We start from the raw sequence: 57,671 nt of genomic DNA, 5'->3' as shown, positions 1-57,671 counted from the left end.
GCGCACGGCCTCCAGCATCAGCAGGGTGTTCGCGGGCGTGGCGTTCGTCGCGACCTTGCCGGTCGACGTCTTGATGAAGTCGGCGCCCGCCAGCATGCCGAGCCAGGAGGCGCGGCGGATGTTGTCGTACGTGGACAGCTCGCCCGTCTCGAAGATCACCTTCAGGCGGGCGTCGGTGCCGTCGGCCCGCGCGCACTCCGCCTTCACGGCGAGGATCTCCTCGTACACCTTCAGGTAGCGGCCGGAGAGGAAGGCTCCCCGGTCGATCACCATGTCGATCTCGTCGGCCCCGGCGGCCACGGCGTCGCGGACGTCCGCGAGCTTCACGTCGAGCGCGGCGCGGCCGGCGGGGAAGGCCGTCGCCACCGACGCCACCTTCACTCCGGAACCGGCCAGCGCGGCGACGGCGGTCGCCGCCATGTCGGGGTAGACGCAGACCGCCGCGGTGTGCGGGGTCGTGCGGTCGGTCGGGTCGGGATGGACGGCCTTGGCGGCGAGGGCCCGGACCTTGCCCGGGGTGTCCGCGCCTTCCAGCGTCGTCAGGTCGATCATCGAGATGGCCAGATCGATGGCGTAGGCCTTGGCCGTCGTCTTGATCGAACGGGTTCCGAGGGACGCGGCGCGCGCTTCGAGGCCGACGGCGTCGACGCCGGGCAGCCCGTGCAGGAAGCGGCGCAGCGCACTGTCGGACGCGGTCGCGTCGGAGAATGCGGGAGCTGTGGTGGGCATGGTCACCAGAGGAGCATATCTACGCGCGTAGCGACCTGTACAGGGGGATCGGTTCTCCGCGTGCGGCGCGGTGCCGGGGCGGACGCCTCCGCATCGTGCGCCGCGGTACCGGGGCGGCCGCCCCGGCGCCCCTTGCGCCCGTCAGGCAGAATCGGGCCCATGACGAGCCCCACACCACCCGCCGAGCCGGTCTACGCCGACCGGACCTTCCGCTCGCCCGCCGGGATCGTCGGGGGCGTCCTGCTGCTTCTGCTCATCTGCTGGATCGGGGGGGACGCCCTGATCCGGGGGGACGGCCGGGTGCGGTGGCTGGCGGTGGCGGGGATACTGACCGCGGTGCCGCTGGTCGTCGCGTTCACGCTGCGGCCCGTCGTGCTCGCCAACGAGCGGCGCATCCGGATCCGCAACCCGTTCCGGACGATCACCATGCCGTGGACCGAGGTCGCCGATCTGCGGGCCGGGTATTCGAGCGAGCTGTTCACCGAGGGCGGCGCCAAGTACCAGCTGTGGGCGGTGCCGGTCTCGCTGCGGCAGCGGAAGAAGGCGGCCCGGCAGCAGTCCCGGCGCTCGCTCGACGACCCGTACGACCGCACGTCCGTGCACGCCGATGTCCGCGACACCAAGGCCCGGATGGCGTCGGCCGACCAGAGCATGGCCGACCTGCGCGAGTTGGTGGAGCGGGCGAAGACGGGCCCGGGTGCCGCCCCGGCGGCCACGGACTCCACGGCGCCGTCCGTGGCGGTGCGCTGGGCGTACGAGGTGATCGCGCCGGCGGTGGTGGGCGCGGTGCTGCTGGTGGTGCTGTTCGCGGCCGGCTGAGGCCGGTCGGGGAGGGCGAGTGCAGGAGCCTGATCCGATGAAGCCCGCACCGTGCCGGTGCGGGCTTCACTCATGCCCGGGGTCCTACTTGACGTCGACGTAGTCGCCGGCGGCGGTCGCGCCGCCCGTCGTGGACATCTCGCTGAAGGTCCAGCGCCAGTAGCCGTCCGTGGACGCCTTGACCGTGGTTCTCAGGGCGCCCGAGGAGTTGGCCTTGACGATCTTGACCGTGGAGTAGGTGCTGGTGCCCGCCTTGCGGAACTGCAGCTTCGCCGACTTGCCGCCGTAACCGGTGTAGGAGTGCTTCACCCAGTCGGCGCGCGTGAGCCGGCCGGTCACGGTGAGCGTCTTCCCCTTGGCCACCGGCTCGGGCGAGGCGTCGACGGTCGCCCTCGCCGCCCGCTTGACCCGCACCGTGCCGAGGGCGGGCAGGTACTCCTGGCTCTTCGGCTGGCCGTTCGAGCCCCAGATGCGTGCGGCCGCGCCGACCTTCCAGGTCGTCGCGTCGTTGTTCGAGTCCAGGGTGTAGCGCGGCTCGATGTACAGCTCGCCCTTGCAGTCGGCGGCGCGCGAGCCGTCCTCGTAACAGGTCATGCTGCTCACATAGATGCCGCCGTGGTCGGCACCCTTGCTCGCCGTGGTGTCGTGGTAGAGGTAGGGACCGGCTTCCACGTCGGAGAGCGAGTGGCCCGCGGGCCAGGTGACGTGGAAGCGGACACTCGGGAGCTTCTCGTCGGTGGTGCCCACGACGATGGGCCTGCCCGAGTTCACGACCATCTTCGACACCGTGATCCCGGTGTCGGCGGCTTCCGCGACCGGTGCGGTGAACGCCGCAAGGGCGAGCGCTCCCGCGAGGGCGGCCACGGTGCCGGTTCTGCCTGTGCGCATGCACGGCCTCTCACTGGTAGGTATGCGAGTCGCCGCAGACTACCGGCCCGGTACCGGGCGGAACACCTCCGTGTATGCCGGGCGCACGAGGGGCAACTTCCGGGTGAAAGCCGACCGCTGCGGCGGTTTCCGGTCCCGGCGGTCATGCCCGCCTCCATACATTGCGCGTGCCGCCCGACTTCCGAAGCGGGCGGCGGGGGGTGGGACGAGATGACGGACGACGGCGGTTCCGGCAGAGCGGACGCCACTGGCGCGCGCTGCCGGATAGACATCGACCCGGACGGCGGATACGGCTGGCGGATGGTCGCGCAGAACGGACGCGTGGTCGCGGTCTCCGCGGGCTCGTACGGCGAGTACGGCGAATGCCGGTCCGCCTTCGAGGAGTTGTGCGCGCGGCAGCAGGATCTGACGGGCGGCGTGCAGCACACGCCCGGGGGCAACGGCTGGATGTGGTTACTCCGGGACCGGGGCGGACGGGCCACCGCCGTCTCGGCGCGGGCCTACGAACGGCATTCGACGTGCCGGGCCGCGTACGAACGGTTCCGCGCGCTGCTCGCCGAGATGGGGGGCGTCACCGGAAGTTGCCTTTAGGGCACACCTCATTCACATCTCGGAGCGTGCATGTCCATGACGCGGCAGCAGCGTCGACCGCGTGACGAGAGATACGAGTGGGACCGCGGCGCAGGACGCGCCGCGGCGGCTGTACGCGGATCCGGGGCTGCCCGACCGCGTGTTCAGGGGCGTGGCCCGCGGCGGCGGCGGGCTGGTGCTCGCGGTCATGCTGCTGGTCGGCGGATTCCTGCTCTACCGGGCCTGGCAGGCGCTGTCCCGGGCGGGCTGGTCGTTCCTGACGACCGAGGCGTGGGAGCCGGACGCCGGCCGCTTCGGGATCGCCGCCGTGCTGGTCGGGACGGTGCTCATCGCGCTGGTGGCCGTCGCCGTCGCCGTACCGCTGGCGGTCGGCGGGGCGCTGTACATCTCCGAGTACGCGCCGCCCCGGCTGCGCCGCACGCTGATCAGCGTCGTCGACCTGATGGCGGCCGTGCCGTCGGTCGTCTACGGGCTGTGGGGGCTGTTCTTCTTCGAGGGGAAGATCCTCCCCACCGCCCGGTGGATCGCGACCTACCTGGGCTGGATCCCGCTCTTGCGGGTGGACGGCGCCGACCCGTCCGACCCGCTCGCCCCGGAGAGCGTGTACACCTCCTCCACGCTGGTCGCGGGGGTCGTCGTGGCACTGATGGTCGCGCCGATCGCCTGCTCGGTGATGCGCGAGGTGTTCTCGCAGGCGCCGGTCGGCGAGCGCGAGGGCGCATACGCGCTGGGGGCCACCCGCTGGGGCATGATCCGCAGCGTCGTCCTGCCGTTCGGCAAGGGCGGCATGATCGGCGGCACCATGCTCGGTCTGGGCCGGGCGCTGGGCGAGACCATCGGGGTCTACCTGATCATCTCGCCGGTCTTCGAGATCCAGTGGCACGTGGTGCAGAGCGGGGCCAGTTCGGTTGCCGCGCTGATCGCCCTGCGCTACGGCGAGGCCAGCGAATTCGGCATGTCGGCGCTGATGGCCGCGGGCCTCGCGCTCTTCCTGATGACGCTCGTCGTCAACTTCGCGGCGTCGTCGATCGTCGCCCGCAGCCGGTCCGGCGCGGCGAGTGAGTGAGGGGACCCAGCAGATGACCATCGCACCCGAGAGGCCCGTCACCACCGCGGAACGGGCCGCGCCCGTGGGGGAGCGGCGGCGGTCCCTCGGCCTGCTGCGCGCCACCGACGTGTACGCGCTGCTCGGCGCCGCGGCAGCCGCTCTGTCGATCACCTGGCTGCTGTTCGCCCGGCTGCTGCCGTTCAGCGGGACCGTCGGCTTCCTGGCCGTCGCGTACGGGCTGTTCCTCGCCCTGTACGGACTGCTGGTCTCCTTCGACGAGAACGGCCCCGCGGTACGGGACCGGCTGGCCGCCGTCGTCGTGCAGAGCCTCGGCCTGGTCATGGTCGTCGCGCTCGGCTTCGTCGTCGTCTTCACCCTGTGGGAGGGCCGCAAGGCGCTGCCGCACCTGAACTTCTTCACCCAGGACATGGCCGAGGCGGGCCCGTTGGACCCGCTCTCGGCCGGCGGCATCCTGCACGCGATCCTCGGCACGCTGGAGCAGATCACCGTCGCGCTCGCCCTGACCGTGCCCACCGGCATGGTCTGCGCGGTCTTCCTCAACGAGGTGCCGGGACGCTTCGCCCGGTTCGTGCGGACCGTCGTCGAGGCGATGACCGCGCTGCCGTCGATCGTCGCGGGCCTGTTCGTCTACGCGACGGTGATCCTCGCCCTCGGCTTCGACCGGTCCGGCCTCGCCGCCTCCCTCGCGCTCGCCGTGATGATGCTGCCGATCATCATCAGGGCGGCGGACGTGGTGATCCGGCTGGTGCCGGGGACGCTGCGGGAGGCCTCGTACGCGCTGGGCACCTCGCGCTGGCGCACCGTCCGGCACGTGGTGCTGCCGACCGCGCGGTCCGGGCTGACCACCTCCGTCATCCTCGGCACCGCGCGCGGGATCGGCGAGACCTCGCCCGTGCTGCTGACCGCCGGATTCACCGCCGAGATCAACGGCGATCCGCTGTCGGGGCCGCAGGTCTCGCTGCCGCTCGCCACCTTCGAGTTCGTCAAGTCGCCCGAGCCCACGATGATCGCCCGCGGTTTCGGTACGGCGGCCGTCCTGATGGCGCTGGTGCTCGTGCTGTTCGTCGTCGCCCGTGTCATCGGCGGCCGGGGACCGGGGCAGCTGACCAGGCGTCAGGAACACCGTCGGGTCCAGGCGTCGCGGCGTGACGCCGAACGGTTCGCCGCCCGGTCCGGGCGGCCCGCGCCCCGCGAAACACCCATGGATACGAGGAGTGAGTGACCAGTGAGACCGGCAACCGTCTCCCGACTGACCATGGCGGTGGCGGCACTGGTGTGCGCGCTGCTCGCCCTGCACCCGACGACCGCCCAGGCCGCCTCGTACACGAAGATCAGCGGCGGGGGCTCCACCTGGAGCTCCAACGCGCTCGACCAGTGGCGCCGCAACGTCGCCGCCAACAGCGGCATGACGGTCAACTACTCGCCGGTCGGTTCCTCGGTGGGACGTGAGCAGTTCAAGAACGGCACGGCGGACTTCGCCGTCTCCGAGATCCCGTACGGACTGACCGAGTCCGGCATGCGGGACGCGCCGCCGAAGCGCGGATACGCGTACATGCCGATCGTGGCCGGCGGCACGGCCTTCATGTACAACCTGCGGATCGGCGGCCGGAAGGTCACCAACCTGCGGCTCTCCGGCGAGGTCATCACCAAGATCTTCACCGGCGCGCTCACGATGTGGAACGCCCCCGAGATCCGGGCCGACAACCCCGGTCTCGTGCTCCCCGCCCGCCGCATCATCCCCGTCGTGCGTTCCGACGGCTCCGGTACGACCGCCCAGCTGACCACCTGGCTGGCCAAGGAGCACGGCGCGCTGTGGGACGCGTACTGCAGGCGTGCCGGGCGTTCCACCCCCTGCGGGATGACCTCGTACTTCCCCGTCGTGCCGGGCTCCTCGACGATCGCCAAGTCCGGTTCGCTGGGCGTCTCCGGCTACACCAAGCAGGGGCATGCCGAAGGCGCGATCACCTACGTCGAGTACTCGTACGCGATCAAGACCCACTTCCCGGTGGCGAAGGTGCTCAACGCCTCCGGCTACTACGTCGAGCCGACCGCCTCCAGTGTCGCCGTGGCGCTGATGAAGGCCCGGATCAACGAGGACAAGAACTCCGAGAACTACCTCACCCAGATCCTGGACGGCGTCTACCGCTCGGCCGACCGGCGCACCTACCCGCTCTCCTCCTACAGCTACATGATCGTGCCCACCGCGGCCGAGTCGCCGTTCACCGCCGCCAAGGGCAGGACGCTCGGCGCCTTCGCCAACTACTTCCTCTGCGAGGGCCAGCAGCAGGCCGAGGAGCTCGGCTACTCGCCGCTGCCCAAGAACCTCGTCGAAGCCGGATTCACCCAGGTCCGCAGGATCCCGGGCGCGCCGACCGCCGCCGTCGACATCAAGAGCTGCCGCAACCCCACCTTCTCCGCCGACGGCTCCAACACCCTTGCCAGGAACGCCCCGTACCCCCAGCCCTGCGACAAGCGCGGCACCACGCAGTGCGCGGACGGCACGGCGGGCGCCAAGGAGCGGACCCGGGTGAACGCCGGTGCGAACGGCGGCGGTTCCGGTGGCGGATCCACCGCCGGCGGTACGGGCGGCGGCGCCGGTTCCACGGGCGGTGCGGGCGGCGGCGGGGCCGCGGGGGCGTCGGGAGGCTCCACCGGTACGGACGGGGCGTCCGGCGGGACGGGGGGCGGTGCGGCCTCGGGCGCCGTCGATCCCGACACCGGCGAACGGATCGACGGCTCGGCCGGTGCCGGGACCGGGGACGCCTCCGTCGTCGGCAACCCGGTCACCCTCGCCGCGGGCGACTCACCGGGGCTGCGTGGCGTGCTGATGGCGCTCTCCGCCGTCCTGCTCGTCGCCGTGGTCGTCGGACCACCGCTCACCGCGCGGGCGCTCGCCGCCCGCAGCCGTCGCAAGGAAGGGCCGCGATGACACCCGGACGTCACACCCACCGGCGCATCGCCACCGGCATCGGGGCCCTGCTCGCCGCCCTGGTGGTCGCGCTGCTGCCGCTGCCCGCCACCACGCCCCCCGCCCAGGCGGCGACGGGCTCGGCGGTGACGGTGACCGGCCGCAAGGGCCCGCACGACGACTTCTCGAAGCTGAAGGTCACCGTCCACCAGACCGAGCAGCTGCGCGGCCAGGGGGTGCGGATCACCTGGACCGGCGGCAGGCCGACGCAGGACGGCTTCACCTACGACTACCTCCAGATCATGCAGTGCTGGGGGGACGACCCCCGGGGGCCCTCGCGCGAGCAGTGCCAGTTCGGCGCCCAGGGGAGCGGCGGGCAGGGCGGCAACTGGACCGCGCTGCGCCAGATCGGGGTGGGGGCCGCCGACCCCGCCGAGAAGGAGTACGTGGGGAACGGCTCCGGCGAGTCGTACGTCCCGTTCCGCCCCGCCGACGGCGGCCCCGCGACCGCCGGGTCCCGCGACTGGACCTACTTCAGCTCGATCGACTCCAACGAGGAGCCCTACGCCGTCACGCACGCGGACGGCACGGGCGAGTTCACCTTCCAGATGCAGTCCGGGCAGGAGGCCTCGCAGCTCGGCTGCGGCGAGCCGGTGAAGAAGTCCGGCCGGACCGGGACCCGTCCCTGCTGGCTCGTCGTCGTACCGCGCGGCGGGCACGACGTGGACGGCGGGACCGGCTCGAACCACCGGCTGGAGACCTCGCCCCTCACCACGTCCAACTGGGCCCAGCGCCTCGTGGTGCCGCTGCACTTCCAGCCGGTGGGCAACACCTGTCCGGCCGACCGGGCGGAGCGCCGGGTGACCGGGTCGGAGCTCGTCACCGAGGCGATCAGCTCATGGCAGTCGACCCTCTGCGCGGGTGCGGGCAGCGCGAAGTTCGCCTTCAGCCAGAGCGGCGAGGCAGGCGCACGGGAGACCCTCGCCAGGCCCACGCCGGGCTCCCCGCACCTCGCCTTCACCGTCGACCCGCTGCTCCCGGCGGGGGAGGGGGCGGGCGGAAGCGCGGTGCACGCGCCGGTGGCGGTGAGCGGACTGGTCGTCGGCTTCTTCGTCGAAATGCCGGGCTCCGGGCAGCTCACCTCGATGAGACTCACCCCGAGACTGCTCGCCAAGATGCTCACCTCGTCGTACCAGAAGGACGTGGTCAGCAGGATCAAGGCCGCCCCCGAACACATCAAGGACAATCCGCTCAGCCTCTTCCACGACGAAGAATTCAAGAAGCTCAATCCGGCGTTCAAGGACTGGGTTCCCTATCTTTCGCCGTCGAGCATCATGGTGCAGCTGGAGAGTTCCGACACCACCGAAATGCTGTGGAAGTGGCTGCGGTCCGACACCGAGGCACGGGAATTCCTGGCCGGCACTCCCGACCCCTGGGGCACGAAGGTCAACCCGTACTTCGAGGAGCTGCACCTGGACACCGACACGAGCGTGAACGACTACCCCAAGGCGGATCCGACCCGCACCACCGTCACCGTCGGCGAGGAGTCCCTGGAGTACGGGACCACCGAGATCGCCCCGTACGTCCAGGACATGCACGAGGGCGCGCTGCGCACCCGCCGGGGCAACAACGGAGCCACGACCACCGCGGCCGCCGGGGGCAACGGCGCACCGGCCAAGCTGGTCAACACGCCCCCGCTGGCCGGACAGCGCATGGTGCTCGCGATCGTCGACGCCGCCTCCGCGGCCCGCTACGGACTCCAGACCGCGTCCCTGCGCAACGCCGACGGCACCTTCGTCGCCCCCACGCCCGCCTCGCTGCTCGCCGGAGCCGCCGCCATGAAGGACTCGGCCGAGCCGGGCGTGCTCGCCCCGAACCCGGGCGGCGCCAGGGGCCGGGCCTACCCCCTCGCCTCCGTCGTCTACGCGGGCGCCTACACCGGCACCCCGGCGGCCGAGCGCAAGGACTTCGCCGGGCTGATCCGTTACGCGGCGCGGTCCGGGCAGACCCCGGGCGCCGCCGCCGGACAGCTGCCGCCCGGATACGCGCCGCTGCCCGCCGCCCTCCGCACCCGGGCGCTCGCCGCCGCGGACCGGCTGGAACACCCGAAGACCGCGGCCGGGAGTTCCGGGGCGGGCGGACCGGCGGGCCCCGGCGGCTCCGGAGCGTCCGGCGGCGGGCCCGGGGGAGCGGGCGGCGGACCGGGCGGCGCCGGTGGCGGTGCGGGCGGGGCCGGCGGGGGCGACGCGAACCCCGACCCGGGCGATACGCCGGCGCACAAGGCGGACCCCGGCGGCGCCGAGCAGCAGAACGTCGCCGAGTCCGGCGGCCTGACCCCCTCCACGGCCCTCGGAATCGTCCGCTGGGTGCTGATCGGAGTGCTGCTCGCGGGCGGAATCGCGGGCCTTTCCGGACCCGTTCTGCTCCGCCTTTCCGTACGGAAATCCTTCCGGGCCGGCTGAGTTCTCCAGGTGTCACCTCGTAAAGCATTTCGTAACCTGATCAACCGTCACCGTTGGTGGCCGCCGGGAACCGGATGAGGAAAAGTCATCGGTGGCCGGTCGACGGGCCGGTGGAAAAAGAATTCAGAATTCTGCTTGAGCGTCCATTCCTTCCATTCCTCGTATCCGTATGCACGGAGGAGAACAGAAGTGAACGTCAAGTCCCGCGCACGCATCGGTGCCGTCGTCGGTACCGCGGCCCTCGCCCTCGGCGCCATGGCGGCCCCCGCCTCGGCGGACCCGGCCCCCGGCACCTACCGGGTCCTCGCCGGTGTCGGCTCGGACACCACCCAGGACGTCGTGAACGGCCTGGGCGGCGCCGTCGACAGCGGCGCGCTGATCGCCTCGTACAACGCCCTCGGCACGACGACGATCAAGACCCGCGCCACCGGCTGCCAGATCGCCCGGCCCAACGGCTCCTCGGCCGGCATCAACGCGCTGCGCAACGCCGTCGACAACAACACCGGCTGTCTGGACTTCGCGCGCTCCTCGCGCGGCGTCGCGGACACCTCGTCCACCGACCTGACCTGGATCCCGTTCGGCAAGGACGCGGTCACCTTCGCCGTCCGCTCCGACAGCGCCCTGCCCAAGGCGCTCACGAAGGCGCAGCTCGTCTCCGTCTACACCTGCCAGACGACATCCCTCAACGGTGTGGCGCTCACCCCGCTGCTGCCCCAGTCCGGCTCCGGCACCCGGTCCTTCTTCCTGGGGCAGCTGGGCCTCACCGAGTCCACCTTCGGCGCCTGCGTCGACGACACCGTCCAGGAGCACAACGGCGAGGCGCTGGACAGCGCGGGCGACATCGCCCCGTACTCCGTCGCGCAGTACATCGCGCAGAGCAACGAGCCGGGCGATGTCGTGGACCGGCGCGGCGCGGCCGTGCTCGGTTCGGTCAACGGGGTGGCCCCGCGGAACGCGAACGGCACCCTCAACACCGCCTTCCCCTTCAACCGCGACGTCTACAACGTCGTCCCGACCGCCAAGCTGACCGACCCGACGATCGCCGCCGCCTTCGTCGGCTCCACGTCCAAGGTCTGCGCGCAGAACGGCGTGATCGCCACGTACGGCTTCGGCACGATCGCCAACTGCGGCAGCACCGACCTCCGGGGCGAGAGCTGACCACCACCCCGTAACCGCGCCACGGCCGGGCACCCCCAGGGTGCCCGGCCCCCAGGCATACCCACCACCGCATCCCACTGGGGGGACCGACCACCATGAGACATCTCGCACCACCGAGAACACCCGCCGTGCTGCTGCTCTGCTGCTCGCTCCTGCTCGCCGCGGCGGCCACGGTCCTCGGCCTCGCACCGACGGCCCGTGCCGAGGACGCGCTGGGCGGACTGACGTTCCCGGTCGCCTCGGGGAAGACCGCCGACAACCCGACCTTCCCGAAGGTGACCACCGACGGCCCCTGCCCCGCCGAGAACGCGCAGCAGGTCTCGCTGGTCCTGGCCAAACCGGCCGGCGGCACGGTCACCCTGGGCAGGACGACCGTCGGTGCCCCGTTCGACCAGGGGCCGTTCGGCGCCGACATCCTCGCCGGGAAGTCGCTCGAATCCCTGCTGCGGAGCTGGATCCCCAGCGGGCCGCTGGACGGTACGTACGACGTCCGGCTCATGTGCCGCGACGCCGACAACATCGGTGGCAAGTACTTCCCCGCGAAGATCCAGGTCACCGGTGACTCCTGGACCGTCCAGGCGGCCGCCGCCACCACGACCGCGCTCACCGCCACCCCCGCCGCCACCGCCCCGGCCGGAACCGAGGTCACGCTGAAGGCCGCCGTCACACCCCCGGCCGCCGCCGGGAAGGTCGCCTTCCTGGACGGGACCACCGAGCTCGGCAGCGCCGATGTCGCCTCCGGGGCCGCCGAGTTGAGGACGAAGACGCTGGCCGAGGGCGCGCACACGCTCACCGCGAAGTTCGTCCCGGCGGACTCCGGCGCGTACGCGGAATCCGTCTCCGCCGCCCTTGCGTACACCGTCACCGGGGCCGGCTCCTCGCCCTCCCCGGACCCGAGCGACACCGGCGGCCCCACCCCGGGCATGCCCGCCGACCTCGACGTCACCGACGCGGACGGCAAGGCCCTGGACGTCAACCCGACGCTCACCGCAGGCCAGAAGGTCCTCATCACCGCCCGCGGCTACACCGAGGGGGCCAAGGTGAAGGTCGCCCTCGCCGACAGCGGGGCCGCCTTCCCCGACGCCACCGCCGACGCCGAAGGCATCGTCCCCGCCTACGCGTTCACCGTCCCGGCGGGCATCGAGGACGGCTCGTACACCCTCACCCTCGCCGAGCCGGGAACCGGCGGCCACAGCGTCGAGTTCCTCTTCGCCGTCGGCGACGCACCGGGCCCCGACCCGAGCCCGAGCGACTCCGCGGGCGCGGACGACGGCGGTGCGACGACCGGTGCGGACGGCGGCGGAACAGCGGGTGCGTCCACCGGAGGCTCGGGCGGCGGCGGGGACACCGCCACGGGCCCGCTCGCCGCGACCGGCACCAGCGCCCTCGCGCTCGGCACGGCGGCGCTCGCGCTCTGCGGGCTCGGTACCGCGTTCGTGCTGCACACCCGGCGCAAGGGCCTGCTCCGGTTCTGACGTACGGGGGCGGGGGCCCCGGCCCCCGCCCTCCCCGCGCCGGCACCGGCACCCGCACCCGCACCCATCCCGCCCCGACGAGGAGCGCATCCGACGTGACGACCGTGCTGACCCCGCCACCGGTGACCCCCGCCCCACCCCCGACACCACCCCCGACACCGCCCCCGCCGGGCCCCGCGGCGGCGCCCCGGCCCCCCGCCCGCCCCGGTCTCGCCCTGGCCGGAGCGGCACTGTGCGTTCTCGCGGCCGTACTCCTCGGCTTCGCCGCCGACCTCACGGTCGTCGGCCACCTCCAGCACGCCCGCGACCAGCAGACCGGATACGCCGAACTCCGCAGGCAACTCGCGCTCGGCACCGCCCCGGTGGGCCAGCGCACCTACGACGACAAGCCGCTCTCCCCGGGGGCGCCCGTCGCCCTCCTGCGCATCCCCGCCCTCGGCCTGCGCGAGGTCGTCGGCGAGGGCACCACCTCCGGCGTCCTGATGTCCGGACCCGGACACCGCCGCGACACCCCGATGCCGGGACAGGCGGGCACCAGCGTGATCATGGGGCGCCAGTGGGGGTACGGCAGCCCGTTCAACGGCCTCTCGAAGCTTCCCGCCGGGTCGAGGATCGAGGTGACGACCGGTCAGGGCAGGGCCGTGTACACGGTGTCGGCCGTCCGGCGCTCGGGCGACAGGCTCCCCGCGCCCGCCGGGACCCGGGGCCGGCTCACCCTGGTGACCGCGTCCGGCAGCCCGTACACCCCCGCGGGCGTGCTGTACGTCGACGCCGAACTCACCACCCCCGTCCAGCCCAGCCCGCCCCGCTACGTCCGCCCCGGCTGGATCGGCCCCGCCGAGGAGGCGCTCGGCGGGGAGGGCGGGGAGGGCGGTGCCTGGCTCGCGGTCTTCCTCAGGTCGCAGGCCCTGCTCGCCGCCGCACTCCTCACGGTCTGGCTGCACCGGGTCTGGGGGAGCTGGCAGACCTGGATCACCGCCGGACCCGTTCTCGCCGCGCTCGGCCTCGCGGTCGCCACGGCTGCCACCCGCCTTCTCCCCAACCTGCTCTGAACAACCAGGAGTTGACGTATTCCGATGACCGAGACCATCCCGCTGCCCGCCGCCGCGCCCAACCGGCCGCGCACCGGCGCCGCTTCCCCCGCCACCCTCGAAGCCGAAGCGGTCTCCGCCTGGTTCGGCGACCACAAGGTCCTGGACCGGGTCTCCCTGCGCATGCCCGCGCTGGAGGTCACCGCCCTGATCGGCCCGTCGGGCTGCGGCAAGTCGACGTTCCTGCGCATCCTCAACCGGATGCACGAACTGATCGGCTCAGCCTCCCTGGCGGGCCGGGTCCTGCTGGACGGCGAGGACATCTACGACCGGGGCCGCCGCATCACCCGCGCCCGCCGCGAGATCGGCATGGTCTTCCAGAAGCCCAACCCGTTTCCCGCCATGTCCCTGTACGACAACGTCCTCGCGGGCCTGAAACTCAACGGCATCAAGGCGGCCAGGGACGGCAGGGACGATCTCGTCGAGGAATGCCTGACCAAGGCGGGCCTGTGGCGCGAGGTCAAGGACCGGCTCCGCCAGCCCGGCGGCGCGCTCTCCGGCGGACAGCAGCAACGCCTCTGCATAGCGAGGTCGTTGGCGGTCCGCCCCCGGGTGCTCCTGATGGACGAACCCTGCTCCGCGCTGGACCCGACCTCCACCCGCCGGATCGAGGAGACCATCGCCGACCTCAAGGAGGAGGTCACCATCGTGATCGTCACGCACAACATGCAGCAGGCGGCGCGGGTCTCCGGCCACTGCGCGTTCTTCCTCGCCGAACAGGGCACGCCCGGTGTGATCGTCGAACACGGCCCGACCGACGCGATGTTCGGCGCCCCGCAGGACGCCCGGACCGCCGACTACGTGAACGGCCGCTTCGGATGACGCCTCGGGGCCCCGCGCCGGGGCCCCGCCGCGCCGGCCGCCCCGCTCCCGCTCAGATCCCGGCCGCCGCCGCCAGATCGCGCTTGATCCCGTCGAGCAGCTCCGCGCCCTTCGCGCGGGCCGCCGGCAGCTCGTCCGCCGAACCGACCGGCACCACGACCTCCAGATAGCACTTGAGCTTCGGCTCGGTGCCGCTCGGGCGGACGATCACCCGGGCGCCTTCCAGCTGGTAGCGGAGCCCGTCGGTGGGCGGCAGCTGCGCGGTGCCCCGCGCCAGGTCCTCGGCCGAGGTGACGGCGAGGCCCGCCAGCGCGGTCGGGGGTTGCTCGCGCAGCCGCGCCATGGCGTCGGAGATCACCGACAGGTCCTCCACCCGGACCGACAGCTGGTCCGTGGCGTGCAGCCCGTGGGCGACCGCGAGGTCGTCGAGGAGATCGAGGAGCGTACGCCCCTGCTCCTTGAGCCCGGAGGCGAGCTCGGCGACGAGCAGGGCGGCCGTGATGCCGTCCTTGTCGCGTACGCCGTCGGGGTCGACGCAGTAGCCGAGCGCCTCCTCGTACCCGTACCGCAGCCCGTCGACGCGGGCGATCCACTTGAAGCCGGTCAGCGTCTCCTCGTGGCCGAGCCCGGCCTTCTGGGCGATCCGGCCGAGCAGCGAGGACGACACGATCGACTCGGCGAGGACACCGGTCACGCCGCGGTCCACCAGATGGGCGGCGAGCAGCGCGCCGACCTCGTCGCCGCGCAGCATCCGCCAGCCGCCGTCGGCGCCGGGGTCCGGGACGGCGACGGCGCAGCGGTCGGCGTCCGGGTCGTTGGCGATGACGATGTCGGGGTCCGCGCGGCGCGCGGTCGCGAAGGCGAGGTCCATCGCGCCGGGCTCCTCCGGATTGGGGAAGGCGACGGTGGGGAAGGCCGGATCGGGCTCGGCCTGCTCGGCGACGAGCACCGGCGCGGGGAATCCGGCCCGGTCGAAGGCGGCGGTCAGCACGGACGTACCGACACCGTGCAGGGCGGTGTACACGACCCGGGCGGTGCGCGGCGATCCGGCGGCGAGCACGGTGTCCGTACGGGCCAGGTAGGCCGCCAGGACCTCGTCGCCGAGGACGTCCCAGCCGTCGTCGGGCCGGGCCACGCCGTCGAGCGGGCCGACCGCGGCGATGGCGGCGGCGATCTCGCCGTCCGCCGGGGGGACGATCTGGGAGCCGTCGCCGAGGTAGACCTTGTAGCCGTTGTCGCGCGGCGGATTGTGGCTGGCGGTCACCTCGACGCCGGCGACGGCGCCCAGGTGCCGTATGGCGTACGCGAGCACGGGGGTGGGGAGCGGGCGGGGGAGCACCGCCGCCCGCAGGCCCGCGCCGGTCATCACGGCCGCGGTGTCGCGGGCGAAGTCGGCGGACTTGTACCGGGCGTCGTACCCGATGACGACGAGCCCGCCGCCCTGCCCCTGCGCCTTCAGATACGCGGCGAGACCGGCCGCCGCCCGGATGACGACGGAGCGGTTCATCCGCATCGGCCCGGCCCCCAGCTCACCGCGGAGCCCGGCGGTGCCGAACTGCAGCGTGCCGGCGAACCGTGCGGCGAGCTCGTCGGCACTCCCGGCGGACCCGGATTCGATGAGCCCGGCGAGCTCGTCGCGGGTCTCGGGATCGGGGTCCTCCGCGAGCCATGTCCTGGCCTGCGCGATGAGGTCCTGCTGCACGGTGTCCGCCTTTCTGCGGTGTGGGAATTCAGCCTCGCCGGTGTTCGGGCCCGGCTCAGATCCGCTCGAGCACCCGGGCCAGCAGCGAACCCATCCGGGTCGCCGAGTCCCGCCCGGCCTGCAGCACCTCCGCATGGTTGAGCGGCTCCCCGCTCAGCCCCGCCGCGAGGTTCGTGACCAGCGAGATGCCCAGCACCTCGGCACCGGCCTCGCGCGCGGCGATGGCTTCGAGCACGGTGGACATGCCGACCAGGTCGCCGCCCATGACGCGGACCATGTTGATCTCGGCAGGGGTCTCGTAGTGCGGGCCGGTGAACTGCACGTACACGCCCTCTTCGAGGGTCTCGTCGACCTCCTTGCACAGCGCGCGCAGCCGCGGCGAGTACAGATCGGTCAGATCGACGAAGTTGGCGCCGACGATGGGGGAGGCCGCCGTCAGGTTGATGTGGTCGCTGATCAGCACCGGCTGACCGGGGCGCATGCCCTCGCGAAGACCGCCGCAGCCGTTCGTCAGGACGACGGTCCCGCAGCCCGCCGCGACGGCGGTACGGACCCCGTGCGCGACGGCGGCGACGCCCCGGCCCTCGTAGAAGTGCGTGCGGCCGAGGAAGACCAGGACCCGCTTGTCGCCGATCTTGTACGAGCGGATCGTGCCGCCGTGCCCCTGTACGGCGGGCGCCGGGAAACCGGGCAGCTCGGTCACCGGGAACTCGGCCTCCGGAGTGCCGAGCGCATCGCCCGCGGGTGCCCAGCCGGAACCCATCACGAGCGCGACGTCGTGGGTCTCGGCACCGGTCAGCTCGCGCAGGCGGGCGGCGGCGTCGGCGGCGGCGGCGTACGGGTCGCCCTGGATGTGGTCCGGAATAACTGATGCGTTCACGCGGATGAGGGTAGCCGGTGATTCCCTACGCGCGTAGATGCCTATGCGCAGAGTCTGCGCACGCATCCTCGTACTTTCACACAAAAGCGCTGGTCGGCCGGGTCAGCAGGGGCGCTTGCGCAGTTCCATCACATAGTCGTGCGGGGCGCCCGAGGACTCCGCGGCGTCGGCGATCTCGCCCAGATAGCGGGCGGAGGGCAGCCCGCCCTCGTAGCCGTTCAGCACATACATCCAGGCCGGCTCCTCGCCGTCCAGGGTGTGCACCCGCACTCGCATCCGGCGGTAGATGTCGAGGCCGACACCCTCCCACCGGTCCATGGAGTCCTCGTCCATCGGTGCCAGGTCGTACAGCGCCACGAAGACCTGGGAACGGGGCGCCTCCACCACCGTGGCGAGCGCGCCCTCCCAGCCCATCTGCTCCCCGCCGAAGGTCAGCCGCCAGCCGTTGAGCCAGCCCGTGCCGCGCAGCGGGGAATGCGGTGCGCGGCGCGTCATCAGCCGCGCGTCGAGGTTGCCGGCGTACGCGGCGTAGAGCGACATGGGTTCGAGGGTACGGGAGGGGACGGGGAGAACGTCGACTCCGGTGCGGAAGACCACTTACGGGGTTCCGCTCGCCACTCCCGGGCCCCGGCGCGCACGCCCCGGCGCACGTATGGAGGGCCCCGGGGCGAAGCACCTTGGCGCGTGCGGGACAATGAAGTACGTACTGCATTCCCCCGGGGCGCTCCCCCGGACCCCCGGCCGGGGCAGCAGACGGCCGCGGGATGACAAACGCGAGGCGGACTTTTCGTGACCCGGATCGTGATCATCGGCGGCGGACCCGGCGGCTACGAGGCGGCACTGGTGGGCGCCCAACTCGGCGCGGAGGTGACCGTCGTCGACTGCGACGGCCTCGGCGGCGCGTCCGTGCTCACCGACTGCGTGCCCTCGAAGACCCTGATCGCGACGGCTGAGGTGATGACCACCTTCGACTCCTCGTACGAGGAGCTGGGCATCATCGTCGCGGACGACACCCCGCACGTGGAGCAGGCCGCCCGCGTGGTCGGCGTCGACCTGGGCAAGGTCAACCGACGGGTGAAGCGCCTGGCGCTCGCCCAGTCCCACGACATCACCGCCTCCGTCACCCGCGCCGGCGCCCGCGTGATGCGCGGCCGGGGCCGCCTGGCGGGCCTCCAGGCCGCCGACGGCTCCCGCGAGGTCGTCGTGACCGCCGCCGACGGCACCGAGGAGACGCTCACCGCCGACGCCGTGCTGATCGCGACCGGCGGGCACCCCCGGGAGATCCCGGACGCCCTCCCCGACGGCGAGCGCATCCTGAACTGGACCCAGGTCTACGACCTCGACGAGCTGCCCGAGGAGCTCATCGTGGTCGGCTCCGGCGTGACCGGCGCCGAGTTCGCGGGCGCCTACCAGGCGCTCGGCTCGCGCGTCACCCTCGTCTCGTCCCGCGACCGGGTGCTGCCGGGCGAGGACCCGGACGCGGCCGCCGTGCTGGAGGACGTCTTCCGGCGCCGCGGCATGAACGTCATGGCCCGCTCCCGCGCCCAGGCCGCGAAGCGCGTCGGCGACCGGGTCGAGGTCACCCTCGCCGACGGCCGGGTCATCTCCGGTTCGCACTGCCTCATGGCGGTCGGCGCGATCCCGAACAGCGCGGGCATGGGCCTGGAGGAGGCCGGGGTCCGGCTCAAGGAGTCCGGCCACATCTGGACCGACAAGGTCTCCCGCACCAGCGCGCCCGGTGTGTACGCGGCCGGTGACGTCACCGGGATCTTCGCCCTCGCCTCGGTCGCCGCCATGCAGGGCCGGATCGCGATGTACCACTTCCTCGGCGACGCGGTGGCCCCGCTGGACCTGAAGACGGTCTCCTCGAACGTCTTCACCGACCCCGAGATCGCCACCGTCGGCTACACCCAGGCCGACGTCGACGCCGGCAAGATCGACGCCCGGGTGGTCAAGCTGCCGCTGCTGCGCAACCCGCGCGCCAAGATGCAGGGAATCCGCGACGGTTTCGTCAAGATCTTCTGCCGTCCCGGCACCGGCATCGTGGTCGGCGGCTGTGTCGTCGCGCCGCGTGCGAGTGAACTCATTCACCCCATCTCGATCGCGGTCGACAACAATTTGACGGTGGAACAGATCGCAAACGCTTTCACCGTGTATCCGTCCCTGTCGGGTTCGATCGCGGAAGTGGCCAGGCAGTTGCACACCCGTAAGCGCGCGGGCGAGGCGTAAGCGCCTTCGGGAATCCGGTAATCCTCGGCAACTCCCGGCAACTCGGGTGGTCCGACGCCCGCCGTCCGATCATTACAGAACAACAACGGGGCCGCTTATACCACTTGGCGGCCCCTTGTATGTACAACTTCCGTTATTCGGCGCAAACTGCTGAAAACACTCGGGCGGTCACGTTACTGTCAGTTTCGTGTTCGCTGCAGAACGTCGTCAGTTGATCCTCGAAATGGTGCGTGCCAACGGGGCGGTATCGCTCCGTGAGCTCGCCCGCGTCGTCCAGACCTCCGAAGTGACCGTACGGCGGGACGTGCGGGCACTGGAGGCAGAAGGACTCCTCGACCGCCGGCACGGCGGTGCGGTACTGCCGGGCGGTTTTACGCGGGAGTCCGGCATTCCGCAGAAATCCCATCTCGCCACCGCCGAGAAGACGGCCATCGCCGACCTGGCCGCCGGTCTCGTGGAAGAGGGCGAGGCCATCGTCGTCGGCGCCGGTACGACCACGCAGGAGCTGGCCCGTCGGCTCGCGCGGATTCCCGGTCTGACCGTCGTCACCAACTCGCTGCTGGTCGCCCAGGCGCTGGCCCATGCCAACCGGGTGGAGGTGGTGATGACCGGCGGCACGCTGCGCGGTTCCAACTACGCCCTGGTGGGCAGCGGTGCCGAGCAGTCCCTCCAGGGGCTGCGGGTCTCGCGCGCGTTCCTCTCCGGGAGCGGGCTCACCGCGGAGCGCGGCCTCTCCACGTCCAACATGCTCTCCGCGAGCGTGGACCGGGCACTGGTGCAGGCGGCCGCGGAGGTGGTGGTCCTGGCGGACCACACCAAGCTCGGCTCCGACACCATGTTCCAGACGGTGCCGACGGATCTCATCACCCGCCTGGTGACGGACGAGCCGCCCGGCCACGACGACCGCGCCGCCACCGAACTGCAGGCCCTGGCGGACCAGGGGGTGCAGATCGCGGTGGCCGGCTCGGGCAGCGGCCCCACGGCGGCCGAGCCCCTCCCGCACGGCCGGCAGGGCCGCCGCGACATGCCAGTGCCCGGACAGCGTCGTACGACACACGGCGGCCCCGGAGGCCAGGGCCCGCAGCAACTGCGGAGCGCGGCCTCCTTGACGGAGTCGGGCCAGGGCGCGGGAGACCGCGCGAGGGTCGCGGACCTGCGCCGCCGATAGAACCCGGCCTCGGTGGGGGCGAAGATCCGGCTCTGCCGGGCTCGTCTCCTCGGGTTGCGGGGGGCGAGATCGCAGCCTTGCCGGGCCGGCCTCCTCGAATCGCAGGGGGCGAGAGCCCAGCCTTGCCGGGCCGGCCTCCTCGGGTCGCGGGGGTCGAAATCCCAGCCGTTCCGGGCCGGTCTCCTCAGGTCGCGGGCGTCGAAAACCCAGCCGTTCCGGGCCGGTCTCCTCGGGTCGCGGGGGTCGAAATCCCAGCCGTTCCGGGCCGGTCTCCTCAGGTCGCGGGCGTCGAAAACCCAGCCCTGCCGGGCCCGTCTCCTCGGGTCGCCCGGGGGCGAATATCCAGCCCCGCCGGCGTTTGAGGCGCGGGGTCCGGGGCGGAGCCCCGGTTACGGGAAGGGGCGGGCAGGGGAACAGGCCCCGCGCAGCGGACCACGAGGCCTGCCCCCGCCCCCGACCCCCCACCCCTCAACCCGCCTCCGCATGCGCCCCCTTCAGCCCCTGCAAGGTCAGCATCAGCAACCGACCCGCCAACTCCGGGTCGTCCGGCGACTGTTCGGCGGCCAGCGCGATGGCATTGGTCAGCTGCATCAGGTCGTCGATCGACACATCCGGCCGCACCGCCCCGCTCGCCTGCGCCCGCGCCAGCAGTACCGCCCCCGCCTCGCGCAGCGGCACATTGCACTGCGACAGGGCCGAAGTCTCGTCCCGTGACGTCGACATGAGCGCCTGGGCGAGTCCGCGATACTCACCCGCATGGGTGATGATCGCGCCCAGCCACTCCACCAGGCCCCGGCACGGCTGCGCCGCCCCCGCGAGTTCACGGGAACGGGTGATCAGGGACGTCAGGGCCTCCTGGAAGACCGCGTTCATCAGCGCGTGCCGGTTCGGGAAGTGCCGGTACAGCGTGCCGATCCCCACGCCCGCGCGCCGCGCGATGTCCTCCAGGGACGCGTCGGTGCCGTGCTCCGCGAAGGCGGTCCGGGCCTCGTTCAGCAGCCGGTCGTAATTCCGGCGCGCGTCGGCACGCATGGGCCGGGCCGGCGTCCGTGCCGTACTGATCGCCATTGCGCAGTCCTCCCTTTCTCCGCCCCGAGGTCCAGGATGCCATCGCGCGCCCGTCCAAAGGACCGAGGCCGAGGCCGGGGCGCGAGGCCGGGGCGCGACGCACGACCGGGGCCCACGGCCCGACACCCCCCCCCCCCAAGAGGCCCCCGCGGAACCGCCGGTCCCCCCCCCCCTCCCCCCTCCCCCTCCCCCCCCTCCCTGGGCCCCCCCTCCCCCCCCCCCCCCGGCACAATGCAGGCGAAGGGGCCCTGCCCCGGCATGCACAGCCAGTAGAGCCAGTACGAGAAGGCGAGTCGGTAGAACCGTGACGACGTCCATCGAAGGCAGGATCGCCGAGGAGCTCGGCGTACGCGAACGGCAGGTGAAGGCGGCCGTCGAGCTGCTCGACGGCGGGTCGACCGTGCCGTTCATCGCGCGCTACCGCAAGGAAGCGACCGAGATGCTCGACGACGCGCAGCTGCGCACGTTGGAGGAGCGGCTGCGGTATCTGCGGGAGCTGGAGGACCGTCGGACGGCGATCCTCGACTCGGTGCGCGAGCAGGGCAAGCTGGACGAGGCGCTGGAGGCGCAAATCCGGGCCGCCGACACCAAGGCGCGTCTTGAGGACATCTATCTGCCGTTCAAGCCCAAGCGGCGCACCAAGGCGCAGATCGCCCGGGAGGCCGGGCTCGAACCGCTCGCCGACAACCTGCTCGGCGACCCGTCGGTCGAGCCGCTCGCCGCTGCCGCCGCCTTCGTCGACGCCGACAAGGGTGTCGCGGACGGTGCGGCGGCACTGGAGGGGGCCCGTGCCGTCCTCACCGAGCGGTTCTCCGAGGACGCCGATCTGATCGGTGAGCTGCGTGAGCGCATGTGGTCGCGCGGGCGGCTGGCCGCCAAGGTGCGGGACGGCAAGGAGGAGGCGGGCGCGAAGTTCGCCGACTACTTCGACTTCGCCGAGCCGTTCACCGCACTGCCCTCGCACCGGGTGCTCGCGCTGCTGCGGGGCGAGAAGGAGGACGTGCTCGATCTGGTCCTGGAGCCGGAGGAGCCCTCCGAGACGCCCGGCCCCTCGACGTACGAGAACATGGTCGCCCGGCGCTTCGGTGTGGCCGACCGCGGCCGCCCCGGCGACAAGTGGCTCGGCGACACCGTGCGCTGGGCCTGGCGGACCCGGATCCTGGTGCACCTCGGCATCGATCTGCGGCTGCGGCTGCGCACCGCGGCGGAGGACGAGGCGGTACGCGTCTTCGCGTCGAACCTGCGCGATCTGCTCCTCGCCGCCCCGGCCGGGACCCGGGCCACGCTCGGGCTCGACCCCGGTTTCCGTACGGGTGTGAAGGTCGCCGTCGTCGACGCGACCGGCAAGGTCGTCGCGACGGATGTCATCCACCCGCACGTCCCGGCGAACAAGTGGGACCAGTCGCTGGCCACGCTGGAGCGGCTGGCGAAGGCCCACGACGTCGACCTGATCGCGATCGGCAACGGCACGGCCTCCCGCGAGACCGACAAGCTCGCCGGTGAACTCATCGACAAGCACCCCGAGTTGAAGCTCACCAAGGTGATGGTGTCCGAGGCGGGCGCGTCCGTGTACTCGGCGTCGGCCTTCGCCTCGCAGGAACTCCCCGACATGGACGTGTCGTTGCGCGGAGCCGTCTCCATCGCGCGGCGGCTGCAGGACCCCCTCGCCGAGCTGGTGAAGATCGACCCGAAGTCGATCGGGGTCGGCCAGTACCAGCACGACCTGTCCGAGGTGAAGCTGTCGCGCTCGCTGGACGCGGTCGTCGAGGACTGTGTGAACGGTGTCGGTGTCGACGTCAACACCGCTTCCGCGCCGCTGCTTTCACGGGTCTCGGGGATCGGCTCGGGGCTCGCCGAGAACATTGTCGCGCACCGTGATGCGAACGGGCCGTTCCGGTCACGCAAGGCGCTCAAGGATGTGGCGCGGCTGGGCCCGAAGGCGTACGAGCAGTGCGCGGGCTTCCTGCGCATCCGGGGCGACGATCCGCTGGACGCGTCGAGCGTGCACCCGGAGGCGTATCCGGTGGTGCGGGCGATGGTGAAGCGGACCGGCGGCGAGGTCGCCTCGCTGATCGGCAACACGGGGGTGCTGCGGTCGCTGCGCGCCGACGACTTCGTGGACGAGAAGTTCGGTCTGCCGACGGTCACCGACATCCTGAAGGAGCTGGAGAAGCCGGGGCGCGACCCGCGGCCCGCGTTCAAGACGGCCACCTTCAAGGAGGGCGTCGAGAAGATCGGCGATCTGGCGTCCGGAATGGTGCTGGAGGGGGTCGTCACCAATGTCGCGGCGTTCGGCGCGTTCGTGGACATCGGTGTGCACCAGGACGGCCTGGTGCATGTGTCGGCGATGTCGCGGACGTTCGTGAAGGACCCGAGGGACGTCGTGAAGCCGGGCGACATCGTGAAGGTCAAGGTCATGGATGTCGACGTCCCGCGGAAGCGGATCTCGTTGACGCTGCGGCTGGACGACGAGGCGGCGCCGGCCGGTACGGGGCCCCAGGGCGGCACTCCGGGACGCGAGCGGGGTGAGCGCGGCGGCCAGGGCGGCCGGCCACCGCGGCAGCGTCAGGGGCAGGGCGGCCAGGACCGCGACCGGCGCGGTGGCGGTGGCGGCTCCGCCCGTCAGGCTCCGGCCCCGGCTCCGGTGAACAGCGCGATGGCGGACGCCCTGCGGCGGGCCGGGCTCACGGACCCGAATCAGGGCGGCAGGAAGCGGTAGCAGGACCGGGCGGGGAGGGGTGTGCCCGCGACGGCCCCCTCCCCGCCCTCCCCCTCGCGGGACGGGTGACCGTGCCCCGGCCCCGGCCCCGGCCCCGGGGGACACCGGGCCGGACCGCGAACCGGCATCCCCTTCGCGGCACCGGCATCCGCCTCGCGCCACGGGTGCCCCATTCCACGCCGCCGCGCCGGCGCCCCTTGTGCGGCGCCCCGCCCCCGCGCGACACCGGCCCCCCTCGTGATGCTCCGAGGCGTCCGGAACCGATCGTCGGCACACCCGGGTCCAGCCCTCAGCGGTGGCGGCACAACTACCCCGCGGACACCGGTCCTTCGCCGCATTCACCAAGACTTTCCCATATCGGTATACCAAATCGGCCTCAGGTGAACACGCACCCCAGTGCCACATAGGGCACCTTGCCCCTTATATCCAGCATGTTTCCTTGCGGTACAGCAAACGGCACGCCGTATTCCGATTGACGAACAAGCCTACTGGTATACCGTTGCGCCTCAACGTGCACCCGCACCGGCAGTCGTCCGGCCATCCGGCCGCCCTGCCGTTCTGCCGCCCTGCCGTCCTGCCGTCCCGAAGGAGGCTGTTCCCGTGCGTCGAATTCCGGCCACTCTCTCGGTGGCCGCTCTGTTGGTGATCACCACCGCGTGCAGCTCGCTCTCTCCCCCCGGCAAAGAGACCACCGCCCGAGCGCGGCTCACCGACCTGCGTCCCGTTCGCGACGGCGGCACGGTCACAATCGGGCTGAAGTCCGATCCCGACATGCTGGACCCGAGCCTGACGTCCACCCTGGTCGCCCGCACCGTGTTCACGTCCATGTGCGAACAGCTCTACGACGTGGACCAGGACAACAAGTTCGTACCGCAGCTCGCCGCCTCGATGCCGAAGATCACCGACGGCGGCAGGACCTTCACCTTCGATGTCCGCAAGGACGCCACCTTCAGCGACGGCGCCCGTCTGGACGCGAAGGCGGTGAAGACCTCGCTCGACCGGCACCTGCATCTGCGGGGATCCGGGCGGGCGTCCGAGATCGACTCCGTAAAGAAGGTCACGGCGATCGGTCCCTACACCGTGCGGCTCTCACTGAGTCATCCCGATGTCCCGCTCCTGGGCCGGCTGGCCAACACGGCCGGGCTGATCATGTCTCCCGAGGCGCTCAGGACGTACGGCAGGAAATTCGCCACCCATCCGTCGTGCGTCGGCCCGTTCCGGTACGTCAAGCGGGTCGTCGGCGACCGGATCGAGCTGGCGAAGGACCCGCTGTACTACGACGCGGACAAGGTCCACCTGGACCATGTCATCTACAAGACGATCACCGACGGCAACATCCGGATGGCCAACATCCGATCCGGTGACGTCCAGATCGGCGACCAGATGGGACCGGTCGAGGTACGCAACTCCATCGGCGAGAAGGGCCTCCAGCTCCTCAACACCCCGTCGCTCGGCTACATGGCGCTCACCCTGAACGTCGGCAACTCGCACGGCATCGACAAGGACCCCAGCCCCGTCGACAGCCCCTTCGGGCGCGATGTGCGGGTGCGGGAGGCGTTCGACCTCTCCCTGGACCGTGAGCTGATCAACAAGCTGGTCTTCCAGGGCATGTACAAACCGGCCTGCGGCCCCGTTCCCCCGGGAACTCCGCTCAGCACCCCCCTCACCTGCCCGAGGCGGGACGTGGCCAAGGCCGAGCGGCTGCTGAAGGAGGCCGGGGTGAAGACTCCGGTGCCGCTGGAGCTGATGATCAACACGACTCCGGACGACAGCCGCCTCGGGCAGGTCGTGCAGGCCATGGCGGCCGACGCCGGCTTCGAGGTCCGGCTGCGGCCCACCGAGTTCGCCACCGGGCTCACCCGCACCCTCGCGGGCGACTTCGAGGCGCGGACGGGCGGCTGGGGCGGGCAGCCGGATCCGGCGGGCAACATCGACAGCCTGGTCGGCACCAAGGGCAGCAACAACCAGGGCAAGCTCTCGGACCCGACGATCGACCGGCTGATCGTCGAGGGCCGCAGCACCTCGGACGTCGCCGAACGCCGCGAGATCTACCGCAGGCTCACCGCCGCGATCAACAAGCAGCACGGCGTCATCTACCTCTACCGGAACATCAACTACGTCTCCGCCTCGCAGGACGTGAGCGGGATCAAGCTCTCCGGTGACGGCCTGATCAAGGTCAAGGAAGCCGGCTACACGAAGGGGAGCCGGTGAAACTCCTGCGCAGACTGCTCACGTCGTACGTGAGCCGCCGGATCGGCATGTCGTTGGTGACCATGGTGCTGGTGAGCATCACCGTGTTCTTCGGGGTCCGCGCGATGCCCGGCGACACCGCCCAGGCCCTCGCCGGCGAGCAGACCTCCCCGGAGGTCCTGGCCGCGATCCGGGAGGAGTACGGGCTCAACGACAACATCGCGGTCCAGTACTGGCGTTACGTCAGCAACGCGGCCACCGGCGACTTCGGCACCTCGGCCCGTACCGGGCTCCCCGTGCTGGACTCGATCACCCAGGCGCTGCCGATCACCCTCGAACTGGCCGCGCTGTCCCTGCTGATGGCCGTGGTCGTCGGCATCGGCGCCGGTGTGCTGGCGGCCGTCCGGCGCGGCAAGCCGGAGGAGTGGCTGGCCAACGGCATCGCCCTGCTCGGCATGTCGGTGCCCTCCTTCTGGCTCGGCATCGTGCTGGTGCTGGTCTTCGCCATCGCCATGCCCGTGTTCGCGGCCTCCGGGTTCGTGCCGTTCAGCGCCGATCCGCTGGAGAACCTGCGGCGCCTGGTGCTGCCCGCCGTGGTGCTGGGCTCCGGCCTCGCCGCGGTGGTGATGCGCCAGACCAGGGCGGCGATGATCGACGCGATGTCCTCCGACTACGTGCGCACCGCACGCGCCAAGGGGCTGGCCCCGGCTGCCGTGATCGGGCGGCACGGGCTGCGCAACTCGCTCGTCACCGTGATCACCGTGCTGGGCCTGCAACTGGGCCATCTGATATCCGGCGCCGTCGTCACCGAACAGGTCTTCGTCCTGCCGGGCTTCGGCAAGCTCACCATCGACGCGGTCTTCACCCGCGACTACGCGATGGTCCAGGGCGTGGTGCTGTTCACCTCGGCCGCCTACATCCTGATCAATCTGCTCGTCGACTTCCTGTACTCCGTGGTCGACCCGCGCATCCGGCTCGGAGGTTCCCGATGACCCTCGCCCCGTCCCCGGCACCGCGCGCGGCCGTCGCCCCCGCTCCACGGCCCTCCTCGGGCCGCGCCGCGCGGCTGGTCACCGCCCTGCGCCGGCTGCGCCGCAACCGGCTGGCGCTGGTCGGTGCGGTGCTCGCCGCGGTGTTCGTGCTCGTCGCGCTCTTCGCCTCGCTGCTGGCCCCGTACGACCCGGCGCGGCCGGACTTCGGCTCCGCGCTGGCCGAACCCAGCTGGTCGCACTGGCTCGGCACCGACGACCTGGGCCGCGACCAGCTGTCCCGGGTACTGGTGGGGGTCACCGCGTCCATGCAGGTCGGCGTGTTGGCGGTACTGCTGGCCTTCGTCGTCGCCGTCCCGCTCGGGCTGGTGGCCGGCTACTACGGCCGGTTCGCCGACACGGTGGTCTCCCGGCTGACCGACACCATGCTGGCCTTCCCGTTCCTGGTGCTGGCCGTCGGGCTCGCCGCGGTGCTGGGCCCCTCGCTGGAGAACGCGACCATCGCGATCGGCATCTCCCAGATCCCGGGGATCGTCCGTGTCACCCGCGCCGAGACCCTGCGGCTCAAACACCTGGACTACGTCGGCGCGGCGACGGCCAACGGCGCCGGGGACGGCGTGATCCTCTTCCGCCACATCCTGCCGAACGCGACATCGACGCTCATCGTGCAGGCCACCGTCGGCATCCCGTCCGCGATCATCGGCGAGGCGGTGCTCAGCTTCCTCGGCCTCGGGGTGCAGCCGCCCGCCCCCTCGCTCGGCGTGATGCTGTCCAGCGCCCAGCCCTTCATCGCGGACGCGCCCTGGATGGCGGTCTTCCCCGGCCTGGTCATCGTGCTCGCCACTCTGGCGTTCAACCTGCTCGGTGACGGCGTACGCGACATCCTCGACCCCCGCGGAGGTTCCCGGTGACCGAAGTCGACACATCCACCGCGACCGTGCCCGCCCCCCGCGACGGCTCCGCGCCGGTGCTCCGGGTCCGCGATCTGACCGTCTCCTTCCACGGCGCGGAACGCACCGTGCATGCCGTGGACGGGGTCTCCTACGACCTGGCTCCCGGCGAGGTACTGGCCGTGGTCGGCGAGTCGGGGTGCGGCAAGTCCGTCACCTCGATGGCCGTGATGGGGCTGCTGCCGCCCACCGCCCGGATCGGCGGGTCGATCACCCTCGACGGCCAGGAACTGGTCGGCGCCCCGGAGAAGCGGCTGCGCTCGCTGCGCGGCCGCCGGCTCTCGATGATCTTCCAGGAGCCGATGACCTCGCTCAATCCGGTGCTCACCGTCGGACGGCAGATCACCGAGGTCCTGCGCCGGCATCAGGGGCTGAGCCGGAGCGAGGCCGAGGAGCGGGCCGTCGAACTGCTCGGCATCGTCGGCATCCCGGCTCCCCGCAAGCGGGTGGACGAGTATCCGCACCAGCTCTCCGGCGGTATGCGGCAGCGGGTGATGATCGCAATCGCCGTGGCCTGCGACCCCGCGGTCCTGATCGCGGACGAGCCGACGACCGCGCTCGACGTGACGGTGCAGGCGGGCATCCTCGACGTGCTCCGCTCGCTGCGCGACCGGCTCGGCACGGCCATCGTGCTGATCACCCACGACCTCGGGGTCGTCGCGGACACCGCGGACCGGGTCCTGGTGATGTACGCGGGCCGCCCGGTCGAACAGGCCTTGGTGGACGAACTGTTCGCCTCGCCGCAGCACCCGTACACCCGCGGCCTGCTCGGTGCCGTACTGCGTCCCGGCAGCCGGAGCGCGGGCGGCCGGGCGCGGCTCAACGAGATCCCCGGGCTCGTGCCCGATCTGCGCGAGCAGCCCGCGGGATGCGGTTTCGCCCCTCGGTGCACATCGGCCGACGCGGACTGCCTGACGAGCCGTCCCCCGCTGCGGCGGGCCGCCGGTACTCATCTGATCGCCTGCCATCACCCGGCCGACGCGGCCGGTGCAGACCCGTCCCGACCCGATGCGAGCAAGGGAACCGTCCGATGAACGCCAGCCCCACCCCACCCGCCGGCGCTGCGGGGACCGTCACCCCGGTGCTGGCCGTGCGCGACCTCAAGCGGCACTTCGACGGGGCCGGCGGCACCGTGAAGGCGGTGGACGGCGTGTCGTTGACGATTCTGCCCGGTGAGGTCGTCGGCCTCGTCGGGGAGTCGGGCAGCGGCAAGTCGACCGTGGGACGCTGCGTGGTCCGCCTGGACCGGCCGACCGGTGGCAGCGTGGAGATCAACGGCACGGACGTCACCACGCTCGCGCCGCGTGCGCTCAGGCCCTTGCGCAAGGACTTCCATCTGGTGTTCCAGGATCCGTCGTCCTCGCTCAACCCGCGGATGACGATTCGCCGGATCATCGCCGAGCCACTGCGGCTGCACGGCATGGCGAACCGGGCCGAGGCCGCGCGGCGGGTGGACGAGCTGCTCGCCCAGGTCGGTCTGCGGCCCGAACTGGCGGACCGCCACCCCCATGAGCTCTCCGGCGGTCAGCGCCAGCGCGTCTCCATCGCCCGTGCCCTGTCGGTCGATCCCGCGCTCCTGGTGGCCGACGAACCGACCTCAGCGCTCGATGTGTCCGTACAGGCCTCCGTGCTCAACCTGCTCGCGGACCTGCAGCGCGACCGGGGCTTCGGCTGCCTCTTCATCACCCACGACCTGGCGGCGGTGGAGTATCTGGCGGACCGCATCGCGGTGATGTACCTGGGCCGGATCGTCGAACAGGCCCCGGCCGCCGAGTTGTTCGCGGCGCCCAGGCATCCGTACACCCAGGCGCTGCTGTCCGCGGCGCCGGTGCCCGACCCCGCCGAGCAGCGGGGCCGCCGCCGGATCGTGCTCGGCGGCGATCTGCCCAGCCCGCTGGACCCGCCGCCCGGCTGCCACTTCCACACCCGGTGCCCGCTGGCCACCGACCGGTGCCGTTCAAAGTCGCCGGTGCTGCGCACGCTGCCCGGTGGGGCCGGCCCGGAGCCGGCCCCGCGCCAGGTGGCGTGCCACCTGGTGGCGGACGACGGCACCGTGCCGGATGCCTCGAAGGCCGCCGCGTAACACCACGGCCGCGACGCCGGAGCCCGTCCACCGCGTGGTGGACGGGCTCCGGCGTATCCGCCCTCAGGTCAGCCGACGAGCTCCAGGCCGTCCGCGACGACGCGGCCGGCGTGCAGCACCGTGCGGTCGTTGCCGCGGTCCATCACGGCGGACGCCACGGTCTCGCCCTCGACCAGCAGCAGGTCTGCGCTGTCGCCCACCGAGACGCCGGGCCGGTCGGCCACCGACGTCAGGCGCGGCAGCTCCGGGTGCAGGATCGAGGCGCCGCCTCGGCCGGCGACGGCCATGCAGTGCTCGATCAGCTCGTCGGCGCGGTAGCGGTTGGTGAAGGCCAGCTGCCAGGTGCGGTCCAGCATGTCCCCGTTGCCGTAGGGCGACCAGAAGTCGCGCTGGCCGTCCTCGCCGAGGCCGACCCGCACACCGGCGGCTGTCAGGTCGGCGAGCGGCAGGGCCCGGTGCTGCGCGGGGGCGACGGTCGCCATCGCGATGTCCAGCTCCGCGAACTCCTCGATGAGCCGACGGGTCGTCGCCTCGTCGACACCGCCGAGGTCGTAGGCGTGCGAGAGCGTCACCTGGCCGGTCATGCCGAGGGCGCGTACCCGCTCCAGGATGAGGTCGACGCTGAACACACCCAGCGGGCCGGGCTCGTGGAGGTGGATGTCGACCGGTGCCCGGTGGCGCTCGGCGAGGTCGAAGATGATGTCCAGGTGGCGCACCGGGTCCCGGTCCAGGGTGCAGGGGTCGATACCGCCGACGACGGCCGCGCCCGCGGACAGGGCCTGGTCCATCAGCTCCGGCACGCCCTTCTCCTTGAGCAGACCGGCCTGCGGGAAGGCCATGATCTCGACCTCGCACCGGTCGGCGTGCGTCTCCTTGGCGGCGAGCACGCCCTCGAACCGCTCAAGGCCGCAGTCCGCGTCGATCTGCGCGTAGCTGCGGACGCGGGTGGTGCCGCGCTCGATCATGCGGCCCAGGGTGTACGTGGCCCGCTCGGCGACGCTCCATTCGTCCTCGCGCCAGTGGGCGCGGTCGTTCATGGTCATGGCCCAGACCCCGGGGGCGCCGGTGTGCGGGCGGAAGGGAAGCCCGATGCGGGTGGAGTCCAGGTGGCAGTGGACGTCGGAGAAGGAGGGCAGGGCGAGCCGTCCCCGTCCCGCCACGCTGTCACCGGCCCCGGCACGGTTCGGATCGTGCGGGGTGAGCGCGGCTATCGCGCCGTTCTCGATCTCGATGTCGCACGGCTCGCCGCCCCAGGGGCGGACGTTCGTGATCAGCATGTGGTGGATCTCCTTGTCTCGGGCGCCGGTACGCGGTTGTCCGACGGCGGTCGTCCGGCCGCCGTCGGTCACTCGGCCGGAAGCGCCTCGGCCAGGGCCGCCAGGGAGGGGCCGCGGCCCCTCTCGATGTGCGTGTAGGCGAGGGCATCGGCCAGGTCTGGCTTGCCGGCGTGGATCGCGGCGCAGATGTCCTGGTGCTCGGCGCACTGGACGCGCGGATCGAGGCCGCCGGTGAGGGTGAACAGCCACTGCACCAGGCCGAGCGAGGGCTGCAGGGCGTCCTGGAGCAGCCGGTTGCCGGTCATCGCGACGATCTCCGCGTGCAGGGCGGTGTTGGCGGCGGGGATCTCGTGGTTGTCGCCGCGCCGGGTGGCGCCCTCGGCCGCCTCCATGAGTTCCCGCAACCGCTCGCCGCCGCGCCCGCCGGCGCAGGCCTCCGCGGCTCTGCGCGCGGCGAACACCTCCAGACTCAGCCGGAGATCGAAGAGTTCGGCCACGTCACGGAGCGAGAGAGCGCGCACGGACGCGCCGCGCCTCGGCGATATCACCACGAGCCCCTCCCCCGTCAGCCGGGTGAGGGCTTCGCGGACGGGGATGCGCGATACGCCCAGGGCTTCGGACAGTTCGCGTTCGCGCAGGCGGGAGCCGGGCGGGTACGCGCCGTCGAGGATGCGGGAGCGGATCGTGCGCTCGGCGTGCTCGACATGGGACGTGCCGCACCCGGTCATGGACGCGTCGCCTCGAACGGCGGGAACGTCGGCGGGAACAACTCACCGGTGCCGCGCCGCAGCAGATCGCGCTCGCTGTACGCCGCGCGCATCCGCTCGAACAGGCCCTGGGCACGTCGGCGCAGGTCGACCGGGTCGATGCCGGGGATCCGGCCGTCGGTCATGACCGGGCGCCCCGCCACGACGGAGTGGGTGGCCTGCCGGGCGGTGCCGTTCAGCAGGAAGGTGCGGACGGGGTCGTCCTGGACGCCGTCGCGGATGTCGTCCAGCCGGAACGCGACCAGGTCGGCCTGGGCACCCGGCTCCAGCCGTCCGAGGTCGGTGCGGCCCAGCGCACGGGCGCCCCCGAGCGTGGCCGCCTCGACGTAGCGCTCGGCGGGCGCCGCGTCCGCGCGCCCGTCGACGACCTTCGCGAGGTGGACGCCGAGGTCCATGCCCCGGATCAGGTCCGGCGGGAAGGAGTCGGTGCCCAGGCAGAGGTTGACGCCCGCCCGCCGGTACGCGTCGAAGGAGTGCAGTACCTGGCCGTAGCGCAGAGAGGTCTGCGGACAGTGGATGACCGAGACGCCCGCCGCCGCGAGCGTCGCCAGGTCGCCGCGGTCCTCGCCGTGCACACCGGGGTGCCGGTCGATCACGATGCCGTGCGGAACGAGGAGCCGGGTGTCCAGCAGCCCGGTGCGTTCGAGCAGGCGCAAGGGGGTGGTGCCGTGCAGGTGCCGCACGAGGTCGCGTTCGTGCATGCCCTGAAGACAGTGGAGCCGTACGAGCACGTCGCGCCGCCGCGCGACAGCGGCGGTCTCCCGCATGAGCTCTTCGGTGAGCGTCTCGATGCGGCACGGCAGCAGTACGCCGTTGACCAGCGGGTCGGCCAGTCCGGCCGCGTGGTCGAGGAAGCGCACGGCGTCCCGGAGCCCGTCGCGGCCGCGGTCCTCGTCGAACTCGACGCCGCGGCCGGCGTCGGGCAGCGTCACATTGACACCGGACCGGTAGGCGGGCCCCAGATAGCCCCGCAGGCCGATCCGCCGGGAGGTCTCCGCCATGCCGACCAGTTCGTCGTACGGCTCGGCCCAGGCGCTGTGGACCTCCGAGGCGATGGGCATGTAGGTGGTGATGCCGTGCAGCGCGAGCTGGACGAGCGCGTACTCGCGGACGGTGGCCCGCTCCGCCGGCGTGAAGACGTCATGCCGCCGGTCGGTGAAGTACTCCCGTGACCAGAGGAGTCCGCCGCCGGTCTCCGGCGGCGCCCAGGAGTCCAGCACGAGATGGTCGATGTCGGTGAGGGCGTCCAGGTCGATGAGTCCGGGCATCACCAGCGTCTCGCCGAGGTCCAGCTCCACGTCCACCGGGCCGTCGTACCCCGTGCCGACGTACGCGATCGTGTCTCCGTCCCACACGATCTCGCCGTCGCGCAGCAGCGCGTGGCCGCCGTCGCGGTGGGCGAGGATGTGGGTGGCGCGCCAGCGGGTTCGCACGGGGCCTCCTGCGGATGCGTGTCAGGGCCGGTCCGGCCGGACGGCGGCGCTTGGCTGAACCGACACTAACACTTGGCATACCAAATGCCGACGCCACCGAGACGTATGGGCGATTGGCCGCAAATGACCTGCAACTGAAGGCACGGGGCCGACCAGGCGCGACCCATTTGGAATACCAGAGCGGAGCTCAGACCTCCGTCACCCTCCCCGCCGCCACCTCGACCCGTCGTGTCGTGCGCACCGCCTCCAGCATGCGCCGGTCGTGCGTGACCAGCAGCAGCGTTCCCGTGTATGACTCCAGCGCCGATTCCAGCTGCTCGATCGCGGGCAGATCGAGGTGGTTCGTCGGCTCGTCGAGCACGAGGAGGTTGACGCCCCTGCCCTGGAGCAGGGCGAGCGCGGCCCGGGTGCGTTCCCCCGGGGAGAGCGTCGTGGCGGGGCGCATCACATGGTCGGCGCGCAGGCCGAACTTGGCGAGCAGCGTGCGCACCTCGGCCGGTTCGGTGTCGGGCACGGCCGCGCAGAACGCCTCCAGGAGCGACTCCGAGCCGTGGAAGAGCTTGCGGGCCTGGTCGACCTCGCCGACCACCACGCCCGAGCCGAGCGTCGCATGGCCGGAGTCCAGCGGGAGGCGGCCGAGGAGCGCAGCGAGGAGGGTGGACTTGCCCGCTCCGTTGGCGCCGGTGATGGCGACCCGGTCCGCCCAGTCGATCTGCAGCGATGCCGGGCCGAAGGCGAAGTCGCCGCGTACGGCCTGCGCTTCGCGCAGCGTGGCCACGACCGAGCCGGAGCGGGGTGCGGCGGCGATCTCCATCCGCAGTTCCCATTCCTTGCGCGGTTCGTCGACGACGTCGAGCCGTTCGATCATGCGCTGGGTCTGCCGGGCCTTGGCGGCCTGCTTCTCGCTCGACTCGCTGCGGAACTTGCGGCCGAGTTTGTCGGAGTCCGTGGCCTTGCGGCGGGCGTTCTTGACGCCCTTGTCCATCCAGGAGCGCTGCATCTGGGCGCGCCCTTCGAGGGCGGCGCGCTTGTCGGCGTACTCCTCGAACTCCTCGCGGGCGTGCGTGCGGGCGCGTTCGCGCTCCTCCAGATAGGCCGCGTATCCACCGCCGTAGAGGTTGATCTGCTGCTGGGCCAGGTCCAGTTCGAGGACCTTGGTGACCGTGCGCATCAGGAATTCGCGGTCGTGGCTGATGACCACCGTGCCCGCGCGGAGCCCCGAGACATAGCGCTCCAGCCGCTCCAGGCCGTCCAGGTCGAGGTCGTTGGTGGGCTCGTCCAGCAGGAAGATGTCGTAGCGGGACAGGAGGAGGGAGGCCAGGCCCGCGCGGGCGGCCTGACCGCCGGAGAGCGCGGTCATCGGCAGGTCGAGGCCGACGGTCAGCCCGAGGTCGGCCGCGACCTCCTCGGCGCGCTCGTCCAGGTCCGCGCCGCCGAGGGCCAGCCAGCGTTCCAGTGTCTCGGAGTACGCGTCGTCCGCGCCCGGCGCCCCGTCGACGAGACCCTGCGTCGCGGTGTCCATCGCGGCCTGGGCCTCGGCGACGCCGGTGCGGCGGGCCAGGAACTCCCGCACGGTCTCCCCCGCGCGCCGTTCCGGCTCCTGCGGGAGGTGTCCGACAGTGGCGGTGGGCGGGGAGAGCCGCAGCTCGCCCTCCTCCGGGCAGTCGAGTCCGGCGAGGAGCCGGAGCAGGGACGATTTTCCGGCGCCGTTGACTCCGACGAGACCGATCACGTCACCGGGCGCGACGACGAGGTCGAGTCCGGCGAAGAGCGTGCGGTCGCCGTGTCCGGCGGCGAGGTCCTTGGCGACGAGAGTGGCAGTCATCAGGGTGCCGATCCTAATCTGCGCCCGGGGCCGAGCGGCCCGGCCGGTCGCACTCCGGCCGGGCGGGGGCGTTCTCAGCCGTCGCCCGGAGGGTTCGCCGGGCCGGAGGTGCCCGGTTCCGGGTCGTGGCCCTCGTGGAGTCCGGTGGTGATCCGGCTGCCGCCCGGACCGATCCGGATCTCGAAGTCCCCGGCGTACTTCGCATGCCCTTCGATGACCGCGGATTCGACCGCTTCCACACCGAATTCGCGCCGTACGATCAGCGGATCCTGGCGCAGGTCCCGCATCAGCGCCACGCACATGCCGATCATGACGAGGGTGAACGGCGCGGCGACCAGGATCGTGAGGTTCTGGAGTCCGGCGAGCGCGTCGCCCTTGCCGTTGCCGATGAGCAGCATGATCGCGGCCACCGCGCCGGTGACCACGCCCCAGAAGACGACGACCCACTTGGCCGGTTCGAGGATGCCCTTCTGGGAGAGCGTACCCATCACGATGGAGGCGGCGTCGGCGCCCGAGACGAAGAAGATGCCGACCAGGACCATCACCAAGAGGCTCATCTCCGTGGCGATCGGGAACTGCTGGAGCACTCCGAAGAGCTGCGCCTCCTGGGTGACGGCGTGGCCGAGCTTGCCGGCCTCCTGCAGCTTGATCGCCGTGCCGCCGAAGATCGCGAACCAGACCAGGCTGACGGAGCTGGGCACCAGGATGACTCCGCCGATGAACTGACGGATCGTGCGGCCGCGGCTGATCCGGGCGATGAACATGCCGACGAAGGGCGTCCAGGAGATCCACCAGGCCCAGTAGAAGACGGTCCAGTTGCCGAGCCACTCGGCCACGTCGCCCTTGCCGGTCGCTTCGGTACGTCCGGCGAGCTGGGCCAGATTGCCGAAGTAGGCGGCGATCGACGTGGGCAGCAGGTCGAGCACGATGATGGTGGGCCCCGCGACGAAGACGAAGACGGCGAGCGCCAGGGCGAGCACCATGTTGGTGTTGGAGAGCCACTGGATGCCCTTCTCCACACCGGAGATCGCCGAGGCGATGAAGGCCACGGTCAGCACGGCGATGATCAGGACCAGGAGTCCGGTGCCGGTCTCCTCCCTCCAGTGCAGTTCGTGGAAGCCGCTGCCGATCTGGAGGGCGCCGAGCCCCAGTGACGCGGCGGAGCCGAAGAGGGTCGCGAAGATGGCGAGGATGTCGATCAGCCGGCCGAGGCCGCCGTGGGCGTGCCGGGATCCGATGAGCGGCTCGAAGACGGCGCTGATCGTCTGCCGCCTGCGACGCCGGAAGGTGCTGTACGCGACGGCCAGGCCGACCACCGCGTAGATCGCCCAGGGGTGGAGCGTCCAGTGGAACAGGGTGGTGGCCATCGCCGTCTGCATCGCTTCGGCGGCGTCCGCGGGGCGGGTTCCGGGCGGCGGGTTGGTGAAGTGGGCGAGCGGCTCGCTGACCCCGTAGAACATCAGGCCGATGCCCATGCCGGCGCTGAACATCATGGCGACCCAGGACACGGTCCGGAATTCGGGCTCCTCCCCCTCCTGGCCGAGGGAGATCTTGCCGTAACGGCTGATGGCGAGCCAGAGGGCGAAGACCACGAAGCCGGTCGCGGCGAGCATGAAGGCCCAACCGCCGTTGTGGATCAGCCCGTTGAGCATGGAGGTGGAGATGTCCTCCAGCGAGTCGGTGGCGGTGGCTCCCCAGACCACGAAGGCGAGGGTGAGGACGGCGGTGACGCCGAACACCACCCGGTCCGTCGTGGGGTGCCGGTTCCGGGCCGGGTCGCCGGGAAGATCCGCCGTCACCGGCAGTTCCCCCCGGCCGCCCGCTCTCTGTTCGTCCTGCGACACGAGTGGCACCTTTCACGGAAGCAATTATTTCGCTCTCCGTAGGCAGTACCACACGCAGCGCTCACCTCACGGGACCAACAAGCGGTACCGGCTCGCCCGTTCCGGAGGTTCAGCGGCAGACTTCGGCGACACCTCCCGGGCCACGTCCGGACGGTGGTGATCGCGCTCCTTGGCGCGGGCCTGCTGGTCGCCGCCCGTGAGCGTCCGGTCCGGACGCTCACGGAACCGGCATCGCGGGATGCCCTGGAACCGGCCGCCCGCTGACCGCGTCGGGCCCCTCGCGGGAGGGGCCCGACGTGGGCGTGGGCGCCGTTACGAGCGGCTGGCTCCCGGGACGCGATGGGCGGCGCGCGGCGGCGTCACACCCTGGACCTCGGCCGTTCGGGACGTGTCCGTCGCGGACGCGGAACCCGCGGTGGCGCGGACGAAGGCGCCGGTGCCGCCGACGAACGGCAGCTTCGCGGACGTGCGGGCCAGATCGAGGGTGAGCGTGGGCGTGGAGTCCGGCGGGTCGATGAGGTCCCGGTCGGTGCCCGCGACGATCAGGGCGAGGCGGTGTCCGGCCGGGACGACGTGATCGGTGGCCGCCAGGTCGATGGTGAGGGTGACGGCCCGGCCCGGGGTGAGCGGGCGGCCCTTTCCGGCGGAGGCGTACGTACCGAGGTCGGCCCAGCCGCGGCTGACCACGGTCCGGTCGACGGTGGCGGTCCGGGCCCTGGTCTCCTTGAAGCAGGCGCTGTCCCCGGTCGTGCTCGCACCCCAGCAGCTCCGGCCGGTGAGGGTGGTGATGCCCTCGCCGGACGAGCCGTAGTCGCGGATGGTGTCGGGGCCGATGTCCACGAGGACCGCGGAGAGATGGGCGGTCGAGGTGGTCGGGGTGGCGGTGACGGTCACCGCGGAGGATCCGGAGAGCCTGAGGTCGGCGGTGAGCGGCGCGGTGCGGAATCCGGCCTTGGCGCCGGTGGTCCGGTCCAGGTCGGCGGCCCAGTCCGTCTCGCTCTGCGCCGGATCGTCGGTGAACGACTCGGTGGCGCCGGGGCGGGCGGGCCTCAGGGACAGGGTGCCGACGCCCGGCGTGCTCCCGGCGCCGGGGCGCACGGTGGTGGCGTGGGTGGTGCGGGGCGGCCAGACCCGGTCGGTGGTCCACTGGTCGGGGTGGCGCTCGATGTCGGCCATCGGTTCACGGTCGATGCCGTTGTCGTAGCCGAGGAGGTAGTGGTCGAACCAGCGGTGCAGCGTGTCGACCCATGCGGCGCGCCGGTAGTCGAACGGGTCGACGTGTCCGGTCTGGGAGAGCCAGATCTTGCGCTCCACGCCCCGGTCCGCGAGCGCGTCCCACCACTGGCCGAGGTGCTTGGTACGGACGTTGAGGTCCTGCATGCCGTGGACGGCGAAGACACTGGCGCGCACCTTGCGGGCGTCCTTCACGTAGTCGCGCGCGTTCCACAGCTCCGACCAGTCTCCGGTGCGCGGCGCCCCGTCGACGAGCTGCTGCTGGACGGCGGCGCAGCGTCCGCGCGCCTCGGGGCTCTCCACATAGTCGGAGAGCCACTCGGGGCCGCTGTCGTAGAGGGGTGCTCCCTGGGCGAAGTAGTAGTCGTACCAGGAGGAGATGGCGCCGATCGGCACGATGGTCCGCAGCCCGTGCACGCCGGTCGCCGCGACCGCGTTGGCGATGGTGCCGTCGTAGCTCTTGCCGATCATTCCGGTGCGGCCATTGGACCAGCCGGCCGTGGCACGGGTGGAGCCGGTGCGGGTGGTGTAGCCGCGGGCGCGGCCGTTCAGCCAGTCGATCACGGCCTTGGCGGACTGTACGTCGGAGCGGCCTCCGACATCGACACAGCCGTCGGAGCGATTGGTACCGGCCAGATCGACGGCGACGAAGGCGTAGCCGCGCGGCACGAAGTAGTTGTCGTAGTGGAGCGGGAACTGGACGGGCCGGCCGTTGTCGTCGTAGGTCTTGAGCTGGCTCTCGTTGCCGCGCCCGCAGCAGGAGTAGTACGGGCTGGCGTCCATGATCACGGGGATCTTCCGGCCCTGCCGGGCGGGTTCGCGCGGCCTCACGATGTCGGCGGCGACGCGGTCGCTGCGCCCGTCCCCGTCGCCGTCCAGCCCGGTGTCGACCCAGACCGATTCCCGGACGGCGTTCCCGTACGAGTAGATGGGCATGCTCTTCGGCGGCCCGGACTCCCGGGCGCCCGCGCCCTGGGCGCCTGCCGGGGAGAGCAGGACGGCCATCAGGGCGGCGACAGCTGCCACCACCAGCGATCTGTAACTCGAACGGGGGCCTCGCGCACGATTCGGCATGGGCGGAAGGTACCCCGGTCAACTCCCCGGCGACAGAGGGCGATCAGCGGCGCATACGGCATGAACATGGCGCAAATGCGACCTGCCGCCGTGGCGGCCGAATGGCGATCGTGTGACAGCTGTGGCCATGGACACGACTGATGCGGCAGTCGCTGAATAGTGTCGACGTGACGGTTCGAAAGATCATTCGCCCCGACCACTTGGAGCATTCCGTGCACCGCAGACTCATCGTCCCGAGCGCACTCGCGGCCTCCCTGCTGCTGGCGATCCCGGCCTCGGCCGCCGAAGGCACCGTGGGCGCCCCGGGCATCGGCGACCCCTACTACCCGGCCAGCGGCAACGGCGGCTACGACGTCTCCCACTACGACCTGCGGCTGAAGTACCAGCCCTCGACCGATCTGCTGGAGGGCACGGCGACGATCCTCGCCACGACCACGCAGGAACTCTCCCGTTTCAACCTGGACTTCGGACTGGACGTCTCCGAGGTGCGGGTGAACGGCAAGAAGGCCGGCCATGTGAAGAACGGCGAGCAGGAGCTGGAGATCACCCCGGCGGCCCCGCTGGCGAAGGGCAGGGCCGTCTCGGTGGTCGTGCGGTACGCCGGAAAGCCCTCCGAGGTGAAGATCAACGGCTGGACGTCCTGGGTGCGCACCCCGGACGGCGCGGTGGCCGCCCAGGAGCCGGAGTCGGCCGCGTGGTGGTTCCCCAGCAACGACCACCCGCTCGACAAGGCGACGTACGACATCTCCGTGTCCGTCCCGGACGGCACCCAGGCGATCAGCAACGGCACACTGCAGTCGCAGAGTTCGAAGCTCGGCTGGACCCGCTTCAACTGGCGTTCGAGCAAGCCGCAGGCGACCTATCTGACGACGCTGGCGGTCGGGAAGTTCGACATCACCACGGACACCACGTCGGACGGGCTGCCGGTCGTCAACGCGTACAGCAAGGACCTCGGCGCCAACGACGGGGCCGCGCGGGCCAGCATCGAGCGGACCACCGAGGTCGCCGAGTGGCTGACGGAGGTCTTCGGACCGTACCCCTTCGACGCGCTGGGCGGATACGCCCCCAATGTGACGAGCGGCTTCGCGCTGGAGACCCAGACCAGGCCGTTCTACAGCCCGAAGCAGTTCGCGAACGGTGCGAACGTCTCGGTCGTCGTCCATGAGCTGGCGCACCAGTGGTACGGCGACAGTGTGTCCCTCAAGGGCTGGAAGGACATCTGGGTCAACGAGGGCTTCGCCCGCTACAGCCAGTGGCTGTGGTCGGAGAAGGAGGGCGAGGGCACCGCCCAGGAGCTGGCGGACTACACCTACGCACTGCATCCGGCCGACGACGCCTTCTGGAAGGTGAAGCCCGGCGATCCGGGCCCCGACAACCAGTTCGACGCGGCCGTCTACGACCGGGGCGCGCTGGCGCTCCAGGCACTGCGCAACGAGTTGGGCGACGAGACGTTCTTCGCGCTGCTGAAGGGCTGGCCCGCCGAGCACGCGTACGGGAACGCGAGCGTGAGCGACTTCGTCGCCTACGCGGAGCGGGTCTCGGGCAAGCCGCTCGCCGCCTTCTTCGACACCTGGCTGTTCCGGCCGACGCGGCCCGAGGCCCCGGCGGCGGCCGGGACGCACGCCCGGCACGCCGCCGGGCAGCCCGCGCGGCCCGCCTCCTGGAAGAAGATCGCGGCGACGAACTCCCTGCACGAACACCGCTGACCGGCACGCGGACCGGGTCCGGGCAGCACCGCCCCCTCTCCTGGTGGGGGCGGTGGTGCCCGGCGGCCGGCCGGCGGTGCCGGTTAGGCTGATGGCGTCGGTGCTGTCCGGCCGGCCCCGGCCGTTTCCGGCCCGATCCCGCGTGTACGAGGAGCGTCCCTTGCCCGGTCCGTCCCACGATTCCGCTCGCGATGCCCGCCCCACACTGGAAGCCGTGGCGGCCCGCGCCGGGGTCTCCCGGGCGACGGCCTCCCGGGTGGTGAACGGCGGGGCGGGGGTGCGCAAGCCGCTCGTGGACCAGGTCCGCAAGGCGGTCGAGGAGCTCGGCTACGTTCCGAACCATGCCGCCCGGACCCTGGTCACCCGGCGCAACGGCGCGGTCGCCGTGATCATCGACGAGCCGGAGTTCCGGATCTTCTCCGATCCGTTCTTCTCCCAGCAGATCCGCGGAATCAGCCGCGAACTCACCCTGCACGACTCCCAGTTGGTCCTGCTCCTGGTGGAGGGCCGCGGGGACTTCGACCGGGTCGCCCGCTATCTGGCCGGCGGCCATGTGGACGGCGTACTGGCCTTCTCGCTGCACACCGACGACGAACTCCCCGCGATCATCCGCAGGTTCCGGGTACCCACGGTCTACGGCGGCAGGCCGGGACGGCCGGGGGCCGCGTCCGAAGCGGCCGTCCCGTACGTGGACTGCGACAACCGCGGCGGCGCGGCCGAGGCCGTACGCCATCTCGTCGCCCTGGGGCGGCGGCAGATCGCGCACATCGCCGGACCGCGCGACCAGACCTCGGCCCTGGACCGGGTCGACGGCTACCGCGACGTGCTGCCCGACGGCGATCCGGCGCTGCTCGTGGACGGCGACTTCACCGTCGAGGGCGGCGCGCGGGCGATGGCGGAACTGCTCGACCGCCGCCCCGGCCTGGACGCGGTCTTCGCCGCCAACGACCTGATGGCCTCGGGTGCCCTGCGGGTGCTGCGCGAGCGCGGTCGCGGTGTGCCGGACGACGTGGCCCTGGTCGGCTTCGACGACATGGTGTCGATAGCGGAGGCCACCGAACCCCCGCTGACGACGGTTCGTCAGGATGTGGAGGGAATGGGCCGGTTGATGGTGCGGATGCTGATGAGCCGACTGGGCGACGAGGCCGGGGGCGACGATCGGACGTCGGTGATCACGCCGACCGAGCTGGTGCGCCGGGCGTCCGCCTGAGCCCTCCCCCGCCCCGGACGGTCTCGCGATGGGCGGCCCGCGCCCGGCGCGCGTACGGCAGATAGCGCAGCCGCTCGGGGAGCACCGGCACCACGCGCCGCACCACCCCGCAGAACCGCCGCAGGGCGCGCTCCTGCTCGTCCGTCCACTCCAGCCCGATGGCCTCCCGCGCCTCCGGCGGCATGAGCCCGATGGTGACGAAGCGCCGGAACCGCGCCAACGGCGGGAACACCACCGGCCACAGCGCCTTCAGCAGCAGCCTGAGCGGCAGCGGCCCGCGGTCCGGCGGCGGTACGGGGCGATCGGTGGCGACCAGGTCCTCGACGACCGCGGTCGCCTCGATCTCCTCGGCGAGCACCTTTCGGAAGTACGGCCAGAACTCCTCGATCGTCTGCGGCATGTCCCGGTCGTGGATGCCGAGGATCCTGCCGACCTGGAGCCACTCCCGGTACAGCGCCCGCTCCTGGGCCGCGGTGAGCGGCCGGACGAGATAGCGTGCGGCGTGCTGGTAGACGGGGAAGCCCGTGGCGTGCACCCACGCGTAGTTGGCGGGCGACAGCGCATGGTAACGACGCCCTCGGGTGTCGGTGCCCTGGATGGTGCGGTGCAGTCGGCGCAGCCTGCGCCCCTCCTCGGCGGCCGCCTCGCCCCCGTACACCCAGAGCTGGAGCGAGCGCAGGGACCTCTCGCCGCGTCCCCAGGGGTCCGTGCGGAAGACGGAGTGCTCGTCGACGCCGGCGCCGACCGCCGGGTGGGCGACCTGGAGGGTGAGCGCGGCGGGCAGCATCAGCAGGGCCCGGATGTCGCCCGAGAGGCTCCAGAGCACACCGCCGGGCGGCGGCGGGGCGGGATTCCGGTCTCCGGCTGCTTCGCTGCTCATCACGGTGCTCCCGACGGTCGGCGGGCATACGGCTCGGCGCCCGGCCCTCTGCGTGATCCAGTATGCGAGCCCTTCGGGAGTGATGCGCACCGGCCCACTGCGGCACACCGCCGCATGCCCTGCCGTCGGCGGTGTTGACGAGGTTCGTGAAACAAGTCGATAGTATTTGTAACTTTGACTCCCAGGTCGGACGGTCCATCACTTCCCTTGTGCAGCAGGTGAGTTGGTCCGTCATACAGCGACAACCCGCAGGAGCGGCCCCGCAGGGAGTCGGTACACGGACAGGAGGGCGCACCATGGGCCGATACAGCCGCCTGCACGAGATACGCCGGATGGATCCGGCACACGACTACGCCGAGATCCTTCGGCTGATCTCCCAGTACGAGTTCCCCTGGGACTACCGGCAGGGGGTGAGCGTCGCCTTCCTCCGGGACTACGGCGTCCCCCGGATCTCCGTGCTCCTCGACCGGACCCAGGAGTTCGAACGGGCCGGGCAGAAACGGTACGACGACACGGTGCTGATCGGGTACGAAATGGCCGCCGACGGCTTCGACTCGGAGCGCGGGCGGGCTGCCGCGCGTCATCTCAACCGGATCCACGGCAAGTACAACATCCCGAACGACGACTTCCGCTATGTCCTCGCGACCACGGTCGTGGGGCCGAAGCGCTGGATCGACCGGTTCGGCTGGCGTCCCCTGTGCGCCCAGGAGGTCCAGGCTCTGGTGGAAGCGGGCCGGAAGACGGCGGCGATGATGGGCATCGAGGGGGCGCCCGACACGTACGAGGGGTTCGAGCGGCTCCTCGACTCCTACGAGGAGCGGATGTTCGCGTACGACCCGGCGAACCGGCGGGTCGCGAACGCCACGTTCCGCGTGATCGCGAGCTGGTATCCGCGTCCGTTGCGCCCCCTGGTGGCGAGATTCGCACTCGCGCTGCTGGACGAGCCGCTGCTGGCGGCGCTGGGCTTCCGGCCGCAGCCGCCGTGGGTGCGGGCCTCGGCGTCGGCGGCTCTGCACCTGCGCGCACGCTGTGTCCGCCGGCTGCCGGCCCGGCCACGCAGGTTTCCCGCGCGCCCGCAGCCCCGTTCGTACCCCTTCGGCTGGCGGCTCGACGACCTCGGACCGCACTGGGCCCGCAGCCGCCCGGTGGAGCCCCTGCCCGACGAGACGGACGGCCGCACCGGTGGTTCTACCCGGCAGCGAGCAGCGGCACCAGATAGCGGCGGGCGAACTCCCGCACCTGGGTGTCGTCGTCCAGCTCGAAACAGCTGACGGGGTTGAGGAGGAAGGAGACGGTGATCCGCACCATCAGTTCGGCGACCGGAGTCGGATCGCTCGCCGGCCGGCCCTCCGCGCGCCGGGCGTCACGCAGCCGGTCGGCCAGGTACTCGCGGATGGCGAGAAGGGCCGGTCCGCTCTCCAGGGTCAGGAACGGCAGCATCGTCTCGGGCTCCAGCCTCAGCAGACCACCGATGAGCGGATGCTCGCGGATGTGCCGGAGAACCGCGGCGAAGCCCTCGACGAGCCGGTCCTCCGTCGTCGGCAGCGCGGCCACCGCGTCGTCCACCTCCACGACGAAGCGGCGGTACTCGCGCAGCAGACAGGCGGAGACGAGGCTGTCCTTGTTGCCGATCCGCCGGTACACGGTCACCCGCGAGACCCTGGCGCGCTTGGCGACGTCGTCGACGGTGGAACGGCGCAGCCCGAAGGTCGTGAACTGCTCGCGCGCGGCGTCCAGGATCTGCTCGCTCAACGCGTCGGAGGGCAGCGTCGCGCGGAGCGCCAGGGCCAGCCGTGTCTCGTCGGTGCTCCGTGCCGTCATGGGCCCTCCCCCGTTCCGCCGCTGCCACCCCACCATAGAAGTCGATACGGAGTGACTCACCCCGTATCCCTGTATCCCGTGCCCCTGTGTCCCGTGCCCCGGTAGCAACGCGCGCAGGGCGCCCGCCTGAGTCGGTGGGCGCCCTGCCGGGGGTGCGGCCTGCCGGCCGGGTCCTACTCGCAGGTCCCGGCGAACGTGCCGCGGGTCACCACGTCGGTGGCCGCTGCGGTCGTGTCCAGCCAGGCGACGCGCTGGCCGTCACCGAGCGACGGAGCCAGCTGGGCGCCGGAGGAGCAGGAGACGCGGGTGAAGTCGTCGAGACCGGCGACCACGTCGGCGATCTTGGAGACCTTCACCTTGCCGGGTCCGCTCCAGGAGCCGAGCGCGCCCCAGAAGTCGTACGTGGAGTAGGCGAAGTACTCGTCGTTGACCGAGAACTGGGCGACGTACGTGCTCGACGGGTAGCGCAGCTTCGCGGCCTTGGAGAGGTCGTCGAGCGGCGCCGACATGAACGTCGTGCTCGGGATCAGGAAGCCACCCGTCTCACGCCAGAACACCCGCTCCGAGGTGATCTGGATGTCCGAGACGTAGTTGAAGAGGAATCCGCTGATCCGCTTGGTCTGCGTGGTGCCCTTGGCGATGTCGTAGACGGTGACGTAGGTGCCGTCGACCCCGGCCCAGGCGATCCGGCCGTGCTTCATCGTGAGGCGGGCGGCCTTGGTGCCGGCCTCCGGGGTCACGTTGACCGTGGTGCCGTCGGCCTTGCGGAGCATGACGTCCTGCTCGCCGTCGGCGGTGGTGCTGATGTAGGCGAGTGCACCGTTGTCGGTGACCGGCTCGGTCTCGTCCGCGTCCGGGCGGTCGACCAGCTTCTTGATCGCGCCCTGGCCCTTCTCACCGGCCCGGTAGATGCCGATGCCGTCGGCGGTGATCCGGGTGAAGACGATGCGGTCGTCGTCCAGGGAGGGGTCGAGCAGATAGGCGTCCTTCTGGGCCAGTTCGTGCTTCGGCTTCTTGCCGAAGCGGCCCACCGTGATGCCGAAGGCGGCGCTGCCCTGGTCCCAGGCGATGGCGTCGCCGTGGCTGATCGCGTAGACGTCGCCGTCGATCTGGGCGGCCTGCTCGTCGACCCCGCTGTAGACCTCGTAGGCGGGCAGGATGTCGGCGCCGATGGTGGTGCCGTCGTGCGTGCCGCCCTTCTTCTCCCAGCCGGCCTCGATGCCGTGGTCGCCGAAGGCCTTGGCGATGACGGCGAGATCGGCCTTCGGGACGTGCAGGGACTTGGCCGCGAGGGTGACCGCGTTGCGCATGTCGGTGAAGCCGGACAGCGGGGTGAGGTAGTTCTGCGCGGACCGGTAGATGATCTGGTCGGCGAGCTTGCTGTCGAGGTTCTTGCGCATGTCCCACAGCGCGCCGCCGACGATGGTGGAGTTGTAGTGCACTCCGCCGTTGTCGATGTCGAGCGTGATGGGCTGGTAGTCCTGCTGGGCGTTGCGCCCGTCGTTCAGGTCGCGCAGGGCGCATTCCTCCAGCGGCTTGGTGCCGTTGCAGAGGTACTCCCCGATGAGGCCGGACGTCGGGTCGCTCATCGCGACGCCCTTGTCGGCGGTCTCCATGGCGTTGCCGAAGTAGTCGGATATCGCCTCGTTGAGGGCGCCCGACTGGTTGAGGTAGACGAGCCCGGCGGAGTGCTCGGTGACGCCGTGCGTCATCTCGTGGCCGACGACGTCCAGGCCCACGGACAGCGGCACGCCGTCCATGTGGCCGTAGACCATCTTGGAGCCGTCCCAGAAGGCGTTGGCGTAGTCCTTGCCGTTGGCGGCGACGTTGACGACGGAGTAGATCGTCCCGCCCTTGCCGTCGACGCCGTCGCGGCCGATCCGGTCCTTGTAGTACTCGTACACCTTCGCCGCGTTCAGGTGCGCGTCGACCGCGCCCGAGGAGGTGTTGACGCCGTCGAAGCGGTCGCTCGCCGATGTGCCCAGCGCAATGTCGTCGGTGACCGGACCGCCCGCGACGAGCGTGTACTCCTTGCGCTGCGCGTCGTAGGTGCGGATCTGGCCGCCGGTCCGCGGGTACATGGCACGCGTGGAGTCGACGAGCGTGTACGAGCCGTCCGTCTCCTTGTTGACGTCCAGCTTCGCCTCGGTACCGTCGACGCGTACGCCCGTCCCCTGCGCGGGCGACGCGTCGGCCGCGTCGATGTTGTTGTACGAGAGCGCGATGCCGCCCACGCGGGCGTCGACGTAGACCTCCTGGCGCACCGGGCTGCCGTTCGCCCTGCCGCCGGTGACCGTGAAGTGCCAGGCCAGCCTGCCGCCCCGGGCGTCGGGCAGCACGGACAGGCCGTGCGCCTCGGTCTTCGCGCCCCGCACGCCGGACAGTCCGCGGTCGAGCGTGAACATCCGCTGCTTCGCGGTGGCTTCGCTCACCTTCGGCGTGGTGGAGACCGTGAGGTCCGTGTAGAGGGTGCCGGTCGCGGACGTGACCTGCTGGCCGCCGTCGGCCGCCTGGGTCTGCACCGCGTACTCGGCGCCGAAGACCGGGACACCGCCGTGCTTCTGCTGGAAACGCACCGAGGACTGCTTGCCGTCCTTGGTCGTCCGCACCGTCTGCAGGTCGGAGACGGGGACCTTGTAGGTGTCCTCGTGGGCCTTGATGTGGGCTCGGGCCGCCTCGGCCGGTGTGCCCTCGCGGACGGACTTGTCCAGGCCCTGCGTCATGGCCGGGGCGACGCCCACCGGGTCCGTCGTCCGCGTCGTGGCGGTGTCGTCCGCCCAGGCCGGCGCGGCCAGCAGCGACGCGCCGGTAGCGGCGGCGACCACTCCGGTCGCCAGCATCCGCAGCACATTTGTTCGTCTCACAGGACCTCCCCATCACACACCTGCGCCTGAGCCGTCGGGGCCTCAGGCGTTGACGTGCTGATCGTTCGCCATGGGGGTGGTGTGAACAAGGGATGGCGCAGGCGTGAAAGCGCCATGGCGCAATTACGCCTCAGGAGCCGTCCGTGGCGGCCGAGTTGTCCGCGATGTCGGGCAGCCATCCGGCGCGCGCGGCGTACCAGCCGAGCTGGAAGGGGTCGCCGCACCCACGTCGTCCATCAGCGCGTGCAACCGCCGCTGGACGGTGCGATGGCCCATGCCCAGCTGGCGAGCCCGCGATCGACGAGCGAGTCGAGGACACGCGCCACCGCCGGGCCGCTCAACGGGCCCGTCAGCGCCTCCGGTTCACTGTCGGGACGGTCCACCAGCAGGCGGTAGACCGCGTCCTCGTCCGGTCCGAGGCCGAGCAGGGTCAGCAGGGAGGCGTCCACCGGGTCGCGCGGTGCGACGATGTCGGGACGCCCGCGCTCTCCGCGCCCCGTCTCGGCATCCGCCACCGGACCCACCCCATCTCCTGCCGCCCCGTCGACCGGGGTCAGATTATCCGGGTGCCCGACAGGTTTCCGCAGGCCGAGGCCCCCGGGGGCCCGAGGCCGGGACAAACTTCCAGCCGAAGTCGTACACCGTCACCGGTATGTCCCGGCCGGTCAGCCGCTCCTCGACCAGGGGCTCGATCCGGGACCACTTCCCGCCCGCCAGGCCGCAGCCGATCCGCGGCATGTGGACCGAGGCCCCCAGCTCCTGGGCCCGCTCGGCCACCGCGCCCAGCGCCGTGTCGATCGCCTCGTAACGCACCGGGACCCCTTTGCTGCCCGTGCGCATCCCCCGCTGGCCCACCATGTTCGCCACCCAGACGTACGGGCCCACCTGTACGAACTGCACCGCGCCGAGGCCGAAGTCGTTGCCCGCGCGCTCCCGGTGCCACCGGCGGTAGGCCGCTTCGGGCTCGGGCCAGCGGCGCGAGAGCGCCAGGACGAATCCCTTGCCCCAGCCGCCGAGGTCGTTGCAGACGTGGACGATCAGCTTGACGCCCTTGCCGTGGGGCGCCGTCGCGTCCCCCTGTACGTACCTGATCCCGGACATGGGATCAGGTTAGGTGCCGCCTCTGACAGTCAGGCACTTTCACATCATTGGTGAGACAGCAATACTGTTGCACCGGGGTGGATCACGCGTACAGCGGCTCACCCCTCAGGGCCGGACACGAGGAGCAGAGATGGCGACCGGGACCGAGGAGCCGACGCTCACCGTCGACGAGCTGGCGGCGCGCGCCGGTGTCACGGTGCGCACCGTGCGTTTCTACAGCACCCGGGGTCTGCTGCCGCCCCCGGTGATCGGGCCACGGCGCGTCGGGCACTACGGGCACGACCACCTGTCCCGGCTGGCGCTCATCGAGGAGCTCCAGCACCAGGGCATGACGCTGGCCGCGATCGAACGCTATCTGGAGCAGCTGCCGCCGGATCTGAGCGCGCACGACCTGGCGATCCACCGGGCCCTGGTGGCGTCCTGGGCACCGGACTCGGCGGAGGACGCGACGCGGGCGGAGCTGGAGCGGCGGGCCGGCCGGGCACTGACCGAGCAGGACATCGCGCGGCTGGCCGCGATGGGGGTGCTGGAGCGCGCGGAGCCGGTCGACGGCAGCTACCGGGTGGACCCGGGGCTGCTGCGGCTCGGGGTCGAGCTGCTCGGCGTGCCGATCGCGCACGAGACGATCCTGGCCGCCCGGACGGTGCTGCTGGGGCACTCCCGGTCCGCCGCGCAGGAGCTGACCCGGCTGTTCCGGGACGAGGTGTGGGGTCCGTACCGGGAGCGGGAGTCGGACCCCGAGCACGTGGCGGCGATGAAGTCGCTGTCGGCCCATATGCAGCCGATGGTGCTGCAGGCGCTGGTGACCGCGTTCCAGCGGTCGTTGAAGGAGGAGCTGCGGGGCGCGTTCACGGCGGAGTGAACGCGGCCCGCGGGGTGGGGTGTCAGTCGTGGAAGGTCTCGCCCTTCCCGGCCTTCTCGACGAGCAGCGCGGGCGGCAGGAAGCGGTCGCCGTACCGCTCCGCGAGCTCCCGGGCGCGGGCGACGAAGCCGGGCAGGCCGTCCTCGTAGCCGTTGATGTACTGGAGCACGCCGCCGGTCCACGGCGGGAAGCCGATGCCCATGATGGAGCCGATGTTGGCGTCGGCCACGGAGACGAGGACGTTCTCCTCAAGGCAGCGGACGCTGTCCAGGGCCTCGGAGAACAGCATCCGCTCCTTCATGTCGATGAAGGGGATGTCGGTGTCGGGCTTGGCGAAGTGCTCCCGCAGTCCGGGCCACAGACGGGTCCGCCTGCCGTTCTCGTCGTACTCGTAGAAGCCGGCGCCACCGCTGCGTCCCGGCCGGCCGAACTCGTCGACCATCCGGTCGATGACCGCGTCCGACGGGTGTCCGGCCCAGGTGCCGCCGGCCTCCTCGACGGCCCGCCGGGTCTCGTTGCGGATCTTGCGGGGCAGGGTGAGGGTCAGCTCGTCCATCAGGGAGAGCACCTTGGCCGGATAGCCGGACTGTGCCGCGGCCTGCTCGATGGACGCCGGTTCGACGCCCTCGCCGACCATGGCGACACCCTCGTTGATGAACTGGCCGATGACGCGCGAGGTGAAGAATCCGCGCGAGTCGTTGACGACGATCGGGGTCTTCTTGATCCGGCGGACCAGGTCGAAGGCTCGGGCCAGGGCTTCGTCGCCGGTCTGCTCGCCCTTGATGATCTCGACCAGCGGCATCTTGTCCACGGGCGAGAAGAAGTGCAGTCCGATGAAGTCGGCCGGGCGCGAGACGCCTTCGGCCAGGACGGTGATGGGCAGGGTCGAGGTGTTGGAGCAGAGCAGGGCGTCCGGCTCGATGATGTCCTGGATCTCCTGGAACACCTTGTGCTTGAGCGCGGTGTCCTCGAATACGGCCTCGATGACGGCGTCGCAGCCCGCCAGGTCGGCCGGGTCGCCGGTAGGGGTGATCCGGGCCAGCAGCTCGTCACGCCTGGCCTCGGTGGTGCGGCCCCGGGAGAGCGCCTTGTCGAGGAGCTTCTCGCTGTACGCCTTGCCCTTGGCCGCGGCCTCGGTGGAGACGTCCTTGAGCACGACCTCGATGCCGGCGCGGGCACAGGAGTACGCGATGCCCGCGCCCATCATCCCGGCGCCGAGGACGGCGACCTTGTCGACCTGGCGCTCCTCGATCCCCTTGGGGCGACTGGCACCGGAGTTGACGGCCTGGAGGTCGAAGAAGAACGCCTGGATCATGTTCTTCGCGACCTGGCCGGTGACCAGCTCGGTGAAGTAGCGGGCCTCGATGGTCAGCGCGGTCTCGAAGTCGACCTGGGAACCTTCGACGGCGGCGGCCAGGATGTTGCGGGGCGCGGGCATCGGGGCACCCGCGAGCTGCTTCTTCAGGTTGGACGGGAAGGCCGGCAGGTTGGCGGCGAACTTGGGGTTGGACGGGGTGCCGCCGGGGATCCGGTATCCCTTGACGTCCCAGGGCTGCTGGGACTCGGGGTTCGCGTCGATGAAGGCGCGGGCCTTTTCGAGCATCTCCTCCCGGGTGGCGGCGACTTCGTGGACCAGACCGTTCTCCAGGGCGCGCTGCGGGGTGTACTGGGTGCCCTGGAGAAGCACCTTCAGCAGCGCGTCGGCGATGCCCATGAGGCGTACGGTGCGGGTGACGCCGCCGCCTGCGGGCAGCAGGCCGAGGGTGACCTCGGGCAGGCCGATCCGGGAGCCGGGCGCGTCGAGGGCGACGCGGTGGTGCGAGGCGAGCGCGATCTCGTAACCGCCGCCGAGCGCCGCGCCGTTGATGGCGGCGACGACGGGCTTGCCGAGGGTCTCGATGCGGCGCAGCGAGTTCTTGATGGCGGTGCCGGTGTCGAAGGCCTGCTGGGCGTTCTCGGGACCGACCTTGATCATGTCCTTGAGGTCGCCGCCCGCGAAGAAGGTCTTCTTGGCGGAGGTGTAGATGATGCCGCGGATGGCGTCCTTCTCGGCCTCGGCGCGGTCGGCGACGGCCGCGATGGAGTCCTTGAAGGCCTGGTTCATCGTGTTGGCGGACTGGGCGGGGTCGTCGAGTACGAGGGTGACGACGCCGGTCTCGTCCTGTTCCCAGCGGATGGTCGTGCTCTCGGTCATGTGTCTGTCTTCTCCGTAGGAAGGGGAACGGTCAGAGACGCTCGATGACGGTGGCGATGCCCATGCCGCCGCCGACGCAGAGGGTGGCGAGGCCGTACCGCTGGTCGCGGCGTTCCAGTTCGTCGATGAGGGTGCCGAGGATCATCGCGCCGGTGGCGCCGAGCGGGTGGCCGAGGGCGATGGCGCCGCCGTTGACGTTGATCTTGTCGAGCGGGAGCCCCATGTCCCTGGCGAAGCGGAGCACGACTCCGGCGAACGCCTCGTTGATCTCGACGAGGTCGATGTCGTCGATGGTCAGCCCGGCCTTGGCGAGGGCCTTGCGGGTGGCGGGCGCGGGGCCGGTCAGCATGATGGTCGGCTCGGAGCCGGAGACGGCGGCGGAGATGATCCGGGCGCGCGGAGCGAGTCCGTAGCGCTCGCCGACCTCCTGGTTGCCGATCGCGACGAGCGCGGCGCCGTCGACGATGCCGGAGGAGTTGCCCGCGTGGTGGACGTGGTCGATCTTCTCGACCCAGTGGTACTTCTGCAGCGCCACCGCGTCGAAGCCGCCCATCTCGCCGATCGTGGCGAAGGAGGGCTTGAGCGCGGCGAGGGAGTCGGCGGTGGTGCCGGGCCGCATGTGCTCGTCGTGGTCGAGCACGACGAGGCCGTTGCGGTCCTTGACGGGGACGACGGAGCGCGCGAAGCGGCCGTCCTTCCACGCTTCGGCGGCGCGTTCCTGGGAGAGTGCAGCGAACTCGTCGACGTCGCGGCGGGAGAAGCCCTCGATCGTGGCGATGAGGTCGGCGCCGACGCCCTGCGGGGCGAAGCCGGTCTCGAAGTTGGTCATCGGGTCCATCGCCCAGGCGCCGCCGTCGGAGCCCATCGGGACCCGGGACATCGACTCGACGCCACCCGCGAGGACGAGGTCCTCCCAGCCCGAACGGACCTTGGCGGCGGCCAGGTTGACGGCCTCCAGACCCGAGGCACAGAAGCGGTTCTCCTGGACGCCGGCGACGGTGTCCGGGAGGCCGGCCGCGATGGCGGCGATCCGGGCGATGTCGGAGCCCTGGTCGCCGAGCGGGCTGACCACGCCGAGGACGATGTCGTCGATGGCCGCCGGGTCGAGGCCGGGGAAGCGGCTGCGGATTTCGTGGATGAGGCCGACGACGAGGTCGATCGGCTTGGTGCCGTGCAGGGCGCCATTGGCCTTGCCGCGGCCGCGCGGGGTGCGGATCGCGTCGTAGACGAACGCTTCGGTACTCAAGACAGCAGCCTTTCGGGGGTGGTTGTGCGACGGGGTCAGGCGAGCAGCGAGCGGCCGATGATCTCCTTCATGATCTCGGTCGTGCCGCCGTAGATGGTCTGGATGCGGCCGTCGGTGAACGCCCTGGCGACCGGGTACTCCGTCATGTAGCCGTATCCGCCGTGCAGTTGGAGGCAGCGGTCGGCGACACGCTTCTGCAGTTCGGTGGCCCACCACTTGGCCATCGAGGCGTGCACGGCGTCGAGGGTCCCGTCGCAGTGGTCGACGATGCAGCGGTCGAGGAAGGTACGGGTGACGGCGCACTCGGTGGCCATCTCGGCGATCTCGAACCTGATGTGCTGGAGCTTGGAGAGCGGGCGTCCGAAGGCCTCGCGCTCCTTGACGTACCGCGTGGTGATCTCCAGCAGGTGTTCCGCGGCGGCGATCCCGGCCACCGCTATGCCCATCCGTTCCTGCGCGAGGTTGGTCATCAGGTGGATGAAGGCGCCGTCCCGCTCACCGAGCAGGTTCTCCTTGGGGACGCGGACGTCGTTGAAGAACAGCTCCGCGGTGTCCTGGGACTTCTGGCCGATCTTGTCGAGGTTGCGACCGCGCTCGAAGCCGTCCGCGCCGCGTTCGACGACGATCAGCGAGAGCCCCTTCGCGCCGCCCTCCGGGGTGGTCTTCGCGACGACGACCACGAGGTCGGCGAGGATGCCGTTGGAGATGAAGGTCTTGGACCCGTTGAGCAGCCAGTGGTCGCCCATGTCCTCGGCGGTGGTGCTGATGCCCTGGAGGTCGGAGCCCGCGCCGGGTTCGGTCATGGCGATGGCGGTGATGGTCTCGCCGCTGCAGAAGCCGGGCAGCCAGCGCCGCTTCTGCTCGTCGGTGCCGAGGCCCGTGAGGTAGGGGCCGATGATGTCGTTGTGCAGCCCGAGCGCGAGGCCGGGCGTACCGGCCCGGGTGAACTCCTCGGCGAGTACGGCGCTGTAGCGGAAGTCGGTGTTGCCGCCGCCCCCGTACTCCTCGGGTACGGCGAGACCCAGCAGCCCCTGCCGGCCGGCCGCGCGCCAGGCCTCGCGCGAGACGATGCCGTCCTTCTCCCACTGCTCGTAGTGCGGGAGGACCTCCTTGGTGAGGAAGGTGCGCACGGTCTCGCGGAACGCGTCGTGCTCTTCGGTGAAGATCTGCCGCTGCACTGCGGTCCTCCTGGGAACAGTTCTTGACGGTGGAGACGGGTCCGGGCCCGGCGGGGGTCGCTTCGGGCATCGTCACTCCGGCCCGGCGATGCCGGGTACGCCCCAGTCGGCGGCGACGGCGTCGTTGTCCGCGCCGGGTCGCGCGGGGCCGCCGCGTACGGAGACGGGGGTCGTGGAGAAGCGCGGTGCCGGCGCGGGCTGGGTGAGCCCGCCGTGCTCGACGAAGGTGGAGCGGGCGGCGATGTGCGGGTGGTGGGGCGCCTCGCGGAGCGAGAGGACGGGGGCGACGCAGGCGTCCGATCCCTCGAACACCTCGGTCCACTCGGCGCGCGTACGGGTCCTGAACCGGTCGGCGACGACGGTGCGCAGCTCCTCCCACCGGGTGATGTCGCCCCGGTCCGGGGCTTCGTCCCCGAGTCCGAGGAGCCGGCCGAACTCGTCGTAGAACCGCTGCTCCAGCGGTCCGACCGCCATGTACTGGCCGTCGGCCGTCTCGTACGTACCGTAGAAGGGGCAGCCGCCGTCCAGGAGGTTGGCACCGCGCCGGTCCTGCCAGCCGCCGGCCGCGAGCATTCCGTGGATCATCGTGGCGAGATGGGCGGCGCCGTCGACGATGGCCGCGTCCACGACCTGGCCCCGGCCGCCGGGGGTGCGGGCGTGCTGGAGGGCGGCGAGCACGCCGACGACGAGATAGAGCGAGCCGCCCGCGTAGTCGCCGAGGAGATTGGCCGGGACGGTGGGCGGCTCACCGGGCTTGCCGATCATGGAGAGGGTGCCGGTGAGCGCGATGTAGGCGATGTCGTGCCCGGCCCGTTCGGCGAGTGGTCCGTCCTGGCCCCAGCCGGTCATCCGCCCGTACACGAGCTGCGGATTGCGGGCCAGCGCGGCGTCGGGTCCGACGCCGAGCCGTTCGGCGACGCCCGGCCGGTAGCCCTCGATCAGGATGTCGGCGCGCTCGACCAGGTCGAGCACCGCGGCGGCACCGTTCTCGGCCTTGAGGTCGACGAGCACGGAGCGCTTGTTGCGGTTGGTGAGGTCGTACGCGGGGTCGATGCCCAGCCCCGCGCCGCCGGGCCGGTCGACCCTGACGACATCGGCGCCGAGGTCGGCCAGGAGCATCGCGGCGAACGGACCGGGTCCGATGCCGGCCAGTTCGACCACCCGCACCCCTGTCAGCGGGCCGTGCGAGCCATGCTCTGTCGTTGCCATCAAGCCCCCAGCGGTATGACACAACTGATGTAACATCGATGATGCTAAGAACGCACCGCGCTCCGCACAACCCTTTTGGCCGAGCAAGCGCTTAGTTCCTTCTCCGGGATCCTCCCCCACCGGGCCCGCCCTGCCGCACACCGCCACGAACCCCTCCGCTAGCCTCTGCCTGCCACATCGGCACCGGCCCCCGCGGAGGCACTCGTGAACAGGCAGAACGGGACACAACGCCCCTATGACGTGGTCCTCTTCGGCGCCACCGGCTTCGTGGGCGCCCTCACCGCCGAATATCTCGCCGCCCACGCCCCCTCCGGCTGCCGCTGGGCCCTGGCCGGACGCGACCGGGCCAAGCTGGAGCACCTGCGCGAACGCCTCGCCGCGATCGACCCGCGCTGCGCGGACCTCCCGCTGCTGCACGCCGACGCCGACGACGAGCACGCGCTGCGCGAACTCGCCGAATCCGCCCATGTGGTGGCCACGACGGTCGGCCCGTACGTCTGGTACGGCGAGAAGCTGGTCGCGGCCTGTGCCGAGGCGGGGACGGACTACGCGGACCTCACCGGTGAGGCGGAGTTCGTGGACCGGATGTATCTGGCGCACGACGCGCGGGCCCGCGAGACCGGGGCCCGGATCGTGCACGCCTGCGGTTTCGACTCCGTACCGCACGACCTCGGGGTCTACTTCACCGTCCGGCAGCTGCCGCCGGACGTGCCGCTGACCGTCGACGGCTTCGTGCGCAGCAACGCCGTCTTCTCCGGCGGTACGTTCGCCTCGGCGCTCACCGCGATGGGCCGCGGCCCATCGATGCTGCGCGCGGCCCGGGAACGCCGGCTGCACGAACCGCGGCTGGTCGCCCGCCGGGCCCGTGCCCCGTTCGGCACTCCGCACTTCAGCACGGAGACCGGCACCTGGGCGCTCCCGCTGCCGACACTGGACCCGCAGGTCGTCGAGCGCTCGGCGCGGGCACTCGCCCGCTACGGCCCCGACTTCCGCTACCGCCACTTCGCCTCGGTGCGGCATCTGCCGGTGGCCCTCGGCGGTACGGCCGCGGTGGGCGCCCTCCTGGGTGCCGCGCAGCTCCCGGCGGCCCGGTCCTGGCTGATGGACCGGTACGAGCCGGGCAAGGGACCGGACGCGGAGCGCCGGCGGCGCAGCTGGTTCACCGTGCGCTTCGTCGGTACGGGCGGCGGGCACCGGGTCCTCACCGAGGTCTCGGGCGGCGACCCCGGCTACGACGAGACGGCGAAGATGCTCGCCCAGTCCGCGCTCTGTCTCGCCCTGGACGAGCTCCCCCCGACGTCGGGGCAGGTCACCACGGCCGCCGCGATGGGTGACGCGCTGCTGGAGCGGCTGCGCTCGGCCGGAATGCGCTTCCGGGTCGCGTCGGCCCGCTGAGCCGGAGCCCGGGGCGACGCTCACTCGTTCGGGTGAGGTCCGACGCGCGCCCGGATCTCCTCGTTCCCCGGGTGTGCGGGCAGTGGCACCGCTTCGATGGCTCCTCGGCCGTGCGGCACGTGGCGGCGCTTTCACTACGATCTGCGTCCCGCAGGTCGTAGCACCCGGGCATGCTCCCGATGCACAGCGCTGACCTGCGGCTATGCACACAGAGAGTCGGGGAAGAACCATGACGGACAACACTGTGGCGGGTCGCGAGGAGCAGCCGGGACGGGCGCTCGCCGGGTTACTGAGGAACTGGTGGGAGTCGTCGGCGCGCGACGGCCGCGAGAAACCCACCCAGCAGTCCCTCGCCAAGCGGCTGGGGGTCGACCAGACCACCCTGTCGCGCTATCTGAATCCCGCTCACGCCTCCAATGCTCCGCGCAGGATCGTCGAGCAGCTGCACGCGGTGCTGCGGGCTCCGGACGACGAACTGGTCCGGGCCTGTGCCCTGGCGGACACGGCGGCCGGCCGGCGCCCGGCGGCCACGGCCCCGGCTGCGCCCGGCCCGGCACCCGCT

44 protein-coding genes and 1 pseudogene (1 of these 45 running past the window's edge) are annotated in these 57,671 nt (G+C 71.6%); 24 read left to right on the top strand and 21 right to left on the bottom strand.

The genetic code is table 11. From position 1 onward, the window contains the following. Positions 1 to 729, bottom strand: the 5' portion of a protein-coding gene (deoC, locus tag ACFV8T_RS05480) for a deoxyribose-phosphate aldolase (protein WP_385325539.1). It extends 234 nt beyond the left edge of the window; only the first 729 of its 963 coding nucleotides appear in the window; its start codon is at positions 727 to 729; the stop codon falls past the left edge of the window. Positions 730 to 888: 159 nt separating this feature from the next. On the opposite strand from deoC, the gene ACFV8T_RS05475 reads away from it, so the two are divergent. Next, positions 889 to 1,548, top strand: coding sequence for a PH domain-containing protein (locus tag ACFV8T_RS05475; RefSeq protein ID WP_385324901.1), 660 nt, complete (start codon positions 889 to 891; stop codon positions 1,546 to 1,548). A gap of 84 nt (positions 1,549 to 1,632) precedes the next feature. On the opposite strand, the gene ACFV8T_RS05470 is transcribed toward ACFV8T_RS05475, so the two are convergent. After that, positions 1,633 to 2,436 (bottom strand): hypothetical protein, encoded by an 804-nt coding sequence (locus ACFV8T_RS05470; protein ID WP_385324898.1) that lies wholly within the window; start codon positions 2,434 to 2,436, stop codon positions 1,633 to 1,635. A 210-nt stretch (positions 2,437 to 2,646) separates the two neighbouring features. On the opposite strand from ACFV8T_RS05470, the gene ACFV8T_RS05465 reads away from it, so the two are divergent. From ACFV8T_RS05465 to ACFV8T_RS05425, 9 genes are all read left to right on the top strand, one after another. Continuing rightward, positions 2,647 to 3,027, top strand: coding sequence for a hypothetical protein (locus ACFV8T_RS05465; protein ID WP_385324896.1), 381 nt, complete (start codon positions 2,647 to 2,649; stop codon positions 3,025 to 3,027). Positions 3,028 to 3,088: 61 nt separating this feature from the next. Continuing rightward, a complete protein-coding gene (gene pstC / locus ACFV8T_RS05460) occupies positions 3,089 to 4,093 on the top strand; it encodes a phosphate ABC transporter permease subunit PstC (RefSeq protein WP_385324893.1) in 1,005 nt (334 codons plus the stop codon). Positions 4,094 to 4,106: 13 nt separating this feature from the next. Then, positions 4,107 to 5,318: a phosphate ABC transporter permease PstA gene (pstA, locus tag ACFV8T_RS05455; protein ID WP_385324890.1), complete on the top strand. Its 1,212-nt coding sequence runs from the start codon at positions 4,107 to 4,109 to the stop codon at positions 5,316 to 5,318. Between the two features lie 3 nt (positions 5,319 to 5,321). Next, the gene (locus tag ACFV8T_RS05450) at positions 5,322 to 7,025 is read left to right on the top strand and encodes a phosphate ABC transporter substrate-binding protein PstS (RefSeq protein ID WP_385324888.1); all 1,704 of its coding nucleotides are present in this window, start codon (positions 5,322 to 5,324) and stop codon (positions 7,023 to 7,025) included. Beyond that, positions 7,022 to 9,466, top strand: coding sequence for a hypothetical protein (locus tag ACFV8T_RS05445; RefSeq protein ID WP_385324885.1), 2,445 nt, complete (start codon positions 7,022 to 7,024; stop codon positions 9,464 to 9,466). The genes ACFV8T_RS05450 and ACFV8T_RS05445 overlap by 4 nt, the downstream gene beginning before the upstream one ends. Positions 9,467 to 9,655: 189 nt before the next feature. Then, entirely contained in the window at positions 9,656 to 10,624 is a 969-nt protein-coding gene (locus ACFV8T_RS05440) for a hypothetical protein (RefSeq protein ID WP_385324884.1), read from the top strand. Between the two features lie 95 nt (positions 10,625 to 10,719). Continuing rightward, positions 10,720 to 12,099 (top strand): Ig-like domain repeat protein, encoded by a 1,380-nt coding sequence (locus ACFV8T_RS05435; protein WP_385324882.1) that lies wholly within the window; start codon positions 10,720 to 10,722, stop codon positions 12,097 to 12,099. A gap of 95 nt (positions 12,100 to 12,194) precedes the next feature. Then, positions 12,195 to 13,151, top strand: a complete 957-nt coding sequence (locus ACFV8T_RS05430) for a sortase (protein ID WP_385324880.1) — start codon at positions 12,195 to 12,197, stop codon at positions 13,149 to 13,151. A gap of 24 nt (positions 13,152 to 13,175) precedes the next feature. Continuing rightward, positions 13,176 to 14,012 (top strand): phosphate ABC transporter ATP-binding protein, encoded by an 837-nt coding sequence (locus ACFV8T_RS05425; RefSeq protein ID WP_385324878.1) that lies wholly within the window; start codon positions 13,176 to 13,178, stop codon positions 14,010 to 14,012. A 52-nt stretch (positions 14,013 to 14,064) separates the two neighbouring features. Here ACFV8T_RS05425 and ACFV8T_RS05420 read toward each other — a convergent pair whose 3' ends face one another. The 3 genes from ACFV8T_RS05420 to ACFV8T_RS05410 all read right to left on the bottom strand — a co-directional run bounded on the left by ACFV8T_RS05420 (position 14,065) and on the right by ACFV8T_RS05410 (position 17,134). Continuing rightward, on the bottom strand, positions 14,065 to 15,714 hold the full coding sequence (locus ACFV8T_RS05420; protein ID WP_385324875.1) for a phospho-sugar mutase: 1,650 nt from the start codon (positions 15,712 to 15,714) through the stop codon (positions 14,065 to 14,067). A gap of 55 nt (positions 15,715 to 15,769) precedes the next feature. Next, entirely contained in the window at positions 15,770 to 16,594 is an 825-nt protein-coding gene (locus ACFV8T_RS05415; protein ID WP_385324872.1) for a purine-nucleoside phosphorylase, read from the bottom strand. Between the two features lie 102 nt (positions 16,595 to 16,696). Continuing rightward, positions 16,697 to 17,134, bottom strand: coding sequence for a gamma-glutamylcyclotransferase (locus tag ACFV8T_RS05410; RefSeq protein ID WP_093549148.1), 438 nt, complete (start codon positions 17,132 to 17,134; stop codon positions 16,697 to 16,699). A 249-nt stretch (positions 17,135 to 17,383) separates the two neighbouring features. Here ACFV8T_RS05410 and ACFV8T_RS05405 point away from each other — a divergent pair, with 249 nt between their 5' ends. Continuing rightward, the gene (locus tag ACFV8T_RS05405) at positions 17,384 to 18,823 is read left to right on the top strand and encodes an NAD(P)H-quinone dehydrogenase (RefSeq protein ID WP_329195186.1); all 1,440 of its coding nucleotides are present in this window, start codon (positions 17,384 to 17,386) and stop codon (positions 18,821 to 18,823) included. 187 nt (positions 18,824 to 19,010) lie between these two features. Next, a complete protein-coding gene (locus ACFV8T_RS05400) occupies positions 19,011 to 19,991 on the top strand; it encodes a DeoR/GlpR family DNA-binding transcription regulator (RefSeq protein WP_385324868.1) in 981 nt (326 codons plus the stop codon). A 468-nt stretch (positions 19,992 to 20,459) separates the two neighbouring features. Here the strand turns inward: ACFV8T_RS05400 and ACFV8T_RS05395 are convergent, their stop codons facing one another. Next, positions 20,460 to 21,059 carry a TetR/AcrR family transcriptional regulator gene (locus ACFV8T_RS05395; RefSeq protein WP_385324866.1) on the bottom strand — a complete coding sequence of 200 codons (600 nt, stop codon included), beginning with the start codon at positions 21,057 to 21,059 and terminating at the stop codon, positions 20,460 to 20,462. Between the two features lie 304 nt (positions 21,060 to 21,363). Here ACFV8T_RS05395 and ACFV8T_RS05390 point away from each other — a divergent pair, with 304 nt between their 5' ends. The 6 genes from ACFV8T_RS05390 (at position 21,364) to ACFV8T_RS05365 (ending at position 29,990) form a co-directional block, all read left to right on the top strand. Further along, positions 21,364 to 23,778 carry a Tex family protein gene (locus ACFV8T_RS05390; protein WP_385324864.1) on the top strand — a complete coding sequence of 805 codons (2,415 nt, stop codon included), beginning with the start codon at positions 21,364 to 21,366 and terminating at the stop codon, positions 23,776 to 23,778. A 600-nt stretch (positions 23,779 to 24,378) separates the two neighbouring features. Beyond that, the gene (locus ACFV8T_RS05385) at positions 24,379 to 25,989 is read left to right on the top strand and encodes an ABC transporter substrate-binding protein (RefSeq protein WP_385324862.1); all 1,611 of its coding nucleotides are present in this window, start codon (positions 24,379 to 24,381) and stop codon (positions 25,987 to 25,989) included. After that, positions 25,986 to 26,960 (top strand): ABC transporter permease, encoded by a 975-nt coding sequence (locus ACFV8T_RS05380; protein ID WP_385324860.1) that lies wholly within the window; start codon positions 25,986 to 25,988, stop codon positions 26,958 to 26,960. The genes ACFV8T_RS05385 and ACFV8T_RS05380 overlap by 4 nt, the downstream gene beginning before the upstream one ends. After that, positions 26,957 to 27,868: an ABC transporter permease gene (locus tag ACFV8T_RS05375; protein WP_385324857.1), complete on the top strand. Its 912-nt coding sequence runs from the start codon at positions 26,957 to 26,959 to the stop codon at positions 27,866 to 27,868. Before ACFV8T_RS05380 ends, ACFV8T_RS05375 begins: the two co-directional genes overlap by 4 nt. Continuing rightward, on the top strand, positions 27,865 to 28,941 hold the full coding sequence (locus ACFV8T_RS05370) for an ABC transporter ATP-binding protein (protein ID WP_385324855.1): 1,077 nt from the start codon (positions 27,865 to 27,867) through the stop codon (positions 28,939 to 28,941). Before ACFV8T_RS05375 ends, ACFV8T_RS05370 begins: the two co-directional genes overlap by 4 nt. Further along, a complete protein-coding gene (locus ACFV8T_RS05365) occupies positions 28,938 to 29,990 on the top strand; it encodes an ABC transporter ATP-binding protein (RefSeq protein WP_385324852.1) in 1,053 nt (350 codons plus the stop codon). The genes ACFV8T_RS05370 and ACFV8T_RS05365 overlap by 4 nt, the downstream gene beginning before the upstream one ends. A gap of 68 nt (positions 29,991 to 30,058) precedes the next feature. Here ACFV8T_RS05365 and ACFV8T_RS05360 read toward each other — a convergent pair whose 3' ends face one another. The 6 genes from ACFV8T_RS05360 to ACFV8T_RS05335 form a co-directional block, all read right to left on the bottom strand. Further along, positions 30,059 to 31,267, bottom strand: coding sequence for an amidohydrolase (locus ACFV8T_RS05360; protein WP_385324850.1), 1,209 nt, complete (start codon positions 31,265 to 31,267; stop codon positions 30,059 to 30,061). Between the two features lie 68 nt (positions 31,268 to 31,335). Then, positions 31,336 to 31,995 (bottom strand): GntR family transcriptional regulator, encoded by a 660-nt coding sequence (locus ACFV8T_RS05355; protein ID WP_385324847.1) that lies wholly within the window; start codon positions 31,993 to 31,995, stop codon positions 31,336 to 31,338. Next, complete coding sequence (locus ACFV8T_RS05350) at positions 31,992 to 33,467, bottom strand: chlorohydrolase family protein (RefSeq protein ID WP_385324844.1); 1,476 nt, start codon at positions 33,465 to 33,467, stop codon at positions 31,992 to 31,994. Before ACFV8T_RS05350 ends, ACFV8T_RS05355 begins: the two co-directional genes overlap by 4 nt. Positions 33,468 to 33,654: 187 nt before the next feature. Then, a complete protein-coding gene (locus ACFV8T_RS05345; protein WP_385324843.1) occupies positions 33,655 to 35,292 on the bottom strand; it encodes an ABC-F family ATP-binding cassette domain-containing protein in 1,638 nt (545 codons plus the stop codon). 74 nt (positions 35,293 to 35,366) lie between these two features. Next, entirely contained in the window at positions 35,367 to 37,136 is a 1,770-nt protein-coding gene (locus tag ACFV8T_RS05340; RefSeq protein WP_385324840.1) for a BCCT family transporter, read from the bottom strand. Between the two features lie 312 nt (positions 37,137 to 37,448). Beyond that, positions 37,449 to 39,443 (bottom strand): Xaa-Pro dipeptidyl-peptidase, encoded by a 1,995-nt coding sequence (locus tag ACFV8T_RS05335; RefSeq protein ID WP_385324838.1) that lies wholly within the window; start codon positions 39,441 to 39,443, stop codon positions 37,449 to 37,451. 212 nt (positions 39,444 to 39,655) lie between these two features. Between ACFV8T_RS05335 and ACFV8T_RS05330 the strand changes: the two genes are divergently transcribed. Both ACFV8T_RS05330 and ACFV8T_RS05325 read left to right on the top strand, forming a co-directional pair. Continuing rightward, positions 39,656 to 41,149: a M1 family metallopeptidase gene (locus ACFV8T_RS05330; protein ID WP_385324836.1), complete on the top strand. Its 1,494-nt coding sequence runs from the start codon at positions 39,656 to 39,658 to the stop codon at positions 41,147 to 41,149. A 160-nt stretch (positions 41,150 to 41,309) separates the two neighbouring features. Beyond that, positions 41,310 to 42,359 carry a LacI family DNA-binding transcriptional regulator gene (locus ACFV8T_RS05325; RefSeq protein ID WP_385324834.1) on the top strand — a complete coding sequence of 350 codons (1,050 nt, stop codon included), beginning with the start codon at positions 41,310 to 41,312 and terminating at the stop codon, positions 42,357 to 42,359. Here ACFV8T_RS05325 and ACFV8T_RS05320 read toward each other — a convergent pair. Beyond that, a complete protein-coding gene (locus ACFV8T_RS05320) occupies positions 42,322 to 43,239 on the bottom strand; it encodes an oxygenase MpaB family protein (protein WP_385324832.1) in 918 nt (305 codons plus the stop codon). The genes ACFV8T_RS05325 and ACFV8T_RS05320 overlap by 38 nt on opposite strands. Positions 43,240 to 43,535: 296 nt before the next feature. On the opposite strand from ACFV8T_RS05320, the gene ACFV8T_RS05315 reads away from it, so the two are divergent. After that, the gene (locus ACFV8T_RS05315; RefSeq protein ID WP_385324829.1) at positions 43,536 to 44,510 is read left to right on the top strand and encodes an oxygenase MpaB family protein; all 975 of its coding nucleotides are present in this window, start codon (positions 43,536 to 43,538) and stop codon (positions 44,508 to 44,510) included. On the opposite strand, the gene ACFV8T_RS05310 is transcribed toward ACFV8T_RS05315, so the two are convergent. From ACFV8T_RS05310 to ACFV8T_RS05295, 4 genes and pseudogenes are all read right to left on the bottom strand, one after another. Then, on the bottom strand, positions 44,428 to 45,060 hold the full coding sequence (locus ACFV8T_RS05310; protein ID WP_385324827.1) for a TetR/AcrR family transcriptional regulator: 633 nt from the start codon (positions 45,058 to 45,060) through the stop codon (positions 44,428 to 44,430). The two genes, ACFV8T_RS05315 and ACFV8T_RS05310, sit on opposite strands and share 83 nt — an antisense overlap. A gap of 173 nt (positions 45,061 to 45,233) precedes the next feature. Next, a complete protein-coding gene (locus tag ACFV8T_RS05305; protein WP_385324825.1) occupies positions 45,234 to 47,924 on the bottom strand; it encodes a M4 family metallopeptidase in 2,691 nt (896 codons plus the stop codon). 236 nt (positions 47,925 to 48,160) lie between these two features. Then, entirely contained in the window at positions 48,161 to 48,439 is a 279-nt protein-coding gene (locus ACFV8T_RS05300; protein ID WP_385324822.1) for a hypothetical protein, read from the bottom strand. Positions 48,440 to 48,557: 118 nt separating this feature from the next. Further along, a pseudogene (locus ACFV8T_RS05295) lies at positions 48,558 to 49,025 on the bottom strand (macro domain-containing protein); the annotation flags it as partial. A gap of 130 nt (positions 49,026 to 49,155) precedes the next feature. Between ACFV8T_RS05295 and ACFV8T_RS05290 the strand changes: the two are divergent. Beyond that, on the top strand, positions 49,156 to 49,887 hold the full coding sequence (locus tag ACFV8T_RS05290; RefSeq protein WP_385324821.1) for a MerR family transcriptional regulator: 732 nt from the start codon (positions 49,156 to 49,158) through the stop codon (positions 49,885 to 49,887). Positions 49,888 to 49,909: 22 nt separating this feature from the next. Here ACFV8T_RS05290 and ACFV8T_RS05285 read toward each other — a convergent pair whose 3' ends face one another. The 4 genes from ACFV8T_RS05285 to ACFV8T_RS05270 form a co-directional block, all read right to left on the bottom strand. Next, positions 49,910 to 52,081: a 3-hydroxyacyl-CoA dehydrogenase NAD-binding domain-containing protein gene (locus tag ACFV8T_RS05285; protein WP_385324818.1), complete on the bottom strand. Its 2,172-nt coding sequence runs from the start codon at positions 52,079 to 52,081 to the stop codon at positions 49,910 to 49,912. Positions 52,082 to 52,112: 31 nt separating this feature from the next. Beyond that, positions 52,113 to 53,327, bottom strand: a complete 1,215-nt coding sequence (locus ACFV8T_RS05280) for an acetyl-CoA C-acetyltransferase (protein WP_385324816.1) — start codon at positions 53,325 to 53,327, stop codon at positions 52,113 to 52,115. A gap of 35 nt (positions 53,328 to 53,362) precedes the next feature. Then, the gene (locus ACFV8T_RS05275; RefSeq protein WP_385324813.1) at positions 53,363 to 54,505 is read right to left on the bottom strand and encodes an acyl-CoA dehydrogenase family protein; all 1,143 of its coding nucleotides are present in this window, start codon (positions 54,503 to 54,505) and stop codon (positions 53,363 to 53,365) included. A 72-nt stretch (positions 54,506 to 54,577) separates the two neighbouring features. Next, complete coding sequence (locus tag ACFV8T_RS05270; RefSeq protein WP_385324811.1) at positions 54,578 to 55,714, bottom strand: CaiB/BaiF CoA transferase family protein; 1,137 nt, start codon at positions 55,712 to 55,714, stop codon at positions 54,578 to 54,580. Between the two features lie 204 nt (positions 55,715 to 55,918). On the opposite strand from ACFV8T_RS05270, the gene ACFV8T_RS05265 reads away from it, so the two are divergent. Together ACFV8T_RS05265 and ACFV8T_RS05260 are read left to right on the top strand one after the other, a co-directional pair. Continuing rightward, positions 55,919 to 57,109, top strand: coding sequence for a saccharopine dehydrogenase family protein (locus tag ACFV8T_RS05265; protein ID WP_385324809.1), 1,191 nt, complete (start codon positions 55,919 to 55,921; stop codon positions 57,107 to 57,109). A 229-nt stretch (positions 57,110 to 57,338) separates the two neighbouring features. After that, on the top strand, positions 57,339 to 57,671 hold a 333-nt coding region (locus ACFV8T_RS05260; RefSeq protein WP_385324806.1), incomplete at its 3' end, for a helix-turn-helix domain-containing protein.

It is taken from the genome of Streptomyces sp. NPDC059832, from assembly GCF_042731715.1.
In the GTDB taxonomy this organism is placed as follows: Bacteria; Actinomycetota; Actinomycetes; order Streptomycetales; family Streptomycetaceae; genus Streptomyces.
This window is presented reverse-complemented; position numbering and strand designations above follow the sequence as displayed.

Coding starts and splice junctions, on each gene's coding strand:
- ACFV8T_RS05425 (WP_385324878.1), top strand. CDS start 13,176: ATGACCGAGACCATCCCGCTGCCCGCCGCCGCGCCCAACCGGCCGCGC.
- ACFV8T_RS05395 (WP_385324866.1), bottom strand. CDS start 21,059: ATGGCGATCAGTACGGCACGGACGCCGGCCCGGCCCATGCGTGCCGAC.
- ACFV8T_RS05475 (WP_385324901.1), top strand. CDS start 889: ATGACGAGCCCCACACCACCCGCCGAGCCGGTCTACGCCGACCGGACC.
- ACFV8T_RS05375 (WP_385324857.1), top strand. CDS start 26,957: ATGACCCTCGCCCCGTCCCCGGCACCGCGCGCGGCCGTCGCCCCCGCT.
- ACFV8T_RS05290 (WP_385324821.1), top strand. CDS start 49,156: ATGGCGACCGGGACCGAGGAGCCGACGCTCACCGTCGACGAGCTGGCG.
- ACFV8T_RS05470 (WP_385324898.1), bottom strand. CDS start 2,436: ATGCGCACAGGCAGAACCGGCACCGTGGCCGCCCTCGCGGGAGCGCTC.
- ACFV8T_RS05320 (WP_385324832.1), bottom strand. CDS start 43,239: ATGAGCAGCGAAGCAGCCGGAGACCGGAATCCCGCCCCGCCGCCGCCC.
- ACFV8T_RS05310 (WP_385324827.1), bottom strand. CDS start 45,060: ATGACGGCACGGAGCACCGACGAGACACGGCTGGCCCTGGCGCTCCGC.
- ACFV8T_RS05465 (WP_385324896.1), top strand. CDS start 2,647: ATGACGGACGACGGCGGTTCCGGCAGAGCGGACGCCACTGGCGCGCGC.
- ACFV8T_RS05435 (WP_385324882.1), top strand. CDS start 10,720: ATGAGACATCTCGCACCACCGAGAACACCCGCCGTGCTGCTGCTCTGC.
- ACFV8T_RS05345 (WP_385324843.1), bottom strand. CDS start 35,292: ATGACTGCCACTCTCGTCGCCAAGGACCTCGCCGCCGGACACGGCGAC.
- ACFV8T_RS05335 (WP_385324838.1), bottom strand. CDS start 39,443: ATGCCGAATCGTGCGCGAGGCCCCCGTTCGAGTTACAGATCGCTGGTG.
- pstA (WP_385324890.1), top strand. CDS start 4,107: ATGACCATCGCACCCGAGAGGCCCGTCACCACCGCGGAACGGGCCGCG.
- ACFV8T_RS05445 (WP_385324885.1), top strand. CDS start 7,022: ATGACACCCGGACGTCACACCCACCGGCGCATCGCCACCGGCATCGGG.
- ACFV8T_RS05360 (WP_385324850.1), bottom strand. CDS start 31,267: ATGCTGATCACGAACGTCCGCCCCTGGGGCGGCGAGCCGTGCGACATC.
- ACFV8T_RS05315 (WP_385324829.1), top strand. CDS start 43,536: ATGGGCCGATACAGCCGCCTGCACGAGATACGCCGGATGGATCCGGCA.
- ACFV8T_RS05270 (WP_385324811.1), bottom strand. CDS start 55,714: ATGGCAACGACAGAGCATGGCTCGCACGGCCCGCTGACAGGGGTGCGG.
- ACFV8T_RS05410 (WP_093549148.1), bottom strand. CDS start 17,134: ATGTCGCTCTACGCCGCGTACGCCGGCAACCTCGACGCGCGGCTGATG.
- ACFV8T_RS05285 (WP_385324818.1), bottom strand. CDS start 52,081: ATGACCGAGAGCACGACCATCCGCTGGGAACAGGACGAGACCGGCGTC.
- ACFV8T_RS05355 (WP_385324847.1), bottom strand. CDS start 31,995: ATGACCGGGTGCGGCACGTCCCATGTCGAGCACGCCGAGCGCACGATC.
- ACFV8T_RS05365 (WP_385324852.1), top strand. CDS start 28,938: ATGAACGCCAGCCCCACCCCACCCGCCGGCGCTGCGGGGACCGTCACC.